Genomic DNA, 57,671 nt, shown 5'->3' with positions numbered 1-57,671 from the left:
CTTGGCATATCAGTATCTCGAAAAATTGCCGCAACTTGCCGAGGGCAAAGCTTCAACAATGTGGATGATTCCATCACAATTTGGCGACTCGTTGGAAGAATTTGCGAAGGCGCTCGCCAATAAAGGAGACGATGGTGTCTTCCGTTACGAACCAAGTGAAGTCGATGAGCACAGCAGCCGATTAGTTGGCGAAGACAATCATGAAGATTGGTTTAAAACTGAGTCAAACCCAGAAATTGCTGCCGCGGTAGCAGCAGCAAATGCTGTAGCTAATAAGCCTGTTGAGGGGCCTGATCCTGGCACTGAATTAGCTTCATTGGACCAATAATGAAAATTAGATATTGAGTAACAGGTCTCTACAGGTCTCTACATTGTCTGCGATGCACAGTACGCTCGCTTTGAGCGCATAGTGCATCGCAGAGATTTTGTTGGCTAATCAATATTTGCACGCTGTAGTAGATCAATGGCAAGTTGATAGCCTGCAAGCTCAGCTTGCCAGCCTGCCGCTTGCAAACGCTGGCTTATAGCTTGTTTCGAGATGCCTAATTCTTCAGCGGCCTCTATTTGGTTTAATCCGGAACGCATCAAACTCGTTGCTTCGCGACCTTCCGCAGTTCTTTTAGAGAGTATGTAAGCGAGCATGACAAAGGCTGCTTGGATGGGGGCAGCCCACTTTTTATCTTTCTTTACCCCCACTTTCACTGTGCCAGCTCGGGCGCGTGGTCCTAGTACTTTGTGGGCAAAAGCAAGGGAATCTTCTGAAGTCGCTGTTGTGGTATCCATAACAGCGATAGCTACAGCCCAATCTCCTGCTGCTAAAAGAGCTAGCGCTGTATCGCAGGTAGCCTCGGCAGTATCAATTATTGACGCTATATCTTCCACGTCCACCAGAGTGAATTGCTCAACCCCCTCCAACGTCGACAACGCTGCTGCAGCCTTGCTTACGTATTCTGCACGTTTGAGTTCTCGACCTCGGTACCGAGCTTGGATAGCGTACATGCCTGAATGATCCTCTCGACTAAAGCACCATAGTATTAGTTCAACACACTACCTTATTGTCTATGTTGATGACTTGACTAGCAGTCTCGAATCGATAATTAATCCACATAAACCTAGGATTGCGAAACATATGGTCGGGATAAAAAAGGTTGCATTGTAGCTTTGCGCAAGTCCATTTCCAATGAAAACTGTAACAATTGTCCCAGGTGCAGACCCGATGCATGTAGCCAACCCGAAACTTGTTAAAGGGATGTTCGTCATTCCTGCTACATAATTCAATAACGAAAAGGGCACTGCAGCGATCATTCGCAGGGATGCAACTGCAAACCAACCTCGTTGCTCAATATGATGATTTACGCGAACAGCATTGGCGGATGTTAACCGCGATCGAGTCCAATCACCCAGAATTCTTCGGACGATGAGTAATGACAGCATGGCCGACGCTGTTGTACTTAACAGGGCGATGACAATTCCAACCAATGGGCCGAAAAGAATTCCAGAAGAAAGCGTCAAGAGTGTGCGTGGTATCGGAAACTGCGTTATTGAAATGTATAAGACAATAAAAACCACAACAAACCATGCGCCAGTATCGTCTGCCCAAGTACGTAAAACAGTTAGCGGAGGAACGTCGATAATCACAGTTGCTACAAGAAAAACGCAGCATAGTAACGTAAAACCAAGTTTCTTAACGGTGCTCCACTCTGAAATCCTGTTGAATCCATCACGAAAAAGCTCAAGAAAATAAGAGAAAATCGCGCTCACGTGGGCTAACTTTAGCCCGATCGGACACATTCGGTTGGAAATGCTCACCAAATACTGATGTATCGGACTACACTTAGTAGTTGTTATGAGGCGCCTATCACCTTGGTCTGGTGTAGGAACCTTATGCCACGAAAATTTTGTTCACAACCACATAGGTGCGTGGACGCATAAAGTTGAGACGATTCATTTGTCCGTTTTGTATTTATGCGCTTCTCGTTCCTTCTACTGTGAGGGGAGTGGGTTCCACTCGTGACTGACACACGAATCGCCCAAACTGAAGAGCTCGAGGCTCAGCGACAGGAATGGTATAAAGCTGTTGCTAAAGTTTTCGCTCGCGTACAGAAAAAAGATGTTGCTGACGTTCCGCTAGATATTTGGCAGCATCTTATTCGCACCACGTACGATGACATCAAAGTCAACCCTTTGTACAACCGTGCAGACGAATTAGAAGAAACTCAGATTCCAGGTTCATTCCCATATACACGTGGTTTTGCCGGTGTAGGGAAAGAAGAAGGCGTTGGCTGGGGAGTAACCGAAGCGTTCGGCGCATCTTCTTCTAACAAAGATGTACTTCATGCTCTTGACAATGGCACAACCGATATCGTTGTTTATGGAGAAGCCAACATTGAAGAGCTCCTCAAAGAGGTACTTTTCCAGTACGCCCCAGTTCGTCTGAACTCTGGTGTCGCGACTGAAGAAATGACCAATCGTCTTTTCTCGATGGTTGACGCTCAGCGTACCGCGCCACGAAGCATCGAGCTTGGAGCATCGCCACTTAGCTCCATGATCGATGGGTCAGCCTCTGTTGACCTCGACACCGCGATTAATCTAGCTGTTCGCGCATCTGAGCGTGAAAACACTCGCGCGATCTTGGTCGATGCAGTTTCCTTCTCAAATCAAGGTGCTACGGATGCGCAGCAGATTGGTCTCGCGCTAGCAGCCGGCGCAGAATATCTCCGCGGCTTGGTAGCTGCAGGGCTCTCTACAGAGCAAGCCTTACAGCAGCTTTCATTCCGTTATGCAATTACGGACGATCAGTTTGCTCAAATTTCCAAATTGCGAGCAGGCCGAGCACTCTGGGCTCGAGTTGCAGAAATTCTTGGTGCTAAGGAACTCGGAAGTGCTCCACAACATGCACTGACGGCTCCTGTCATGTTTACTCAGCGTGATCCGTGGGTGAACATGTTGCGTTCCACGGTGGCAGCATTCGCTGCAGGCGTTGGCGGCGCCAAAGACGTAGAAGTTTTGTGCTTTGACTGGGCAATTGCAGGCGGAATTCCAAATGTTTCGCGCAGCTTTGCTCACCGCATTGCGCGTAATACGAACCTTCTGCTTCTCGAAGAATCTCACCTAGGTCATGTCATTGACCCAGCCGGTGGATCGTATTACGTCGAAAGTCTAACTTCATCGATCATCGAGAAGGCATGGAAGGTCTTCACTGATATCGAAGCAGCTGGTGGCTTCCTTGCAGCCGTCGAAAACGGTTCCGTTAAAGAAATGCTTGACGATGCTCATGAGCGAGTACGCCGTGATATTGCGCATCGAATCAAGAAGGTCACCGCAATCAACGAATTTCCAAATCTCGCAGAAGCGCCGTTGCCGGCGGAGCTTCGCGTAGAGCCAACCTGTGTACGCCGTTGGGCTGCAGAATTCGAGTCGTTCCGTAACCGCTCGGATGTTTTCATGGAGGTCAACGGAAAACGGCCACAAGCTGTACTCATCCCACTAGGCCCACTTGCAAAGCACAATATTCGTACTGGTTTTATTACCAATCTTCTTGGTACAGGCGGAATTGAGGCTTTGAACCCAGGGCAGGTTGTTCCAGGAACCCCTGAGTTTGCTGAGGCTGCTGCTAGCGCCAAGATTGCAGTCATTTGTGGCACGGACGCTGAATACGATGCAACTGGTGCTGAGGCATTGGCTGAACTGCGCAAGCTCGGTGTAGAAACCATTTTGTTAGCGGGATCGCCAGGACATGATTTCGAACCGGATGACTATTTGAATATGAAGATCGACGCAGCTACGAAGCTCGATGGTCTACTGAAGAAGTTGGGAGCTTAACCATGACTACTATCCCAAATTTTGCAGAGTATCCAGCATCTCCTGAGAACCAGAACGCTGCGGACTCAAGTGCGCTTGAGCAACAAGTTTGGACTACGCCAGAAGGCATTGATGTCAAGCGTGTATATAAGCGCAACGACCGAAATGACAGTGTGCCTGCGGAGCAGCTGGACTCGTACCCAGGTATGGTGCCGTTTATGCGTGGACCATATCCAACCATGTACACTAATCAGCCATGGACAATTCGTCAGTACGCAGGATTTTCCACTGCTGCTGAATCAAATGCTTTCTATCGTCGTAACCTCGCAGCAGGCCAGAAAGGTCTGTCAGTTGCTTTCGATTTGGCTACTCACCGTGGTTATGACTCAGACAATGAGCGCGTAGTCGGCGACGTTGGTATGGCTGGCGTTGCAATCGACTCAATTTTGGATATGCGCCAACTTTTTGAAGGCATCGACCTTGGAAAAGTATCTGTCTCCATGACGATGAATGGCGCTGTGCTTCCAGTGCTTGCTCTCTACATCGTTGTTGCGGAAGAACAAGGTGTCGCACCTGAGCAGCTAGCCGGAACAATTCAGAATGACATTCTGAAAGAGTTCATGGTTCGTAACACCTATATCTACCCACCGAAGCCTTCGATGCGCATCATTTCGAATATTTTCGAATACACATCATTGAAGATGCCTCGGTTTAACTCCATTTCAATTTCGGGCTACCACATTCAGGAAGCCGGTGCGACTGCTGACCTCGAGCTCGCTTATACACTTGCTGATGGTATTGAGTACATCCGCGCTGGTAAAGGCGTTGGCCTAGATGTTGATAAGTTTGCTCCTCGACTTTCCTTCTTCTGGGGTATTTCCATGAATACGTTCATGGAAATTGCAAAACTTCGCGCTGGCCGTCTACTTTGGAGCGAACTGGTCGCTAAATTCGATCCAAAGAACCCTAAATCTCAGTCGTTGCGTACCCACTCACAGACTTCTGGTTGGTCGCTGACCGCCCAAGATGTCTACAACAATGTGGCACGTACCGCTATCGAGGCAATGGGTGCAACTCAAGGCCATACGCAGTCTTTGCACACCAATGCTCTTGACGAAGCTTTGGCACTGCCAACGGATTTCTCTGCACGTATCGCGCGTAACACGCAGCTGCTGCTTCAACAAGAATCTGGGACCACGGCACCAGTTGATCCATGGGCCGGTTCGTATTACATCGAGTGGCTCACTGAGCAGCTAGCTGAGCGAGCTCGTGCCCACATCGAAGAAGTTGAGAACGCTGGCGGAATGGCTCAGGCCACGATCGAAGGTATTCCAAAACTCCGCATCGAAGAATCCGCTGCACGTACTCAGGCGCGTATTGATTCCGGCCGTCAAGCTTTGATTGGTGTGAACAAATATGTCGTCGAAGAGGACGAGCAGATCGAAGTTCTCAAGGTCGACAACACCAAGGTACGTGCGGAGCAACTAGCAAAGCTTGAGCAGTTGCGCGCTGAGCGCGATCAAGCTGAGGTCGATCGATGCCTGAAAGCACTCACCGAAGCCGCTCGCATCGAAGAAAAGGAACCAGGCAACCTAGATCAGAACTTGCTTAAACTAGCAGTCGATTGCGCTCGCGCTAAGGCAACTGTGGGTGAGATTTCTGACGCACTCGAAGAGGTATTCGGCCGTCACGAGGCTGAAATTCGTACGCTCTCCGGCGTGTACAAGGACGAAGTTGGAAAGGAGGGCACTGTGGGTAATGTTTCTAAGGCAATCGCTATGGCTGATGCTTTTGAAACTGAGGAAGGCCGCCGCCCTCGTATCTTCTTGGCCAAGATGGGGCAGGATGGTCACGATCGCGGACAAAAAGTTGTTGCATCTGCATATGCTGACCTCGGCATGGATGTCGATGTCGGACCACTGTTCCAGACCCCAGCAGAGGCAGCGCGTGCCGCGGTTGATGCGGACGTTCACGTTGTCGGCGTTTCTTCCCTGGCTGCAGGTCACCTGACTCTGGTTCCTGCTCTCAAGGAAGAGCTTGCCAAGTTGGGCCGTGAAGACATCATGGTCGTCGTTGGTGGCGTTATCCCGCCAGGAGATTTCCAAGAACTTTACGACGATGGTGCAGTCGCTATTTATCCTCCAGGAACCTTTATCGCAGATGCTGCGATCGATATGCTGGAAAAGTTGGCGGCTAACCTTGGTATCGACCTCAAGGTCGACGAAGCGTAATTAGTTCGTTTCAATACCATGACTATGTTCACCGGCCGCTCTTTTGAGTGGCCGGTGAACGCGTATAAGCAGGAAGGTTTCACAAAATGTCTGCAGACAACGAGTACCTCGAGCATCATTTGGGTTCACTTTTAACTACCGCTGGGACCGATTTGGGGGAGGTAACTGCTGTTGCCCCTGAGATTGTGAAAAAAGCGCGGCGGCGTATAGATGTTGACGAATTATTTGAAGGCGTCCGTCGAGGTGATCGAACGCTTATTTCTCGAGCTATCACCTTGCTAGAATCTACTGCTCCGGCACACAGGGTTTTGGCTCAAGAATTGCTGGTCAAGTTGTTGCCTTTTAGTGGTAAAGCCCTTCGAGTAGGTATCACTGGTGTACCCGGCGTGGGAAAATCAACGTTTATTGAGGCGTTGGGGATGAAGCTGATTGGTGATGGACATAAACTAGCGGTGCTTGCCATCGATCCTTCCTCCACAAAGACACGAGGCTCAATCTTGGGCGATAAAACTCGTATGGCTAAGTTAGCTCGTGAAGATAATGCCTTTATTCGTCCTTCTCCTTCCGCTGGAACTCTCGGCGGCGTTGCTAAAGCTACTCGTGAATCTATGGTGGTTTTCGAGGCTGCAGGATACGATGTGATCCTTGTTGAAACCGTTGGCGTAGGACAATCAGAAGTTGCTGTCTCACAAATGGTTGATTGTTTCACCTTTTTGGCTCTGGCTGGTGCGGGTGATCAACTACAAGGAATCAAAAAAGGCATCCTTGAAATGGCAGATCTGGTTGCTATCAACAAAGCTGATGGCCCCAACCTCAAAAATGCGAAACGAGCGGCTCGTGAATTGGCAGCTGCAATGCGAATGGTTCGCCAAGAAAACGACTTGTGGCACCCGCCTACGATTACTATGTCGGCCGTAGAGCATGAAGGCGTAGACGAATTCTGGGAGCATGTTCAAAATCACAATAAGGCAATGTTGGAATCTGGCGTATTCGAGCATAATCGCAGAGAACAACAAGTTCAGTGGATGTGGTCAATGGTCCACGAGACTTTACTTCAACGGCTAAACACAGATCCGAATGTTGTTGAAGTGAAAAAATTGGTGGAAGATCAGCTACGGCACGCACACATCACACCTACATTAGCTGCTGAACGAATTCTCAATGCTTTTGATCATGTCACTGCCGACTAGAGAAAAATCCTAGATGAATACGCACATTCCATCGCTTCTTACTGTGAAGGCTCTTCAACAGTTATGCGATAACCGTTCAAATGTCGTGATCTTGGACGCAAGCTTGACCATGTTTGGGGATCTCTGAGCTCAAAATTCCGACAGCGCAGCGCTTTGACTTGGACGCTGAAATGTCTGATAGTTCCTCGGATATTCCACGCACGCTTCCCACTAGGAAGGAATTTCAGAAGCATCTTCGGACCCTCGGTATCGATAATTATTCGCTTGTCGTTGTTTACGGCAAGCGAGGAATGGACTCTACGCCTCGTGCTTGGTGGATGCTGAAATCCGCTGGCGTACAGAACGTGATCTTGGTCGATGGTGGGCTTACTGCATGGATTGCGGCTGAAAATAGAACTGAGTTTTGGGAAGACAAAGCAGCTTCTCAAAATAAGGGAAATATCACCGTAAGTAGTTCTTTTGGGTCGAACAGCGCCAGTATGCAGTGGTTGCAGGCAAGCGGGAGCCAACTTGAAATTCCAATTGTTGATGCACGTAGCACTGAGCGGTATCACGGTGAGGTGGAAAAGCCTCGCAAAGGGCTAAACCGAGGCCATATCCTTGGAGCAATCAACATACCGGTTACAACTTTGCAAGCAAATGGTCAAATAGTGTCGTCCGATCAATTTCTTAGCATTTTTGATCAGCATCTAGGTTGTGCGAATAGGCCATTCATTGCTTACTCTGGCTCCGGAGTCACAGCCTGTGTCGTCCTTTTCGCTGCGTCCCTTATCGGACGACACAGAATGCTTTACGATGGTTCTTGGTCGCAGTGGGGGAATACAAGACTACGACAATCCGGTTGCTACCAAGGATGAGGTTTGAAGTCTTTCAGAAAGCATCCTTATAGATCTACCCCATTTTCGCCTTGGACAATAGGTTCGTAGACTCGTGCCGCACCGTCAGCTAAGTCAAGAGGCGCGCAGAAGCCTTCCGTAGCCAGTCGTTGCTTCGTCGTGTGTGGACGCTCATCTGTGATCCAACCGGTGCCTACTGATGTCACTAAGACACCGTGATCAAACATTTCAGTGGCTGTTGTTCTTGTCAGCATATTTAGCGCAGCTTTGGCAATATTGGTGTGTGGATGTCCAAGGGCCTTTGTATCCCCTAGAAAATACGCCTTCCATCGCAGATACATTCGCAACATATTTTCGCCGTGCCGGTGAGACTTCAAGAGCAGGTCGTAACCTATTAAAAAGGATAAATGGTGCTGTCGCGTTGCACAGCTGAACTTCTAGCATTTCTAACGGATTTACGGATCCAACAGTAGCGACCCATGAATTATGGTCGGTTACATCGGGGATAAGCCCACCTGCATCGATTCCTAATGTAGGACCATGCCACATGGAGCGCATTCACAATCAAACTTTGAGAATGCGTTGTGGGGGTTGCTCCACACATGAGGGCATGTGGATGTGCTTCCATTGTAGTGCCTAAAGCAGTGATCGGTACTTCTTTTTCGATGCCTTGTAAGCGGTGAGATTCTTCACGAACTAACGCTGAGTATGCGCTGGGACTACGGCGAACAGTTTGCGCCGCATTATTAATGAGGACATCTAGTGGCTGTTCACTGAGGATTTGGAAGATCGATTCCGATAACGTGGAGTCGGTGAATCCAGTCAGCAGAATCACTTACCGCGCTAACACGCCGAACTGCGTCCCTGGGAAACCTTGTAGTAATGGTGAGAGATTCGCACCATCTCTTAGTAGTTTAAGCGCAATATACATTCCTATTTTGGCGCGCCCGCCTGTTAGTAAGGCTCGTCGTCCCTGAAGATCAACGGATGCTTCTCGACGTTTCCTATTATCTGCGGCACAGGTGGGGCAGAGTTGATAATGAAGTGGCCACAGAGCCGGTTTCCAAAGCGCGTAGCTGCTGCCCACGCGACATAATGAAAAGACCTGACGTTTCATCATCAATTCGTTGTTCGTTGGCAGTAACTGTAGCACTAAGTATTGCGTGGTCGGGGGCTTTACGCAGAGCTTTAGCTGCTTTACGACGATTTGTTTTGAGCTTTTATACATCGCACTCATACTTCGTGGGTTAAGGGTCATAAGGGGATGCGGACGGAATCTTGGAGGATTCCATTATGAACCGTTCCTACACCAACACGCAGAAGCGCACAGCACTGCGGGTCTACAAACGCACACAATCAGTGACTAAAACAGTCCGCGAACTCGGCTACCCAGGCAGATGGACCCTGTATAAATGGCTACGCGAGCCCAAAACCCCACCACAACCACGTAAACAAGCCAAAACCCTGACCCACTACCCATACGAAGTCAAACTTCGCGCAGTAGAACTTTTCCACAATGGTTGGCGACCAGCTGATATTGCCCAGGAATGCTGCCTGCACACTCACGCCAGCGTCTATGCTTGGGCGCAACGCTACCGTGAGGAAGGACAATGGGGCTTGATGTCGAAAAAAGAACGCGCAGGCCATGGCCGCATCCCTACTAAAGCAGCACTAGAAAAATCATTGCCGGATAATCCAACACAGTTAAAACAGCAGATGGCCACGCTGCTGGTAGAAAAAGCCGTGTTGGAAAAGGAGCTGGAAATTATAAAAAAAGACGTAAGCGTCATCCCCGGTCAGCTGAGTAATAAGCACAAAACCGACGTGGTTGACGCTTTGCGTAGCACGTTTCCATTAGCAATGCTGCTCGCTGCTAGTGGTCTTGCTGCATCCAGTTTCTATTACCACCTGAAAAAACGACGCATGCCTGATAAGCACGCAGCTATTCGCAGCATGGTGCACCGCATCAGTTCTGATTCACATAATACCTATGGTTATCGCCGTATCTGGTGGCAATTACGACATTTAGGCATAACTATCAGTGAAAAAGTAGTTCGCAGGCTCATGCGCGAAGAAGCAATTACGGTGCGGTTTCCGAAGCGGAAGGTGAAATATTCCAGTTATCAAGGAGAAATTTCTCCGGCTCCGCCGAACCTGGTCAACCGTTGTTTTCATGCCACTGCTGCGAATACGTTGTGGCTGACTGATATTAGTGTTTTCGCTGCGAATGAGGGGCGGGTGTATTTGTCTGTGATTATTGATTGTTTCGATGGCAAAGTCGTTGCTGCTAAGACGAGTGTGAATCCCACTATGGAGTTAGCAGAATCTACGCTGCAGGCCGCTATTGATGCTGAGGGTCTTCCACCGGATGGTTCATTAGTGATTCATTCAGATCGTGGTGTGCATTACCGTGGTCGGAGTTGGCATAGTCTGACTGCGAAATATGGCATCGTTCGTTCGATGTCGAAAAAAAAGGGGTGTAGTCCTGACAATGCGGCATGCGAGGGGTTTTTCGGGCGGATGAAAAATGAGATGTATTACGGCAAGAGGTGGCAGACAATCCAAGAGCTTGACGATGCCATTGCTGCTTATATCGAGTTTTATAACAATCATCGCATTAAAGTTAGTCTCAATGGTATGAGTATCGCGCGTTATCGCATGGCTGCGGTAGCGTGAGGTTGAAAGTGTCTAACAAAACGTCCGCATCCCCTTTTGACCCTTAACCCGCTATTTCAACAAATAGTACATAAAAAAGAGATCTCCGACCATTGGTCGGAGATCTCTAATATTGTGCCCGAGGGGGGACTTGAACCCCCACGTCCGTTAGTAGGACACTAGCACCTCAAGCTAGCGCGTCTGCCATTCCGCCACTCGGGCTGGGTGTGTCTTTCAGCTGTTTGCTGTTGACTCGCATAACTATATGGCGATCTCTTTGCGAATACAAATCGTAAGGTCAAGTAGTGTTTTTGGGGGCTTAAGATTGATTAATACTGCATTAGTAGTCTTCCCGATAAAGCTGCTGCTGAAAAATCCCAGACGTTTGCTTTTTATATGTGTATAAAGGCGAGTATGACCTATTCCAATAATCATGATCGATTCCCAGGTGCTGACCCATATGCACCCCTTAACGAACTTCCAACATTCTCATTGCACTCGGAAGACTTTTCTGATGGCGAAAAATTTAATTCGATTCACTTGGGAGGAAATGATGTTTCTCCACATCTTGAGTGGAGCACATTACCTGAGGGGACAAAATCTATTGCTATCACTTGCTTTGACCCTGATGCTCCCACTGCTTCAGGTTTTTGGCACTGGGCGGTTTTTAACATTCCAGTTTCCCAAGTATCAATTGCACAAGGTGCAGCAAACGATGGCTCGCTCGACCAGCTCGGCGCGATAAGTCTTCGAGGAGATTCTGGAAAACGAGGTTATTACGGCCCTAATCCGCCTGCTGGCCATGGCCCGCATCGTTATTTATTTGCAGTGCATGCGGTTGACGTTGAATCTTTAGACGTAGATCCAGATTCTTCACCCGCAGTGTTGGGGTTCAATCTTTACTTCCACAGTTTGGGCCGTGCGATTCGTTGGGGATGGTATGAGAACTCCTAGCCCCGTTCCTCTCGGCTTACGTGTAGGAGCCGCATTTCTAGCCGTGGCAGTCGCACTCGCCATATTTACGTTTATTCATGTCCTAAAGGACAGGTGGGCAGAGGGGTTTCATGTCACAGCACGTTTTACCCTCATATTGATTGCAGCTGCCTTAGTAGGGGCATTTGCAACAGTGAACAAAGCCTCACGTGGCTCAGTTCTTCAACTGACTGGATTAATAGTTGCTTTGTCGCTGATCTTTTTAGGGTGATTTACGCCTGAGTCTCCAATAATTATCTGGTCGGCTTATCTCTTGCCTTGTTATGCAGCCGTATGTTTCATAGCTAGCTTGTTAGCTCGCATGCTAACTGTTCGAAGTTAGAAATAGCGGCAGAGTCTAGGACGCTACCTAGTCTCAGCCGCGATTAAAAAAACAACACTTTATTGAAGTGTCCAAGGAAGTTTCGAGCCAACGGCTTGATCAATGCTGCTGAGGTCGTGGGCTCGCAATTGCGCTGCAATTCCTAAATGAATATCCCTGATCCAATCTGGTCCACCGTAGATCATTCCTGTGTACCCCTGCAAAAGGGTTGCTCCTGCGGCGATACGCTCCCATGCTTGCTGTGGCGTTGAAATGCCTCCCACTCCAATGAGCACCATTTCCGTGCCTACGCGCGCATACAGGCGTTCTAGAACTTCCAGAGATCGCTGGGCTACCGGAGCTCCCGAGATGCCGCCAGCTCCCATGTCTGCAACATCTTGATGTGGAGTGCGCAGTCCATTGCGGGAAATGGTCGTATTAGTCGCTACGATGCCGGCAATTCCCATTTCGACAGCAAGGTCCGCTACTGCGTCTATGTCATCATCAGACAAATCTGGCGCTATTTTCACTAGCACTGGCACAGATGTTGATTCTTGAACTGCTGCAATTATCGGGCGCAGTGATTCTACTGCTTGAAGATCTCGAAGCCCCGGAGTATTTGGGGAAGAAACATTAATCACGAGATAGTCTGCGAGGTTACCGAGAAGCAGTGCTGATCGTCGATAATCATTCACAGCATCTTTCGAGGCAACTACCTTTGTCTTGCCGATATTAATGCCGATAACCGCATCAGACTTACGGCGTTTAAGATTTTTAGCTACTTCGGCGGCTCCCAAATTATTGAATCCCATACGATTTAAAATCGCTTTATCTGCAGGTAGACGGAATAGTCGGGGAGTGGGGTTACCAGGTTGAGGTGATGCCGTCACTGTTCCCAATTCTGCATAGCCAAAGCCGAATGCCGCCCACACATCTGGAGCTTCACCATTCTTATCAAATCCTGCAGCCAACCCAAGCGGCTGCGGGAAAGTTACACCAAACACCTCTTGTCTCAGAATGGGATCGTTGACGGGAAGAATTGACCCCACTGCGCGTCGTAGAGGTGAAATCGCTTGTACTAATTGCATGCCACGAGTGATGATGTGGTGAATACGCTCAGGGGACATCGTAAACATCCCTTTTAGCGCAAGTGCGTATGCTTTAGTTCGCAAAGGATGAGATGAAAAATCCGACATGGTGGATAGGCCTTTCGCTATTTTAAAGGTGTGTGGGGCATTAGTCTGTTTGGCTTTTAACAAGTTGGAGGCCTGCTCCAGATGCGGATGCGAGCACCAAAGTACCGTCGTCAAGCACGGCAATGTTGTGGACGTTTTCGATAGTGTTATATGAGCTTTTTTCGGATCCGGTTCCGGATGAAATATCGTAACCAGTCACCTTGTTATCTCCAGTAGTAGCGACCCAAGCTAGGTCATGCTTGTTGTCCCAAGTAATACCCCAAGGACTAGGCCCCGTCGGAGAGGTTTGGTGAAGCCGGATGACGTCTTTAGCACCGTACACTGCAAACTGATTCTTCTTGGCGTCTGAAGCGAGCACAACGCCTTGCTTAGCTGCAGATATCCTTCCAACCCCTTTGCCTACCCGCAAAATGGCACCGGGTTTTGACTCTTTCCAATTTACGTCTTGAATCAAGGTGTATTTGTTATTGATTCTGACAACTGCATCAGCTTGTCCTTCGATCGGAACTGAAATAAGTTGATCAGACCCGTATTCAGTTGCCACCTCTGAGAGCTTTTCACCATCGTTAAATACCTCAACCTTATTCGAGTCACGATGCGCAACGAGAACTTCTCCGGTTGATACTTGTACCGCATAGTGGGCAGTTTCAGTCGGCTGAGCGATTACTGAATTTTTACCCGATACTGGATCAACAGAATGCACGCCGTCGGAACAAGAAACAATGAAAGCCTTTGAGTTCGATGTCATGTCAAAGCACTCAGCGTCAATAGACACTTTAGTCGTGTTACCTTTTTCAAAATCTGCAGCAGACCCGAGCTCTAGGTGGGAACCCATTTTGATTCCAATCGAATTTCCCACCGTTTGAAGCGCATCAATTGCACCGCGCTTGAGTACAGTTCCCTCGGGGGCTGTAGCCTTCGGGGAAGCTGCTGCGGTAGCACTTCCCATGTCGGGCCGGATTTCTGCCACATTCGTTGTTTCTGCATTGCCGCTACATGCGGTCAACACAAATGCGGAGAGAGTAGAAAATGTACACATTTTAAGAGTCGTAGACAGTGCAGGTTTCACAACCAGAGAGGTTACCAGCAAGTTGCATTCTTCCTAGTTGAAACCCGAGGAAGATTAGGCATATCCATGTAGTTCTGCATCACTGGCATATATTGGACTTTAAACAGGTATTCTTGTGCCCCGTGACTGATGTAAATGTATTAGCCCAAGCATTGACTCAAGATCCGTCGAGTCAAATAAGCTGGTCCCAGACAATTGTGCTCTCTATCGTTCAAGGCCTCACCGAGTTCCTTCCTATTAGTTCATCCGGCCATCTGCGAATTGTCTCTGAGCTTTTTTGGGGCAAAGATGCTGGTGCAAGTTTTACTGCTGTAGTTCAACTAGGCACTGAAGCAGCAGTTCTCGTTTACTTCGCTAAAGATATCGCAAAGATTCTCACTGGCTGGTTTAGAGGCCTTTTTGATAAAAAGCAACGAGGTTTCGATTACCGTATGGGATGGATGGTCATCGTTGGCACATTGCCGGTAAGTATCGTAGGGCTGCTAGCTAAAGACATCATCCGAGACAATCTACGAAATATGTGGATTACCGCATCAGTGTTAATCGCTTTTTCTTTTGTATTTATCGCTGCCGAAAAATGGGGCAGTAAGCGTCGAAGCTTTGACCAACTGACAATGAGAGATGCCGTAATTATGGGCTGTGCACAGTGTTTGGCATTAATACCAGGTGTTTCACGGTCAGGTGGCACCGTTTCTGCAGGTTTATTCGTCGGACTTGATAGGGAAGTTGCAACTCGCTTTAGTTTCCTATTGGCTATTCCCGCAGTGTTAGCATCTGGCTTATTCTCGCTTCCCGACGCCTTTGCTCCCGACGCGGGGCAGGCGGCCTCGGGAATGCAGCTTGCTGTAGGTACCGGAATTGCTTTTGCCCTAGGGTATGCTTCCATCGCGTGGCTTTTGAAATTCGTTGGTAGTCACTCGTTTAGCTGGTTTGCAGCTTATCGAATCCCTGTCGGTTTGCTTGTTATGGCATTACTAGCTACCGGAATACTAACCGCTTAACTACTGTAATGTGTCATTGCTGCCTCAGCAGGTAATGTTGATGGCATGCAATCTTGGCCCATGCCGACAATTCCTTCAGTGCCGGGTAAACCGGCTGTACTGTTCTTGTTTGATACCAGTGATCAGCTCATTAAACCTGTTGAAGTGGACACTCCAGAAGTGGGGGTTTATGTGTGTGGAATTACTCCTTATGACTCCACACATTTAGGACATGCAGCGACATATTTGACGTTTGATCTAATCAATAGGCAGCTTATCGACGCAGGCCACCGTGTTCATTTCGTTCAAAACATCACTGACGTCGATGAGCCTCTTTTTGAACGTGCATTGAGAGATGGCGTTGACTGGCGAGAGTTAGGCTCCAGCCAAATCGATCTTTTTAGATCAGACATGGAGGACCTTAGCGTTATTCCTCCTCGGCACTATGTTGGTGCAATGGAGTCTATTCCAGAAGTAATTGCAATGGTGGAAACCATGCTTGCCAATGGCACAGCGTACATCGTTGAGTCAGACTCCTACCGTGATATTTATGCATCCATAACTGCGACTACGCAGTTTGGATACGAGTCCCATTACTCTCGTGAACTAATGGAACAATTTTTTGCCGAACGTGGTGGAGACCCCGAACGTGCCGGGAAAAAGGATTCGCTTGATGCTCTTATATGGAGAGCACATCGACTAGGTGAACCTTCTTGGGATGCGCCATTCGGGGCGGGGCGCCCTGGATGGCACGTTGAGTGTTCCGCGATCGCAACACATCATTTGGGAAGCCATTTCGCAATTCAAGGAGGCGGATCAGATCTTATCTTCCCACACCACGAATTCTCGGCTGCTCACGCTGAGGCAACATTTGGCGAGTCCCGAATGGCAGGTCACTATGTGCACACAGGAATGATCGGACTTGACGGCACTAAAATGAGCAAGTCCTTGGGCAATTTAGTATTCGTATCGCGACTGACCTCAGAAGGGTATCATCCATCTGACATTAGACTTGGAGTTTTTGCAGGTCATTATCGCGACGATCGTGACTGGTCAACTGACCTCCTCGCAGCTGCACAGGAGCGCAGACAAGCGTGGATTACTGCAGCTGATAATGCTCGAGACGTACAACAAGTTCAACAAACAATTCAAAAAATACGTCATTTATTGGCTAACGACTTAAATACCCCTGCAGTCCTCGCCGAAGTGGACAACTGGGCCAACTTGATCCCGCTAAATGATTCAGCTCGTACTGAGGCTGGAAGGCTCATGGCATCTGGTTTGGATGCATTATTGGGAGTGAAGATATAAATGACCGATATGTCCGACTCTTTTTCATTTATTGACGACTTCCTGCGCGATCTTGAAGAGTTTGGTACCGGCTCCTACCTTCGTGCCGATGAAAAGGAATTCTGGGATCCCCCATTCGATGTTTCGGCGTTGCCCGAGTTAAAAAAGGTTCTTGTAGCGTTTGCGCAAAGCATGGTCGATATTGCAAACTCCCGTGAGCAAGCTAACTCAGTGGTTTTGGATGTTATTGCAAAAGTTGGACATTTTTATTCGGAGTTAGCTGCTTTCAATGCAGCATATGAGTATGCGGTAATCGAACCAGAGGAAGAATCGCAGCTTATTAGCATGGTAGAGGGTATGTGTAAAAATCTGGGACTCAGTGATGAAGAGATATCGGATTTGCCCGAATTTGAATAAAATTACTTAAATTGGGGCTCTAAACTGGGGTAATGGTTGAGCATTTCACAAAATGCATACTAAGCTGTCTATTTGATGAATACTGCCACGCCCCAATTTAAAACTGCATTTCTCGACGCTATGAAAAATCGCGTTCTGATCGGTGATGGAGCAATGGGTACCCAGCTCCAAGGATTCGATCTTGACGTCGATTCCGATTTTCTAGGTCTCGAGGGCTGTAACGAAATTCTTAACCACACTCGGCCAGATGTTGTTTCTGCAATCCACCGTGCCTATTTTGAAGCGGGCGCCGACTTGGTTGAAACGAATACTTTTGGTTGTAACCTACCCAATTTGGCCGATTATGACATTGCAGATCGATGCAAGGAACTCGCATTCAAAGGTGTGAAAATCGCCCGAGAAGTTGCGGATGAACTGGGACCCAGTGCTGATGGCACACCACGCTTCGTTCTAGGTTCAATGGGACCTGGAACGAAGTTGCCTTCGCTTGGACACGCACCTTATGAAGCGTTGAAAAATCACTACACCGAAGCCTCACTTGGCATGATCGAAGGCGGCGCCGATGCGATTTTGGTCGAAACTGCCCAAGATTTGCTTCAGGTAAAAGCAGCTGTACATGGTTGCCAAACTGCATTTGAAACTTCTGGCATTCAGCTTCCCATTGTTTGTCACGTTACGGTTGAAACTACTGGCACCATGCTCCTAGGTTCCGAAATCGGTGCTGCACTTACGGCAATTGAGCTACTCAATGTGGACATGATTGGTCTTAACTGTGCTACTGGCCCAGACGAAATGAGCGAGCACCTTCGATACTTGTCTCGCAATGCTCACATTCCGGTTTCAGTCATGCCCAATGCCGGTTTGCCCGTCCTCGGTAAAAATGGTGCTGAATACCCACTAACTGAACAAGAGCTCGCAAGCGCACTGAGAGGATTTGTTGAAGAATACGGGCTCAGCATGGTGGGAGGCTGCTGTGGTACAACGCCTACTCATATTCGTGAAGTACGTAAGGCTGTACTTGGCGATAGCGAGCATCAACCGGCACTTCAGGCTGAGAGAAATCCCGATGTCGGAGATGCAGTATCGAGTCTCTACACCAGTGTGAATCTCACACAAGATACTGGCATCACCATGATTGGTGAGCGAACGAATGCCAATGGTTCTAAAGCTTTCCGCGAGGCCATGCTTGTAGGTGATCTTGAAAAATGTGTGGATATTGCTAAGCAACAAACTCGCGATGGCGCCCACATGCTTGATTTATGCGTTGATTATGTGGGCCGTGACGGCACAGCCGATATGGCCCAGCTGGCTTCACTGCTAGCAACCAGCTCGACACTTCCCATCATGATTGATTCCACTGAGCCGGATGTAATCCAAGTAGGACTCGAACATTTAGGCGGTCGATGCGCAGTAAACTCTGTGAACTTTGAAGACGGCGATGGCCCAGATTCTCGCTATCAACGCATTATGCGATTAGTCAAACGCCATGGAGCTGCTGTCGTCGCTCTCACCATCGATGAAGAAGGCCAAGCTCGCACTGCCGAAAAGAAAATTGAAATTGCTGAACGGCTCATAGCGGACATTACGTCGACATGGGGGTTAGACGAAAGCGACATTATCGTCGATACGCTTACTTTCCCGATTTCAACCGGCCAAGAAGAAACGCGTCGAGACGGTATCGAAACTATCGAGGCAATTCGTGAGCTTAAAAAGCGTCATCCCAAAATTCACACCACCTTGGGCCTATCTAACATCTCTTTTGGACTGAACCCAGCTGCACGTCAGGTTCTCAATTCCGTATTTTTGAACGAGTGCATTGAAGCAGGACTAGATTCGGCTATTGCACATTCGTCAAAGATTGTTCCTATGAATCGTATCGATGAGGAACAGCGACGGGTTGCTCTCGACCTGGTGTACGACCGAAGGTCTGAAGGCTATGACCCGCTTCAAACTTTCATGCGCCTATTTGAAGGTGTATCTGCAGCAAGTGCGAGCGATGCCCGCGCAGAAGCATTAGCAGCTATGCCGTTATTCAAGCGAATCGCTCAACGTATTATTGATGGCGAAAAGGCAGGTTTCGAGGATGACCTCGATGCAGGTATGAAAGAAAAAGAACCGCTCCAAATTATCAACGAGGATCTCCTAGAGGGGATGAAAACCGTTGGTGATCTCTTTGGATCAGGCCAAATGCAATTGCCCTTCGTCTTGCAATCTGCCGAGACGATGAAGCATGCAGTGGCTTATCTCGAGCAGTTCATAGAAGCGGATGAAGATGCCGGCGACGGTAACGGAACAATTGTCATCGCAACAGTGAAAGGTGACGTCCACGACATTGGAAAGAACCTTGTCGACATTATTCTTTCAAATAATGGATTCAATGTTGTCAACATTGGTATCAAGCAACCTATTGCAAACATCCTAGAGGCTGCAGAAAAACACAAAGCAGATGCTATCGGCATGTCTGGGCTATTGGTAAAATCTACCGTGATCATGAAGGAAAACCTTCAAGAAATGAACCAGGCACAAAAATCTGACTATCCAGTCATTCTTGGTGGTGCAGCGCTTACGCGAGCCTATGTAGAAGATGACCTCACCGAGGTGTACGAAGGTAATGTTCACTATGCAAAAGATGCATTTGAATCACTTCGCCTAATGCAAGAATTTATGGCTGAAGCTAGGGGAGAGCGTCTCGATCCACAGTCGCCAGAAGCTCTTGCGGCCGTCAAGAAAAAAGCTGAGAGAAAAGCTCGTCGAGAACGTTCAAAGCAAATTGTCGCGCAACGCAAAGCAAAGGAAATTCCTATCGAGGTTCCGGAACGATCCGAAGTTGCAGCTGACGTGCCAATTGCCACACCTCCTTTCTGGGGAACACGAATTGTTAAAGGCATCAATTTATCCGAATACCTGCCGCTTCTCGACGAACGCGCGCTGTTTGTGGGTCGTTGGGGCTTAAAAGCGACTCGCGGCGGAGAGGGCCCAAGTTATGAAGAACTTGTAGAAACTGAAGGTCGACCACGGCTGCGGTACTGGATTGATAGACTCAAAGCTGAAAAAATACTTGACCACGCCGCTGTCGTGTACGGATATTTCCCAGCAGTTTCCGAAGGCGATACGGTCATTCTTCTTGAATCACCAGACCCTACTTCTGCAGAGGTAGCACGATTTAATTTTCCTCGACAACAGCGTGGAGAGTTCCTTTGTGTAGCTGACTTCATTAGATCCCGTGAGCACGCAATCAAGACCAAGACGGTAGACGTATTCCCGCTGCAATTGGTAACTATGGGACAACCGATTGCAGACTTTGCCAATGTCCTTTTTGCTGATAATAATTACCGAGACTATCTCGAAGTACATGGTGTCGGTGTGCAACTTACAGAAGCACTTGCGGAGTATTGGCATGCCCGTATCCGCCACGAATTGTCACTTTCCGATGGATCTCATGCAGGTGACGAAGATTCCGCTGATCTGCAGGAATTCTTTAATCTTAAATACCGAGGTGCTCGTTATTCCTTTGGTTATGGTTCCTGCCCAAATCTCGAAGATCGCGAAACCTTGGTAGATTTGCTTGACTCACGTCGGATTGGCGTAGATATTTCAGAAGAGTTTCAACTGCACCCTGAGCAATCAACAGATGCATTTGTGTTGTATCACCCAGAAGCAAAATACTTCAATGTGTAACTAGTTAACCGCGAAGCATAGGTCGATTGCTAGCCTATGACATATGCTTCGCGGAATTTTATGGGATATGGACGGCACTCTTGTCGATTCTGAAGGAATTTGGGCTCAAGCCACTTTTGCAATGAGCACCGAAATGGGTAGACGGCTAACAGCAGCTCAACAGCGGGAAACTGTAGGCTCTAGCTTTAATTTCACTGTTAGCCTTTGCGCCAGCAACGCTGGAATAGAACTAGATTCTGAAGCCAAGAATTACTGGCAATCGTTTATGTCACACTACGTCACGGAAAAGTTCGATAGTTCTCTTTTGCCAAATCCAGGAATCAAAGAAGTACTGGATTCATGCCGAAATGCTGAGATTCCAATGGCTATTGCAACAAACACCATTCGGTCAATCGCAAACCATTCCATAGGAGCAGTAGGGATTGAATACTTTAAGGCGACAGTATGTGGCGATGAAGTTGCTAATCCAAAACCTGCTCCCGATGTGTATCTTAAAGGGGCACAAGCACTGGGAGTGCCTCCAGAAGGGTGCATTGTTTTTGAAGATTCAAAGAGTGGAATGCTTGGTGGATTAGCTGCCGGCTGCATCGTAATTTCTGTTGTCGATCACCTGAATAACCAGCCATTACCCGAAGGTGTTGTTCCGTTATCACGACTGCACGGATCTGCAGATTTCAGAGGTGTATCAGCCGAAGAAATTATGCAATGGTATGCAACATTGTCACCGAATGCTCAATAGGTATGTCATACTAAAGGGGTGAAAAATTTCGATTCCCTTTACCATGAACTAGCCGAACGAGCAGAAAAGCGACCTGAAGGCTCCGGCACGGTTGCTGCTTTAAATTCGAGCCTCCACACTTTAGGCAAAAAAGTGATTGAAGAGGCCGGTGAAGTTTGGCTCGCTGCTGAGTACCAGAGCGATGCAGAACTCGCTGAAGAGATCTCGCAACTTATGTACTGGGCGCAAGTCATCATGATTAAACGTGGCCTTACTCCGGAAGATATCTATAAATATCTTTAATTACCGCAGGTGAGCAGAGTTTTTAGGTAGGTTTTTGCCGCATGCTTACCCCTAGTTATTTTGATAAGGCTACACAAATATATGCTAAAAATTGCTATCCCAAATAAAGGTTCTTTGTCTGAGGCTGCAGTAGAGATTCTCGCTGAGGCGGGTTATGCTGGCCGAGGCGAATCTAAGACTCTCAATGTTTATGACAAAACAAATGACGTAGAATTCTTTTTCCTTCGTCCTAAAGACATCGCCATTTATGTCGCTGGAGGACAACTAGACCTCGGCATCACTGGTCGAGATCTTGCTACGGATTCCCATGCAAACGTTGAAGAAGTGATGAGTCTCGGATTTGGCAATTCATCCTTTAGATATGCGGCTCCTGCAGATCAAAAATGGACTGTTGAAATGCTCGAAGGCAAGCGTATTGCAACCTCATACCCCAATTTAGTTCGAGATGATTTGCAAGCGCGTGATATTAACGCAACTGTCATTCGGCTTGATGGTGCTGTAGAAATCTCGATTAAACTTGGCGTAGCTGACGCCATCGCTGACGTAGTTTCAACGGGCCGGACATTACGCAAACAAGGTCTCGCAACTTTCGGTGAAGTGATTTGCCAATCCGAAGCTGTCATTGTCGGTCAACAAGGTAATGTGGTTGACAACGAGCAAAAGGTTTTCCTTCGTCGCATCGAAGGAATCCTACACGCCCAGAATTACCTCATGCTTGATTACAACATCGATCGAGTAAACCTCGCCGCTTCTGAAAAAATCACACCAGGTATTTCGGGTCCAACCGTCTCACCTCTGGCCCGCGAAAACTGGGTAGCAGTGCGTGCAATGGTGCCGCGTAAAGAAGCCAACCACATCATGGACCAGCTTTCTGAGCTAGGTGCTCAAGCAATTTTGGCTTCTGAGATTCGTATTGCACGCTTGTAGCTAGCCATATCATTTTTTAAAAATAAATTAACTGCACATTAATGGGGATATCACCTAATGTGCAGTTTTATTTCTATACCTCTATAGTGTGATCAATTAGTCAATTGACTAACTATTGTGACAGAAATGCACTGTGACCTTACAAAACGATTTACCATTCGATATTTACATAATCTGATGCACGAAATCCGGCCTATTTCTATTAAAAGCTAGGTTGCTATAACCAGTTTCATAAGTGCACGATAGGAAGGAAGCTGATTTCTGCATTTGCGGAAATTTGTAGTGTCCCTCCAGCGACATTTCGTCGCTACTCATACCTGCATAATGCAGACCTGAAATATGTAAAGGTCGGGTGTCACAGTGGTTTTCGTCCACATTCTCATCGTGCTCGCCGCAATTGTCCTCGGTGCACGACTCGGCTCAATTGCTATCGGCTTTGCCGGTGGCATCGGAGTCCTTCTTCTGGGTGCAACCGGAGTGCCGGTGACGAGAGAAGATATTCCTTTCGACGTTATCGGTATCATCATGGCCGTTATTGCAGCAATTTCTGCTATGCAGCGTGCCGGTGGCATGGATTATTTGGTGCATTTGGCGGAGCGTGCTTTGCGTAAGAATCCAAAGCATATTACCTATGTCGCACCTGTAGTTACCTATCTGATGACCTTGTTCGCAGGAACAGGGCATACAGCGTTTTCCACGCTTCCAGTGATCGTGGAAGTTTCTAAAGAATCTGGAGTGCGCCCTTCGCGTCCACTTTCTGTTGCCGTTCCGGCTTCCCAGATGGCGATTACAGCATCTCCAATTTCCGCAGCAGTCGTTTTTTTAGCTTCCGCGCTGGAACCTTTAGGGGTAGGGTATCTGTCCCTTTTGGCAATCGTTATCCCCGCAACATTTCTTGCTATCTTCCCAACTGCTTGGCTATGCAATCGTCTCGGGAAAGACCTCTATGATGATCCGGTCTACCAACAGCGTCTTGCCGATGGCCTCGTTGCAGCCCCTGGCAAGAAAGAGTCCTATGTTCCAACAAGCGCAGCAAAGCTTTCGGTGGGAATTTTCCTTGTAGCAATTGTCGCCGTTATGGTGTACGCCACATTGATTTCCGATCAAGTAGGACTGATTGCAGATCCTGCGTTGCCTCGCAATGAAGCGATTATGTCGATGATGCTTACTGCAGCGACAATCACCGTTATGGCTTGCAAGATTCCGGCAGGCGACATTTTGAATACTCAGGTATTCCGCTCCGGAATGTCCGCTTGCGTCTGCGTTCTCGGCGTAGCTTGGTTGGGAACAACTTTGATCAACCATTACATCGAGGGAATTAAGGGGTTCTCAGGCGACATCCTCGAGCGCTCGCCGTGGATGCTCGCGGTCGTTCTATTCGCCGCCGCCGCGCTACTCTATTCGCAGGCTGCAACCGCTAAGGCGTTAATTCCTGCAGCACTGGCTATCGGTGTTTCCCCACTGACCGTCATCGCCTCATTTGCCGCTGTATCGGCACTATTCGTTCTGCCAACCTATCCAACTCTATTGGCTGCAGTTGAGATGGACGATACAGGTTCGACAAGGATCGGCAAAGCAGTGTTTAACCACCCATTCCTCATTCCTGGAACTGTTGGTATTGCGATATCTGTGGCATTGGGATTCCTTTTCGGCGGACTTATTCTCTAATTCCCAGTTCATTGCAATCCATCATCCCGTCGAATATTGATTTCTAATCAAATATCGAAATATCACCTCAATCTAGGGTGACAAAAACCACCATTTTAAAAATGGTGGTTTTTGTTTTTCTCAAATGTGCTTTGACGTGGAAAAAGGTTGAAATATCTAACTAACAGCAGGTAGAGCTATTAATTTCTAATTAATTATCGGGTGCATAATTCCTTATTTTGACGTACCCTTTAAATGTAAGAAATCGCCCACTCACTACAACAGGAGAGTTTAAATGGCTTCCCAAGCTAAAAACACAAAGGGCTCGAAAAACGCCGAGGTAACCAATGATGTTCTCGACGGAAAAACCGAAGGCACCGCGGAGAAAGTAAACGATGCCCCCATTGCGTCAGATGTAACAACAAAGCACGCCACTAAGAAAGCTGCACCAGGATTCCGTATCGAAGAAGACCTCTTGGGTGAGATGGAAGTTCCCGACGAGGTTTATTATGGCGTCCATACTCTTCGTGCCATCGACAATTACAAGATCTCTAGCACCACCATTAATGATGTGCCAGAGTTCATTCGTGGCATGGTTCAGGTAAAAAAGGCCACCGCGCTTGCCAACCGACGCCTCCATACTCTGCCGAAAGACAAGTGCGATGCCATTGTATGGGCTTGCGATCAAATCTTGGATCACGGTCGTTGCATGGATCAGTTCCCAATCGATGTGTTCCAAGGAGGCGCTGGCACAAGCGTCAACATGAACACTAATGAGGTAATCGCCAACCTCGCACTGGAGCATCTGGGTAAGCCAAAGGGATCCTATGACATCATCAACCCAAACGATGACGTCAACATGAGCCAATCAACTAACGATGCCTACCCAACTGGATTCCGTTTGGGTGTCTATGAGGCGATGCAGGAACTGATCACTCGTATTGACAATCTACAGTTCGCATTCCATGCCAAAGGTGATGAGTTCACCGATATTCTGAAGATGGGTCGCACACAGCTCCAAGATGCTGTACCGATGACTTTAGGCGAGGAATTCCAGGCATTCGCTCATAACTTGGCTGAGGAGCAAAGCGTTCTGCGTATGGCTTCCGACCGGCTCAAGGAAGTTAACTTGGGCGCAACCGCTATCGGTACTGGCTTGAACACCCCAGCCGGTTACCGTTATCAGGTTGTAGCCGCATTGTCCGAGTGCACCGGCTTGGAAATTAAGTCTGCACGCGATCTTATTGAAGCTACTTCAGACACCGGTGCGTATGTCCTTGCCCATGCAGCTGTTAAGCGTACTGCGATGAAGCTTTCTAAGATCTGCAATGATCTTCGACTGCTCAGCTCCGGACCACGCGCAGGTCTCAACGAGATTAATCTTCCCGCTCGAGCTGCAGGTTCATCGATCATGCCGGCAAAGGTCAACCCAGTTATCCCTGAGGTTGTTAACCAGGTTTGCTTCAAGGTTTTTGGTAACGATCTTACTGTCACCATGGCGGCAGAAGCTGGCCAGCTCCAGCTCAATGTGATGGAACCGGTTATCGGCCAAGCCTTGTTTGAGTCGATTCGAATTCTCGGTAATGCTGCAGTCACCCTTCAGCACAAGTGTGTCGAAGGGATTACCGCAAATGCTGACGTATGTCGCGCCTACGTAGATAATTCCATTGGTATCGTTACCTATCTCAACCCTTTCATTGGTCACCATATGGGTGACGTGATTGGCAAGGAAGCTGCTGAGACCGGCAAGTCCGTACGTGAGCTTGTATTGGAAAAAGGACTCATGGATGAAGAGACTTTGAACCAAATCCTGTCCAAGGAAAATCTAATGCATCCTTCGTTTCGTGGAACCCTCTACCTAGATAACTAGTTTTTCAGTGGAATAAGCCTCGATACCCTAAACTGATAGTTCAAGGGTGTCGAGGCTTATTAATTTGCTCAGCCATCGATACTCCTTTGTTAGTGCTTGTTCACCAGTACCTCGACTAGAAAGCATCGAATCGCCAATGCCGACGGACGTTGAAATTGCCCAAGCTCATACCCTCGAGCCCATCACTGACATTGCCAATCGAGCTGGAGTACCTTCCGATGCTCTGATTCCTTATGGCTTTACAAAAGCGAAAATAGATATTAATCGGATTGCGAGCGAAAACACTGGAAAACTCGTGCTCGTGACAGGGATTTCACCAACGCCTGCCGGCGAAGGTAAATCGACTGTCCTCATTGGTCTTTCGGACGCAATGAGACTACGCGGCCATAATTCCATTGTTGCTATTCGTGAACCTTCTCTAGGCCCCGTAATGGGAATTAAAGGTGGAGCCGCAGGTGGTGGATATTCACAGATCGTTCCTATGGAAGACATCAATCTGCATTTCACTGGAGACTTTCATGCAATCACGGCAGCTAACAACACGCTGGCAGCAATGATTGACAATCATATTCATCAAGGCAATACTCTAGGAATTGATGCCCGTCGGATTACTTGGCAACGTTGCCTGGATGTAAACGACCGCTCTTTGCGCAAAGTTGTGACTGGCCTAGGTGGTAAAGCACATGGAGTGCCAACTGAAACAGGATTCACGATTACAGCCGCGAGTGAAATCATGGCGATTCTATGTCTGGCATTAGATCTAACAGATTTGGAAGCACGCTTGGCACGGATTGTTGTAGGCCAGACTTTTAGCAGTGAACCAGTTACCGTTGGTCAACTTAATGCGCAAGGAGCACTTGCAGCGTTGCTTCGTGATGCAGTTAATCCAAATTTAGTTCAAACATTGGGTGGAACACCTGCGTTGTGCCATGGTGGGCCATTCGCGAATATTGCCCATGGGTGTAACTCTCTTATCGCTACAAAAACCGCGCTGTCACTCGGAGATGTCGTACTGACGGAAGCAGGATTTGGGTCCGACCTCGGTGCCGAAAAATTCTTCGATATTAAGTCGCGCGTAGGCGACCTCAATGTTGCTGCAACCGTCGTTGTCGCAACTGTAAGGTCTCTTAAATACAACGCCGGCGTTCCTAAAGATGAGCTCACAACCGAAAACCTGGAAGCTCTTGCATCTGGAGTCGTCAATCTCGAACGGCACGTTGAAAATATTCGTGCGTTTGGTATCGAACCAATTGTTGCACTGAATAAATTTGCCTCGGACACTGATGCAGAAATCAGTCAGCTCAAAGCTTGGGCTGAAACCATGTCGGTTCAATTGATCCCGGTCGAAGTTTGGGCTCATGGTGGGCAAGGCGCGCTAGAACTTGCCGACGCAGTTGCAGTCTCGATGCAAAAACAAACTTCGCATCAACTTTATGACCCCGAACTGGGAATTGAAGCATCACTGCTCACAATTGCGCAAAAAATCTACGGCGCGGCAGATGTTGAGTTGTCGAAGCAAGCGCGTCAAGATCTGGCATATTTGCAAGAAAATGGATGGGATCGCTTGCCAGTATGTATTTCCAAGACACAATATTCATTCAGTGATGATCCATCTCAGCTAGGGCGTCCAGAAGGACATACTCTTCACGTTCGCAATTTATTGCCACGAATCGGTGCAGGATTTATCGTTGCTCTTACCGGTGATGTCATGACCATGCCTGGCCTTCCGAAAAAACCAGCCGCTGAAAACATCGGAGTTGAAAATGGAGAGATTAAAGGCCTTTTCTAAAAGGTAATTAAGCGGGAAGCAGGTACCATACAATGGCCGCTTCCCGCTTTGATCGGCTTCTAGTGCTCTTGCTCTAAAAAGTGTCCCAATCTTGTTGTCTGCGAATCCATAATTCTGGTGATTCTCTGAAAACATGGGCAAGACCGAAAGCCAAAACATAATCTACGTCGGTTTCACCTGCGATGAAATGATCAAGAGATGTTTCTGTGATATGCAGTTGTTTGGCAAGGTCATAATGCGAGATATTTTGTGGGACAAGATACTCGGTTTCCAGTACCTTGCCAGGATGGCGGGGCACTGGATTGAACGGAGCGTGTGCACTCGACATTCTGGAATTCAGCACAATACTTTCCACCCTTTCCTGCAATAGCTGTAGTCTTATTCCATGCTATGCGGGATCAGGCTTCAAGCTCCACCTTGGTTAGCCTGTCAAACCCTTTGAAGCATCGACAGTGGAACACGGAGGAGCATCGGCTATGCCTGGCCAACCTGGGTAGGCTGGCGGTGTTCCGTCAAAAGCCGGACAAAGGTTTTGAAATGAACACCAGCCACAGAGTTTCGAAGTTTTGGGGCGAAATTGACCGGTTTCTCCGTCGGTGACAATTTTCTCCCATAGTTCTTGGATATCACGTTCGAAATATTCAAGTTCTTCGCGTGATGGAGTAAGAAACATCGAGTCGGCGACTTTGAGATACATCAATCGCAATTGATCTGGGATGCGTCCGTAGATCCGCCAATACACCAGAGCATAAAAGCGCATTTGGAATTGAGCTTGCTGGCTAAAACGAGGAATTGGTTTTTTACCCGTTTTGTAGTCCACGACGCGAATTTCGCCAGTCGGAGCTTTATCAACTCGGTCTATGAATCCTCTGATGGGTACTCCATTAGGCAATGTCGCATTGACGTACATTTCACATGCCAGTGCATCGAAACCTTGTGGGTTTTCCATCTCAAAGTAGCCTCGAAGAAGCGAGCGACATTCTACGAGAAAATCATAAGTATCTTCTTCCGGAACCAGCGAAACTAATTCAGTATCTTTGCTGCACATTAATGACCAATGGGGTTTCAATCGTTTAACTGCAGCTGGAAAAAGTCGCTCATTTCGAGGCCAGCCATGCATTTCTTCAAGCACGGCATGTACGAGTGTGCCTTTGACTTGGGCTACGGTTTTGGGCTCTGGAAGTTTGTCAATGGCACGGAAGCGGTACAGCAATGGGCATTGTTTATAATCGTTAGCACGAGAAGGCGACAAGGCGAGGGGAGAAGCGGAAGGAGTTAAGGTTGTCATCAAGTTCAATATTGTATGAGCCTGGACCGACATTTGCATGTTGCTAGCCACAAGCTTGAAAGGAAACACGCGTTGTCTAAAGGATGGGAAGGTTAGACTGGGTGATTATGGATTCATCATTTTCTGATCGTCGCGGTATCCCTATAGCTGATCTGGACCATAGCGAACACGTTCGTTCACAAACGGAAGCTATGGCTTGGGAGCTGGTTAGTTTTATCGCTAATTCCCCTAGTTCATTTCATGCTGCTCAGCAAGGCGCACAATTGCTACAAGAAGCGGGATTTCATCAAGTCGATGAAACTGCCGATTGGGATAGCACCCTAGGCGGTCATTTTATGATTCGCGGCGGGGCACTGATGGCATGGTATGTCCCGACGTCGGCTGATACTTCATCGGGTTTTAGGATCATAGGTGCGCATAATGATTCACCCGGCTTTAAGCTGAAATATCACCCTGATCTTATGTCTGCTGGATGGCAACAAGCATCTGTAGAGGTCTATGGTGGTCCTATTTTAGCTTCTTGGTTCGATCGTGAATTAGTTTTAGCCGGTCGCATCGGGCTTATCGACGGCTCCACTCGCACTGTAACTACTGCTCCTGTGCTAAGAATTCCGCACCTTGCTATTCATCTAGATCGAGATGCAAACACGTCGTTATCTATTGATCGTCAACGGCATACCCAACCAATATTTGCCGTTGGCGAACCAGATTTATCGATTATGGATGTGATCGCAACTGCAGCAGGCGTTAACAAGGAAGAGATTATTTCACATGATTTGATTACGGCAGATGCTCAGCCTGGTGAAATTTTTGGCGCAACCTCTGATTTTCTTGCTGCAGGGCGATTGGATAATCTTTCCAGCGTTTTTCCTGGGCTTAAAGCATTTGTGGAGGCGGCTGAGGATAATGTGCTTGGCCGTGCACCGATGAAGGACATTCTTGTTTTCGCCGCTTTTGACCACGAGGAAGTCGGTAGTGCCACAACAACTGGGGCTGCCGGACCTATTTTAGAAGACGTACTAACTAGAACAGCTGCTGGGTTAGGTGCAGACGCTGAAAAAACAAAGCAAATGATCACACGCTCCACGTGCATTTCAGCAGACGCAGCTCACTCAATTCATCCAAATTATGCGCATCAACATGATCCTTTGAATCATCCTGTTATGGGTGGCGGTCCTACACTGAAGGTCAATGCGAACCAACGTTATGCGTCCAATACCGAAACAGAGGCAATGTGGGTACGCGCTTGTATGAAAGCCGGAAGTAGTCATCAAGTCTTCGTAGGCAATAACAGCGTCCCATGTGGTTCGACTATTGGCCCCATAACGGCAACTCGGCTGGGTATTCCTACTGTAGATGTCGGAGTTCCGTTGCTTTCCATGCACTCTGCTCGAGAATTAGCCAGCACCACAGATATCTATTGGTTATCACGGTGTCTGCACGCGTATCTGGTAGGTTAAATTCTCATGGCAAACTCTGGACCATTTCAGCCTGGTGATCGTGTACAACTCACAGATCCCAAGCGCCGGCATGCAACGATAGTTCTTGAAACAGGCGGTGCGTATCACACGCATAAAGGCATGATTCATCATGACGATATTATCGGAAACGCTGAAGGCACTGTCGTTAAGTCTGAGCAAGGATACGAATACTTATGTTTCAGACACCTGATGGTCGATCACGTGCTTTCTATGCCTCGCGGTGCTGCAGTGATCTATCCAAAAGATTCTGCCCAAATTTTGGTCGAAGGAGATATTTTCCCCGGCGCGCGGGTGTTAGAAGCCGGTGCAGGCTCAGGTGCTCTATCGATGGCGCTATTGCGGGCTGTTGGCCACGAAGGTCATGTCTTTTCTTATGAGATTCGAGAAGACCACCTTGAATATGCCGAAAATAACGTTGATGAATTTTTCGGCTACCGTCCCGAAACATGGTCCCCTCGCTTAGGTGATTTGCAGGATGTAACTGTTGAAGATCTGGGTGGTCCAGTAGACCGCATCATCTTGGACATGCTGGCCCCTTGGGAGTGTTTGGAGACAGCGTCTCGATTGCTCATCCCTGGCGGAGTGCTAATGACGTATGTAGCGACCGTCCCTCAGCTGATGAAGGTCATGGAGGGGATTCGCGAACTTAAATGCTTTACCGAGCCTCGTGCTTGGGAATCTCTCGTCCGTGAATGGCGTGTAGAAGGGTTGGCTACGCGACCTGAACACCGTATGAATGCGCACACTGCATTCTTGATTTGGACACGTCGACTTGCCGACGGTACCGTCCCACCACGTCCGCAGCGACGCGCACGTAAGTAGGCTCCTAGCAGGTTTTTAAGCGGTATCTTTAAAAAGGTGCCGCTTATTGCCGTCTAATGGCAACACCAGTGTTGGGAAATTAGTAAGGTAAGGGTCATGCTTACATCTGATCCATCCGAGTCGACGGCGCATCTGCAACGAACCATTTCGGACCTGAGCGCACGTAATGCGAAATTAGCTGAATTGCTTAAGGCTTCTCGGGACAAGCTGTCTATTTTGCAGGATCAGCTGGAGGATTTAGCAGCTCCTCCGTCCACGTATGGCACGTTTCTTGAATTTTCTGGGGGTCGAGAAACTGCAGAGGTTTTTACTGCCGGTCGGCACATGCGTTTACGGATTTCACCTGATGTAGAAAAAGCTGAACTGATTCCCGGTGTGCAGGTTCGCTTGGGCGAGGCAAGTCAAGTAGTAGAAGTATGCGGCATAAGTACTACTGGGCAACTGGCTACACTAGTAGAACTTCTCGCTGATAATCGTGGTTTAATCTGCGATCATACTGGCGAAGAGCGCGTTGTTAAGCTTGCCGCAGCACTGACAGAAGGCGTCGATAAGCTGCCCAAAGCAGGTGATACGCTCCTCGTCGATCCACGCGCCGGCTATGCCTTCGAAGTAATACCCAAAACGGAAGTGTCCACATTGGCGCTGGAAGAAGTTCCTGATGTGACATATGCAGATATCGGCGGTCTAAATAGCCAGATTGAGCTTATTCATGATGCTGTAGAACTTCCGTTTACTCAGCCTGATCTTTATCGTGCTTATGATCTCAAGCCTCCTAAGGGAGTTTTGCTCTATGGGCCACCTGGTTGTGGTAAAACTTTGATCGCTAAAGCCGTGGCCAATTCTTTGGCACAAAGAATCGGAGCGGGTAACCGTAGTTATTTCATTAATGTCAAAGGCCCCGAACTGCTGAACAAGTATGTCGGTGAAACTGAACGTCGAATTCGACTGATTTTCGAGCGAGCTCGCGAACTCGCCGAAGAAGGGCGTCCTGTTATCGTATTTTTTGATGAAATGGAGTCGATTTTCCGTACCAGAGGATCTGGAGTTAGCTCTGATATGGAAACCACCGTGGTTCCGCAACTTTTAACTGAGCTTGATGGCGTAGAGTCCTTAAGCAATGTCATCGTCATCGGTGCTACAAATCGTGAAGAATTAATTGATCCAGCTATTTTGCGTCCAGGCCGTTTAGACGTGAAGATTCGTGTAGGACGTCCTGATAAACAAGCAGCCCGTGACGTTTTCGCACGCCATTTGAAACAGAACATTCCGGCTGCTGAGCCTATTGATTCACTGATAAATAATGCTGTCGATCATCTTTATGCTGATAATCCCTATGTGGAATTGTCGTTAATCGATGGCAGCACTGAAATCCTGCACTATCGGGATTTTGTTTCAGGGGCGATGATCGCCAACATTGTCGATCGTGCAAAAAAATGTGCGATCAAAGACCATATCGCAGGCCGTCACTCAGGAGTTGCCTCAGAACACCTGATTGCAGCGATTAACGCTGAAAATCATGAGAGTGAAGACTTACCGAATACATCTAATCCTGATGATTGGAGTCGTATCATCGGCCGCCATGGACTTCGAGTAGCACACGCCCGAGTACTGGGAGGACAACGATGAGCAGATTTGTTGGTACAGAGACAGAATATGGAATAGCGACTCCGTCAAACACGATGCTGAGCCCTATCGTCACGTCGACTCATGCAGTGGTGGCGTTTTCGTTGGGGGAGCGGTGCGCGTCTCAAGCTCGTTGGGACTTTTCAGAAGAATCACCACTAAGAGATCTTCGTGGCTTCGATTTACGTCGTTACCGCACAGTTCCGGTCGTGGATCCTCATGCTTTGGGCGTAGCTAATTCAGTTCTCATTAACGGAGGACGGTTTTATGTTGACCATGCTCACCCAGAGTATTCATCGCCTGAAACAAGTTCTGCTTTCCAGGCGATGCTTTACGACGCCGCAGGTGACGTAGTAATGAATCGTGCAGTGGAACTTGTTGCTGAAAATTCCCAGCGTAAGCATTCGGTGTTAGAACATCATGATCCATGTCCACCACTAAAAATTTATAAAAACAATGTGGATGGTAAAGGCGCCAGCTATGGCAGCCACGAAAATTACCTCTATGATCGCGCAATTCCTTTTGAAGAGATTGCTTCAGGTTTGATTCCCTTTTTCATTACTCGGCAAGTAATCATTGGAGCGGGTCGAGTTGGAATAGGGCAACATGGCGAAAAATCTGGTTTCCAGATTAGCCAACGTGCCGATTATATTGAGCAAGAAATTTCACTGGAAACAACGCTTAATCGTGGCATTATCAATACCCGCGATGAACCACATGCAGATAGCGAGCATTTTGGTCGCTTACATGTCATCATCGGTGATGCCAATATGTCGCAAACTTCTAACTTTTTGAAAATTGGCATGACTACTTTAGTACTCGACGCTATTGAAGCTGGAGTTGATTTCTCCGACCTCGCGGTCGCAAATCCGGTCGCAGAGGTAAGTGCAATATCACATGATCTCACGCTTACGCACAACATTGTCCTTCGCGATGGAAGAACTTTGACAGCACTTGAGCTCCTCGACGAGTACCGCAAACGTGTATCTCCACAGTCAGATGAGGATCTTGATGTTTTGAAGGAATGGTCTGAAATACTAGATTTGCTGTATAAGGGACCTTTCTATGCCGCCGACCGACTTGACTGGTGTGCCAAGTGGCAGCTTATTTCTTCATTCATTAAGCGTGGAGTACCGATTGATGATCCTAAAATTCAACTCATCGACCTGCAGTACGCTGATATTGATCCGACTAAAAGCCTTTATCATGCGCTCGTCCGCAAAGGTCGCATGAGAACTCTTGTGTCTACCGAGCAGATTAATCGTGCTGCTTGGTCACCGCCAAAAGGTAGCCGTGCTTATTTACGGGGCAGTCTAATCTCACGTTTTCCTGACAACGTTGTTCAAGCAAGTTGGGATTCCATCACACTTCAAACGTCTCGTGATCAAGCTACAAAAATCAAAATGCCAGTGGTTCAATCACTGTCCGCGGAAGCAATCACTGCCATCGACACGGCTTCTTCAGTCAAAGAGGTTGCCACTATTTTGTCTCAGTGGTTACCGGTCACAACTATTTCCTTGACATAAAACTTTGTTTTCATGCAAGGGTACGCTAATAACTTAGATCTTTAAGGAGCAATCATTATGAACCAGAACGGTAGCCAAATTCATTCCGGCGGCAATGGATACTCTGACGATACTGACACGCCTGGGGTTTCATCTGGTCAAGTAAGTGTCAACACTGCTGGAGTTGATGATCTTTTAGATGAAATTGACGGTCTTTTGGAATCAAACGCTGAAGAGTTCGTTCGTTCCTATGTTCAGAAAGGTGGACAGTAAATCCGTGGGCGAGTACGAACGCACAGTTTTTACACGACGAATCACGGGCGTAGAAACCGAATACGGAATCACTTGTGTCGGCGACAACAGCCGCCGGCGCCTCGGTGCGGATGAGGCAGCACGCTATATGTTCCGTCCCGTTGTGGAGGAATGGGGAAGCTCCAACGTGTTTATCCCCAATGGAGCACGGCTATACTTGGACGTGGGTTCCCACCCTGAATATGCTTCTGCCGAGTGTGATTCACTTTCCCAGTTAATCGCCTATGACCGTGCTGGCGATAAAATTGTTGATCAATTAGCGCAACGGGCGGAAACTGCACTAGCAACAGAGGGAATTGGGGGCAGAGTTTATCTATTTAAGAATAATCTTGATTCACTCGGAAATTCTTACGGCTGTCACGAGAATTATCTTGTAAGCAGAGACGTTGTCCTCAAAACGTTGGGAAGACAACTTCTACCATTTTTGATTACCCGTCAACTGATATGCGGTGGTGGATCCATCCAAGATGGGCAATTTCAAGTCTCTCAACGAGCTGATCATGTATGGGAAGGCGTATCTAGCGCTACGACTAGGTCCCGCCCGATTATTAATACTCGAGATGAACCACACGCAGATTCTCATCGCTTTCGAAGGCTCCATGTAATCGTCGGTGATTCAAACATGTCTGAGACAACATGTGCGTTGAAGATAGGCTCGACTCAACTGGTCCTTGAGATGATTGAAGCTGGTGCTTTAAGTCATGACCTTGAGCTAAGCAATGAAATTGCCGCAATTAGGGAAATCTCTCGAGATATTACTGGCATGGCTCCAGTACCGTTGAAAGTTGGAACATCGATGCCTGCCATTGAAATTCAGCGTCGATATGCCGAAAAAGCTCTGTGGTGGCTCGAGCAACGCGATGATACAGAAGGAACGCCAAACGCTGAAATGCACAAGGTTGTGTCTTTGTGGCTCGATACAATATCTGCTATCGAATCAAATGATCTCCAGGCTCTATCTCGAGATATCGACTGGGCTATCAAACTATCACTATTACGCCGTGCTCAGCGTCGCATTGGCTGCAGTGAGTCTGATTTTACTCATCCAAAATTGGCTCAATTAGATTTGGCTTACCACGATATTCGCGCTGGTCGAGGTGTTTTTCCTGTTTTGGAATCGAAGCAGTTAGTCAATAGATGGATTAACGATACAGATATAGAACAGGCCACACGCATTGCGCCGTCAACTACCCGCGCAGCTCTTCGTGGAGAATTTTTAACGGCTGCCAAGAAACTTCAAGCACCCATATCTGCTGATTGGCTACGGCTTAAAGTGAACCGGCCAGAGCCTCAAATTATTGAGCTTACTGATCCTTTTGAAAACACAGACGATCGCGTGGACCAGCTCATTAACTACATGCGAAATCATGCGGCTTCTTACAGCACAGAAACTGCAATTTCATAAGTTTGGATAACGTGGAGATTTGTCATGGGCAAAGATGTAGCGCTGGAAAGAATCGTGAACTTGACCTTTGCGTTTTTGCGAGCCGAAACCCAAGGCAGACACTATATTTCAGCTGACTGGGTGATCAAACACGTCGATGGCTATGCAAAAAATTCTGCAGGCCAGATCCGTAGCGATGCTGCTGCGCATCAATTGTTCAAACGCGATCGCGCAGCCCTTGACCGCGCCGGTGTTCCCATCGAAACAATCGCTACTGGTGCACAAACTCTTTATCGTTTGCGCACCGAAGATTATTCGCTTCCTGAAGTGACTTTCACTCCTGAAGAAGCCACCGTTTTGGCACTGGCTGGACAAATGGGACTAGGAGACGAATTAGCAACTTTTTCTCGATCTGGGTGGACTAAAATTGCAGCTAGCGGAGTACAACGCGAGCTCACGAGTACCCCTCGGTACACGCCAGTAAACGACGTTAATTCTATTGCCGCCCGTGATTTTGATGCAATCTTGGCTGCCCGTGCACACCGCAGTGCAGTAACTTTTGATTATTATGAAACGTCTACTTCATCGCCTCAACAACTCATCATGGATCCATGGTCGATTGTGAGCGAACGAGACCGTGTTTATCTAGTTGGCTACGATCATGATAGACAAGCTCCTCGTTGTTTTCGTATCACGAAACTTTCTGGCATCCGACGTGTTGCTTTAGAAGCTGATTTTGTCGAACCAGATGCCAACATTGACCTTCAACAATTAGTAAAAGAACAACTTCGTCGTGGGAAGCTGCTCGTCAACGCAATCATCAAGGTACAACCAGACAAGGCACAGGAGTTGACAAGTAGGGGAGAACGTCAACCAGACGGCACGCTGTTACTACGCGATGTCGACCGTGATTGGTTGGTGCGAACGCTTGCACGATATGCGCCGCATGCACGAGTGCTTAGCCCTGATGATCTCATTACAGATGTCGTGTCACTGCTCAAACAAGCTGCAGGGGTTGATTAAAATAGAGTCTGCTTATCGTAATAACGCCAATCACCGACTTGCCGATCTGGTCCGTCTACTTAATTTGTTGCCCTACTTTCAAGCGCACCCAGGCCGTTCCATGATGGAAGCGGCGGTGGATTTAGGTTCCACACCAAGCCAAATTAAAGAAGACCTCAACCGGCTGTTTTGTTGTGGTCCAGGCACTTTTCCCGATGAACTAGTTGATCTTGATGCACAACTACAATCCGTAACTATCTTTGATAGTCAAGGTATGGACGCTCCGCTTCGACTTACACGAACTGAAGCTGGTGCATTGCTATTATCTTTGGAATATCTCGAACAATTTCCTGAATTAGTTCATATGGAAACGGTAAAAAGCGCAGCTAAAAAACTTCGAGAAATTATGGGCCCCGAATCTTCCGCTGTATTCGATTCGCAGCGTTTCGAAGATACTCCTGCCTCAGAACCAGTTATTGATGTCATTCGCGACTCCATGGCTCAACGAGTGCAACTGCAATTTGATTACTATTCCCGCGCAAAAGACACCACAACCAAACGAATAGTAAGCGCGACTCGACTTTTTAGCGCTGATGGTTCTACCTACTTAGTTGGATGGGACCACGAAGCTCAATCACACCGTACGTTTTTGACTACTCAAATCCGCAATGTGTGGTTGAGCACACAACCTGCCCAGCCACACGTATCTTCTTTGCGCTTCGATGCTTCCGATCCGTTTGGGCTCCAGACTGCTGAGCAGCATGTTGAAATTGAAATAAACGAATCCGCCCAATGGCTCACCACGGTATTTCCACTTGAAGACGTTCAGCCCGCACACAACGGCTGGATTCAAGCGATCATGCCAGTAGTCTCCTATTCGTGGCTCATTGATACTTTAACGCGCAACGCAGACCGCATGCGATTAAGAGACGTCAGATCTCCTTTAGCTATTAGCATGCGTGAGTCAGCCAAATTGGGCTTGACCGCGTATGCTAGTGAACATGCCGAGGGCAATCAGTTTGAGGGGAAAGAGTCCTTAGAATGATTGCTTACTATCGACCTTGAAAGAAAGGCTCATCATGAACCTAGGACCTACCGAAATCCTGTTAATCCTCGTCATCGTTGTACTGCTTTTTGGCGCCAAAAAGCTCCCCGATGCAGCGCGTTCTCTTGGCCGCTCTATGCGCATTTTTAAGTCTGAAGTAAAAGAAATGAGCAATGACGATCAACGCTATGAGGAGCAACAGCAGCAGCGTCAGATCGCAGCACAGGCTCAGCAGCAAGTCGTCAATCCTGTAGAGATTCCACAGCCACAGCCAACTGATATTCAGCGTCCACAGCAATAACACTGGTATTTATGTGTAAGCCCCAACCATATATGGAAAGGGGTTTACGCATAATGTACTTAAGGAACTCAAATGAGCAACGTTGATGTTCAGTCCACTACCAAGGCGACGAGGGTTCGTCGGAATCGGATTCATAATCCTTTTTCTGTGCGTCCAAAACGTCCTACCGATGGCTCGATGTCTCTTGTAGAGCATTTGCAAGAACTTCGCCGTAGAGTGATCATATCAGTTTTGGCTTTGATTGTTGGCACCATCGTGGGGTTCATGTGGTATCAACACCCAGTCAATCTCCATTGGTTTACGCTGCGTTCCCTTGGCGATATCTTGCGCGGACCATACTGTTCGCTTCCACCTGAAAACAGGGCAGTGTTAACTCTTGACGGTGAATGCAGACTCATCGCCACCAGCCCGTTTGAGATGTTTATGCTTCGCCTCAAAGTTGGCGCGCTTGCAGGTTCAGTCTTCGCTTCGCCAGTGTGGCTGCAACAGCTGTGGGCTTTCATCACGCCGGGATTGATGAAAAACGAACGCCGATGGACGTTATCTTTTGTCACAGCGGCGGTTACTTTATTCGTTTCCGGTGCTGTTTTAGCCTATTTTGTTATCGCAATTGGTCTGCAGTTTCTACTCACAATGGGTGGCGAGTTTCAGGTAACCGCGTTGTCTGGCGGTCAATACTTCAATTTCATCCTCACCCTGCTTGTCATGTTCGGTGTGAGCTTTGAGGTGCCACTTATTATCGCAATGCTCAATCTCGCCGGAATTTTAAGCTATGAATCAATCAAAGATAAGCGACGCATCATAATCGTATCTGTCTTTATTTTTGCTGCATTCATGACACCAGGCCAAGATCCATATTCAATGGTGGCGCTCGGCGCGTCATTATGCCTGCTTGTGGAACTTGCGATTCAATTCACGCGGTTGAATGACAAACGTCGTAAGAATACACGTCCTGATTGGATGGACGTTGATGATGAACATGCTTCTGTGCTCACACCAGCATCCGACTCTCTTGAGGGCAGTAGCCCTATTACTTCTTCGGATCCAATCGCACCAACCAGTCCTATCTCTGCATCGGCTCCAGAATCTCCATCAGCTGTGGCTCCCTCTACATTAGAGCGACCACAACGGCTTGATACGCAATCTAATTTTGATGACGTACTTTAGCTAGAAACCATTCAGAATAGATAAGGGAGCAGCAACGCCTTAGTACAGCGTTGCTGCTCCCTTATCTATATCGAAACGTTGGAATTTATTGTGCTCCTTCAAAGCCCAACTGTCGCCATGCTTCGTAGATCGCGATGGATGCACAATTGGAAAGATTCATGGAACGACGTGCCGGTAACATGGGGATTCTTACCTGCTGAGTTATTCGAGGATGCTCAAGGTGTTCAGTTGGTAACCCTGTCGGCTCGGTACCGAATAGAAGGACATCGCCTTCTTTATATTCGATATCGGTGTACCAAGTGGTTGCATGGGAGGAAAAAGCAAAGATCCTAGAATGCGGTAATGCATTCATGCAGGCATCGAAATTCGAATGAATATGGACATCGGCTAAGTCGTGGTAATCCAATCCTGCGCGTTTGAGGTTTTTGTCTTCAAAGTTAAACCCCAGCGGCTCGATAAGGTGCAAACTTGCACCAGTTACGGCGGAAGTCCTAATAGCATTACCTGTGTTATTAGGAATTACTGGATTATCAAAAACTATATGAAGCTTACTCATAGTAAATGAGTGTAGGGCTACATTAACTAAAACGTGACACCACCATGATTCATCACCCCATTTACGTTTTCTCCGCATCTAGCAAGTAGCCTTGAAGTCATGAATGCCACCGTGGAACCAGAATCACACTTGAGCTATTTTGCTGCACGCCAAAAATTTCCACTTGATGAATTTCAAATCCGAGGGTGCCAAGCGGTAGAAAGCGGCCGTGGTGTCCTAGTTTGTGCGCCTACGGGTGCTGGAAAAACTATTGTCGGTGAATTTGCTGTTTCCCTTGCTATTTCGCAACAAACAAAGTGTTTCTACACCACACCAATTAAGGCGCTTAGTAACCAGAAATTTCACGACCTTGTAAAGGCTCATGGTGAAGATAAAGTCGGCCTACTTACTGGTGATGTTTCTATTAACCGCGATGCCGACATCGTTGTCATGACTGCTGAAGTTCTTCGAAATATGATCTATGCAGATTCAGAGGCTTTAGATCGGCTGAGTCACGTCGTAATGGATGAGATTCACTTTTTATCTGACTCCTCCCGCGGCGCAGTTTGGGAAGAAGCAATCCTCGGTCTTGACGCATCTGTGAACGTGATCGGTTTATCTGCGACGGTAAGCAATTCAGAGGAATTCGGCCGGTGGTTGAATACTGTTCGCGGAGATACCGAAATTATCGTTTCGGAAAACCGCCCTGTACCCCTCAACCAATGGATGCTCGTTGCCCGTCGTATGCATCCTTTATTTGAGCCCGGCACAACAGGAGAAGTCAATAGTCGTCTCGTCGAGCACATCGAGCGTCTCGAAGGAACGACCACAGATGGCACTGAGTACGGCCGCGCCCAGCTCAAAGCTGGAGGATTCCGAAATAGATCTCGTGCAATGGACTCAGATAACCGAGCTTCGCGACGATCCCCGCACCGCCGTTCTGACAAGCATCGAGCCTTATCACGCCCAGATGTCCTTCATATCTTGCAAGAACAGGACATGCTACCAGCGATTACGTTTATTTTCTCACGCGTCGGTTGTGATGCTGCACTCCATCAATGTATGCGATCGAGCCTAGTCCTTACTACTCAAGAAGAATCAGAAGAAATCTCCGATATCATCACCGCTGGCGTATCGGGCATACCCGAAGAGGACCTTCGTCTACTTGACTATCGTCGCTGGCGCCAAGCGCTAATGCGTGGATTTGCTGCGCATCACGCGGGTATGTTGCCTGCTTTTCGACATGTCGTGGAAAAACTATTTACCAAAGGACTAGTTCGAGCGGTTTTCGCTACAGAAACATTGGCACTTGGTATCAACATGCCGGCACGCACGGTTGTTTTAGAAAAACTCGTGAAATTCAATGGCGAAGGGCACGCCGATCTAACGCCTGGACAATATACGCAGTTGACCGGACGCGCTGGCCGTCGAGGTATCGATGTCATTGGAAACGCGGTGGTGCAATGGGCACCGGCGATGGATCCCGGACAAGTTGCTGGACTTGCCTCTACTCGCACTTATCCACTGGTCTCTACCTTTGCACCGGGTTACAACATGTCGGTGAACTTACTGAAGACTATCGGATTTGAACCTGCGCATCGCTTGTTAGAAAAATCCTTTGCCCAATTCCAAGCCGATGGCAGTGTTGTTGATGATATTAAAGCAATCGAATCCTTAGAAGAATCCGTCGATCAATTAACTAAACAACTTCATGCTGCCTTTGATAGTCACGATCAAGACGGTGCAGGAGACGTCGATAGTTTCTTGGAGTACATCCGCATACGTCGTGAGCTCACCGAAGAAGAACGCAAACATAAGCGATTGTCTATTGAGCAACGTGATATGGAAACGACAAGGGTCTTAAGCAAGCTACAGCTCGGTGATGTGATAGCAATGCCTGGCAAAAAGCATCCGCTATTAGCTGTAGTGGTTAATCCAGCTAATAATAAAAAAGATCCACGCGTATGGATCACCATGGAAACAGGTTGGTCTGGACGCGTAGGAACAGATGCATTTGCGATGCCTCCAGTTGCCATTGGCCATATGCGTTTGAGCAGGCAAACTATTGCACAACCACGTAAAAATTCGCGTTTTGTAGTTGACCAGTTCCGAAAAGCGAATTTCCAACGTCCTAGACGGCTGAAAACTTCTCCGCGGAATCGCCCTAATGCGACGATTTCGGCGCTGAGGGAACAGCTTCGTTCACACCCCGCGCATCATTGGCGCAAGAGGGAAGATCTCGCTCGGGTGGGGGAGCAATTGGTTCGAGAGCAACGCATGCTTGAGGCAGCTCAACGCAAAGTCAACGAGGCAACCGATACGCTGGGTCGTACTTTCGATCGAATTATCAACTTGCTTGCCGAATATGATTACGTCGAATTCCATGACGGGGTACCTGTAATTACCGAGGAAGGCGAAAACCTCTGCCAGATTCATAACGAGTCTGACCTATTAGTGGCACAATGCCTCAAACGAGGAATCTGGGATGACCTAGATCCAGCAGAATTAGCTGGTGTAGTTAGCATGTGTACTTTTGAAAACCGCCGAGAAACTCGCGGAGAACCTGACGCTGCCACCGAAGAAATGGCGAAAGCCATGAACAACACAGTGCGTATCTGGGAGGAACTCAGCTCTGACGAGCGTCGTTATCGGCTGCCCATCACTAGGTATCCCGAAGGTGGATTCGCATTAGCGATGCATCAATGGGCGGCAGGCGCTCCACTCGGCTATTGCATTGCTGCTGCCTCGGAATCCGGAGCCGAACTTACACCTGGAGATTTTGTTCGTCAATGCCGACAAGTTGTCGATTTGCTCGAACAAGTACGATCGACTGCTTACAATAACGACACTCGGCGTGCTGCGCGCAAGGCTATCGACGCTATCCGCAGAGGCGTCGTGGCGATCGGAAACTAGATTTCATTAACTACCTCGGTGTGTGACACCGAGGTTTACTATTAATCACTATGATCAATACATTTCCTTCAAGTGTGTATGCAAAAAGACTCCAGCAAGCTTCTCAAGGGGCAATCAATCACGGGCTCCGTGGTGTGGTAATTGGCCCAGGACCACAGCTGGAATATCTCACTGGTCTACGCATAGATACTCACGAGCGTTTTAGTGCTTTGATTATCCCTGCAGGGTTTTCTTCACTATCTGATGCGGTATTGGTTGTGCCCTCAGTTGATCGTGGCGATGTGGTTCGCAGCGCCATAACGGAAATGGGCGTTACAATTCAGTATTGGGATGATGGGGAAGACGCACATACCCTAGCTATGCATGCCTTATCGCCGCTTCGCGACGCGGATGTAATCGGAGTTGATGATCACCTTGAAGCGGCACACCTTATTAGCCTGATGGGGCTTGCAGGACAAGGGGTTTCATTTGTATTAGCTCATACTGTGATGAGCGAGCTTTTTATCAATAAAGACCCTGATGAAATCTCACAACTTCGCTCGGCTGGTGAAGCAATCGACCGAGTTCACGCCGAAGTTCCCCACCTGATTACTGCAGGCCGTACAGAAGCCGAAGTTGCACAAGATCTTCATCGCCTAATAGCCCAAGAACATTCCGCAATTGATTTCATTATTGTTGGAAGTGGACCCAATGGGGCGAATCCGCACCATGATTTTTCAGACCGTATCCTCAATACTGGTGACATTGTGGTCGTTGATATCGGAGGAACTTTTGGAGCTGGGTATCATTCGGATTGCACGCGCACTTTTGTTGTTGGTGGTCCACAACATCTGCCCTCCGACGCTAAAAATTTATACGCAGTACTAGAAAAAGCCCAAGAGTCTGCAGTAGCTCACGTTCGCCCAGGGGTAACGGCCGAATCTGTAGATAATGTCGCGCGAGAGATCATCACGCAAGCAGGATATGGAGAATATTTCATTCACCGAACCGGACATGGAATCGGACTATCTACTCACGAAGAACCCTTCATTATGAAAGGGAATAAGTTAGTACTTCAACCTGGAATGGCGTTTTCCATTGAGCCAGGAATCTATATTCCAGGAAAATACGGCGCCCGAATCGAGGACATAGTCGTCGTTACTGAATCAGGCTGTGAACGTTTAAACAACCAGCCGCGAACATTGCAATGAGCTACAACATGAAAAAAGTAACAGAAACTGTCGTCATTGTAGGAGCTTCAAGCGAAATCGCAGGGAGGATTGCCATCAATCTTGCTTGCAACCGCGACTTTGTTCTCTTAGCGCGACAATCAGAACGTCTTACCACCCGTGGGGGACTAGTGTCGGTGCTCAAAGAGCTAGGAGCCCGCAACGTCGAGGTCCGAGAATTCAACGCAACAGATTTTACGTCGATAAGGCCGATAATCAGCCAAATTCCACGTATTGATCATGCCGTAGTCAGTTTCGGAACCCTCGGTGACCAGAATAAAGCCGAATCAGACGAAGCGCATGCTGCTGAAATCGCTACGATAGACTACACGGCACAAATTGTTGCGCTTACAGTGCTTGCCGACATCATGAAACGACAAACACATACATCTACGATCACTGTATTTTCATCTATCGCAGGATGGCGGCCTCGACGGGCCAACTACGTATACGGATCGACCAAAGCCGGACTCGATGCATTCAGCCAAGGACTTGCCGACTCTCTTCATGGCAGCTCAGTAAAAATGATCATCGCTCGACCAGGTTTCGTTATCGGACACATGACTCGAGGAATGAAACCCGCTCCTATGTCAGTTACTCCCAACATCGTCGCCGAAGCGATTTGCTCAGCAATTACTCGATCAACAAAAGAAAAATCTACAAGCACAACTCTATGGATACCGTCGAAGCTAGCGATTCTTGCCACAATAATGAGGCTCGTCCCACGCCGAATTTGGCGCAAAATGCCACGCTAAAACGGGGTAAAGTAGAGAAACTATGAGTATGGAAGCAACCGCGCGCGTTTCTGAATTGGGACGCCCCAAAAACGACGATGGCCAAGCACACACCGGTAGCATTACCGTCGTCGGAATTGGAGCTGGCGGTGTAGAAGAACTTGGTGCACAAGCTCGCACCGCACTACGCCAGGCCACAATCATCATCGGATCCAAACGCCAACTCGGACTGCTCCCCGAAGATTTCCAAGGCGACCGAATCGCATGGCCATCTCCGCTTGTTCCAGCAATCCCAGCACTCTTCGCTGAATTCATCGACAAAGAAGTCGTAGTCCTTGGATCCGGTGACCCCATGTTTCACGGTATCGGCAGCACACTCCACCGACTGCTTCCAAATCACAGCATGACCGTGATTCCGCAGCCATCATCGGCATCGCTAGCGTGTGCTCGACTCGGTTGGGCACTAGATACAACAAGCGTCTACAGCCTCGTCACCCATCCCATCGCACATCTCACATTAGCAATCGAACAAGGTGACCGTTTCCTAGTATTAGGACGCAACCATGAGTCTCCACACGAGATCTGTGAACACCTTATTTCTTTAGGTCAAAGCACCGCAGAAGTAACCGTTCTGAGCGATATCGGCAGCGTTAGCGAAACAATTACTTCAGGAGCAGCTACTGACTACCCGTCGAACGATTCAGCATTGAACGTTATCGCGATACGCCCACTCGCCGCCACCCGAAGTAGAGTACCAGGACTACCAGACTCCGAGTACGTCACCGATGGTCAGCTCACAAAACAACACGTCCGAGCACTCACGATATCAGCTTTGGCTCCTAAACCTCATGAAACTCTCTGGGATATCGGAGGCGGATCCGGTTCCATCGCTATCGAATGGCTGCGTTCAACGCCACAAACGACAGCTGTCTGCTTCGAAATATCGGAAGAACGTCGCGAACGAATCCTCAGCAATGCAATCAACCTCGGGGTATCCGATAGGATAGCAGTGCAGCAAAGCGCCCCCAGAGCATTTGACGATGTTCCAGACAACCCCGACGTCATCTTCATCGGCGGTGGACTTACCGCTCCGGGCGTGTTCGAGGCCGCATGGAAACGCCTACCAGTAGGGGGTCGATTAGTAGCCAACGCAGTGACAGTAGAAAGCGAACAAATGCTTTGGGCACTGCGTAAACAATTTGGTGGAACTATCAGTTCGTTTGCTATTTCGCATGAGCACACAGTGGGCTCATTCATCACCATGAAACCTGCATTACCGGTACACCAATGGACCGTAGTAAAAGCATTGACAAAGGAACTCTGAGTAGAAAGCAACAAGGTTAATTCATTATGACAGTTTACTTCATTGGTGCAGGCCCCGGCGCTGCAGATCTTCTTACACTTCGTGCGCATAACATCATCAAATCGGCACAGGTGTGCATGTACGCTGGATCAATTGTCCCACCAGAAGTGTTGGAATCGGTTCCACAAAACGCTGAGGTGATTAATACAGCCCGTATGCCGCTTGACCAGATCATGGAAAAAATTGTTGCTGCGCATAAGAATGGGCATGATGTTGCTCGGCTGCAGTCTGGTGACCCCTCAATTTATTCGGCAGTGGCAGAGCAAGCTCGCAGGCTCACTGCGTTGGGGATTGACTATCAAATTGTCCCAGGAGTACCCGCTTTTGCTGCTGTTGCCGCAGCATTAGGACATGAGCTTACCGTCCCTACTGTCGGTCAAACAGTCATCCTCACTCGAGTTTCAGGTCGTGCGTCAGCTATGCCACAAGGTGAGGACCTGCCTACTTTAGGTAAGAGCGGCGCAACTTTGTGTATCCATCTCGCAGCGCATGACATTGACCGTGTCGTATCAGAGCTGCTTCCTCACTATGGTGAGTATTGTCCAGCGGCTGTGGTTGCTTACGCCTCTCGTCCAGAGGAGGCAATTGTCCGGGGAACACTTGCTGACATTGCAGAAAAGACGCGAAGTGCTGAGATTACCCGTACAGCAATTATTGTGGTCGGAAAAGTGCTCGGAGCTGAAGGTTTCCCCGATTCATTCCTATACTCCGATGACCGACCTCGAGATGAGCACGGTAGGACGATTCCATGCGCGCACTAATCTTGGGAGGTACTGGGGAAGCTCGCGACGTAGCTGCAATTCTTCACGTTGCAGGTTGGCGCGTGACAAGTTCCTTAGCCGGGCGTGTTTCCAATCCGAAGCTTCCAGTCGGCGAGGTCAGAATTGGAGGTTTTGGAGGGCCAGCCGGGCTAACACAGTGGCTTTTGCGCGAAGGGGTTGAAGTCATCATTGATGCAACCCATCCTTTTGCAGAACGTATTAGTGCTTCAGCCGCCGAAGCAAGCAGAGCTACTGGTATTCCTTTGATTGCATTACATCGCCCCGAATGGAAGCCAAGGCCCCGTGACCGGTGGATTCCAGTGACGTCAATGCAGGAAGCCGCAGATAAAGCTGCGCGTGACTATCACCATATTTTTCTAACAATTGGCCGACAGCAACTAGCCCCATTTGCTCACGACGCTCATAACCTTTACGTCGTACGTGCCGTAGAGCATCCCCAAGTGGCGTTGCCTCAACGTCATCGGCTCATACTTTCTCGTGGTCCTTTCACACTGGAAAGCGAGAAGAAATTGATGATTGATAACCAGATAGACTGTGTTGTTACCAAAAATTCTGGTGGGCCGCTCACACACGCCAAACTTGATGCCGCCCGTGACCTAGGTATTGACGTAGTAATGGTGCAACGACCTCAATTACCCAAGGTTACTCATGTTGCCACCTCGGCTGCAGAGGTAGCTGAAATTATTGATTCCTTGTAACTCCGGATGTAAATAATCGGTGTGGCCTCGAGCTTTTCTCATCTAAAAGCTCGAGGCCACACCGATTTAATTGCTCAAAAACTAGGTGTACCACCGCGAGGTAAATACTCGGGCTCCATCGCCACCTTGATAGGTTTTAGTCGTCGATGCTCCAATAATGATCATTGTTCGCATATCAACAATATCCGGATCAAAGTCTTCAAGCGTCGTCACTGTGACGGTTTCTTGATCAGATCCCACTGCACGAGCAACGATGACAGGTGTTGATCCCGCCTGATACTCACTAACGATTTCTTTCATGCGCGCGACTTGCCAACGTCGTTCTTTTGACGCAGGGTTGTAGCAAGCAAAAGCCATATCAGCACTGGCTAATGCTCGAATTCTTTTTTCTACAATTTCGAAAGGCTTTAGACGGTTAGACAACGAAATCATACCAAAATCGTGCCCCAAAGGTGCACCTACACGAGAAGCAACGGCTTGAGCTGCGGTCATTCCTGGGATGATGCGAACCGGTACTTCACGCCACTGATCGTCATCAGCTGTTTCCAAGACTGCTGCTGCCATCGCAAATACTCCAGGATCACCAGAAGAAACTACAGCAACTTTGCGGCCTTGTTTTGCCATATCCAACGCCATGGCCGCCCGTTCCGCTTCGACTTTGTTATCAGAAAGGTGTCTACGTTGTCCCGCTTGCTGCGGCACTCGATTTACATACGTAGAGTATCCAACGATGTCGGTGGCTTGTTTAAGCTCAGCCATAACTTCGGGAGTTGTCCAACGATGAGCGCCTGGGCCGAGTCCAACAACTACTACTTCGCCTTGTTGTTTATCACCTGAGTCTCCATTGGTATCAGTTATAGAAGGAACCACAGCTACGGAGAAATAGGGAATGGCCTGTGGGTCTGCTTCCATGACAGGAACTGAATGCTGATCAGCCATTCCGACGCGTACCACCACGTGAGCACGATCTGCTACGCCAGCTTCGATCATGGCTTTGCGGACTTTATCGAATGTTCGGCCGAGTTTCATGACGACAGCACCATCAGAATCTGACAGCCGTGCCACGAGTTCGCTATGAGGCAATGTTCCTGGAAGGATAGTCAGTACATCGTCATCTTCGCATAGAGGTTTTCCTAGCACATCAGCAGCTGAAGTGATCGAAGGAATACCAGGAATGATTTCAGCGTTAAAATCTTCAGACAACAATCGATGAATATGCTGATATGAGCTATAAAGCATCGGATCTCCAAGCGCAAGAACTACTACGTTCTTACCTTCGATCAGATGATCACGTAAGCGTTCGCCCACGCTGGCATAAAATGCTGCCATAGCGCCAGCATACCCACCCGGATGCTCAGTGACACCGGTCGTAACAGGGTATTCCAGCAACTCGAGTACTTGGTCTTGGCGAATATACGACTCCGCAATGCGATGAGCGGCCGATTGACCATTCGGCTTCGCATGGAACGCAATAACATCTGCCGACTTGATTGCTTTTACTGCTTTAACGGTAAGAAGCTCAGGATCACCAGGACCTACTCCGACTCCGATAAGCTTTCCTGCGGTCACAGCTGTCATGGAAGAATCTCCTTTTCCGTAGCCAGAGCATTGATCGCGGCACAGGTGATAGCTGATCCGCCACGACGCCCGTGAACAGTGACAAATTCGACGCCTAAGTCGTGGGCAACATTGGCTAATGCTGCTTTCGATTCTGCGGCGCCAACGAATCCCACAGGAATACCCAAAATCGCAGCAGGGCGTGGTCGCTGCGGGTCCTCAGCAAGCCAATTAAGCAGGTGAAAGAGCGCAGTAGGCGCATTGCCGATAGCAACAACTGCACCAGCAATATGTGGCTCCCACAATTCGACAGCGGCAGCAGATCGAGTTGTACCAAGTTTCCGAGCTAGTTCCACCGAACGAGGTTCATTAAGCAGACAGATTACTTCGTTGTCTGCAGGCAAACGTTTACGAGTCACGCCACTTTTCACCATATTGACATCAGTCAAGATTGGTGCGCCTCGGCGCAATGCATCACGGGCGGTATTAACAACTTCGGTGGACAATTCTATATCTTCCGCCAAATCAACTTCGCCTGCTGCGTGAATCATTCGAACCGCGATTTGTGCCTGTTCGTCATCGAACCGGCTTAAATCCGACTCGTCACGAATCATGGCAAAGGATTGCCGATAGATCTCATTACCGTCTGTGATGTACTCGAAGCTCACCGTTCTGAAACCTCATATTCTCCGTCGCCGACCGCAACGTATTCAGTGTGATGTGACAAAGGGTGACCGCACCTGCGATCACACCCTGAAAAGTGTACTAAACCATTGATCTCATCACCGGATTGGACAAGCGTCGTCGCATCTTGTTGCGTATTGGTCAGCGACTTTTGGCAGCCTGGAAGGCCGGTACAAGCTGTGACCTTGAGCCAAGGGGAGTGGGCATCAAAGATAAGACCTTGCGGTGCCAAAACCTTTGTTACCGCTTCTGCTTCATCTTCTTTCAAACCATGGATAACAAGTGAAGCCCAGGGCGTAATCGATGTCTCAGCTCCTACAGCCGCAAGAATGCGAGCAACCTTCGACGTCAGGAAACCAAATCGCAATCCTGCCCCCAAGGTCACTGTACCGTCGTCTGCTGAAATCCAGCCAATCGGACGGGCAGATCCTTGAGCACGTGGGACAGCAACCTCACGACGGACTACGTCGAAACGCTCATGAAGCTCCTCAGCGATCCGTTGACGTGCAACAGGACTTTCATGTAGCCGCCATTCAATTTCACGCATATTTTGCCAAATCTCCGCAGCTGCAGTGAGGATTGTGGCAACTTCATCAGAATCAGCTATAGCGACGCTCGTTGTTTTACCACCCAAAATCAACTGATAAGCTCCGTCTACATACACCACGCCGAAATCGGGATTCTGGCTCACGATATCGCCAGAACCGGCATCGAAACCAAAAAGAGTACGGCCGGAAAGGCCAGCAACCACGTCGTTTTCTAGAAGACATTGATCCAAATCATCCGTAAGCGTCCACAGCTCAGGGCTCAGAGGTGAGCACAAAATGTTTCGGATCTTATCGTGGCGACGGGAAGGCAAAAATCCTGCAGCTTCAACCACATCTGCAAATGCTGCCTCATCTGATACACCTCGGAACTGCATGTTGCCTCGAGTCGTGATGTGAATGCTGCCATCACCTAGCTCATCAGAAATCCGAGCAATGTCTTCCCATTGGGATGCACGAACACGACCACCTGGGAAGCGAACACGACCAATGGCACCATCATTGGCATGGTGAAGTTTGAGCGCTCCAGGGCACATATCGGAGCGGCTTCGGTCAGGATGTGCGATAAGTACAGCAGCAGACTTCACATCTGCGCTCTTCTGAAAAGTCATGGCGCTCATAGTAGTCACATAAAACCAACAAAACTCACTAATGTGAGGTGTTCAATGTTGGCTTTTGTCACATTAGGTCATCATAATTTTTGATTAGTCCCGATCGAATTGAACCCGAGTGCACAAACTCAGTGCGACATGCAGTGGAAATCCTCGCACTCAGTTAAGCTAGATCGGAACCATGACGTAGTCATAGAACACTTTCAAGGATAAAAATCACAGTCGTGAACTCGGTGAAAACCCGGACGGTCGCGCCATTGTTACAGTCAGACCACAACCGTGATGCTTTCCTTTGAAAGACGTGTTCTGAAACAAGACATATGCCATGCAACTTTTACGCCTGCGCTGGGCGCGCCTCCCACGAAAGGAATTGACGTTTTACGATGATCACATTGCTCTCCACCTCCGATACCGATTTGTTATCAGCCAAAGCAGCAACAACACAATCAGAAGTAGAATTCCAGTACTTCAATCCCAACTATGTGAATGAAGAAAAACTAGGCGAGCTCATCGCCACAACCGACATCTTTGTAGTTCGTCTACTAGGTGGAAAACGGGCTTGGGAAGCAGGCCTTGATACGCTCCTTTCTACGCATATTCCTGTTATCGCAGTTTCCGGCGAACTAGCAGTAGACGCAGAGCTCACCGAGTTATCGACTGCCCCCGCGGGCGTTGTCACTACGGCACACACTTACTTAGCCGAAGGAGGAGCAACAAACCTCGCCAATTTGCACAACTTCTTGTCTGACACGCTGCTACTAACTGGTCTAGGGTTCGATCAACCCCAGCACATGCCATCTTGGGGATTTTTGGATTCCACCGCGCACCAGAACAGCTTCGAATCATCGCTACCTAAAATCGGCATCATTTATTACCGAGCCCAACACATTGCAGGAAACACTGCATATATCACCGAGCTTGCCAACGCTATTGCAGCTCAAGGCGCAGTACCCGTACCAATCTTTTCGGCTTCCTTACGCCAAGCATCAGAAGACCTTCTCGCTGAACTTTCTACATGCGATACCTTAATCACTACAGTTCTTGCAGCTGGTGGTACAAAACCAGCAACCGCAGGCGCAGGCGGAGATGATGAAGCATGGGACGTCGCCAAGCTAGCTGCCCTCGACATTCCTATCATCCAAGGCTTAGCCCTCACCAATTCCAAGTCTGACTGGAACGACAACGACGAAGGACTAAGTCCCCTAGACGTAGCAACCCAAATCGCTGTACCGGAATTCGATGGGCGACTAATTACCGTTCCATTTTCTTTCAAGGAATACGACGAAGACGGACTTATCGCCTATGTTCCTGATACTGAACGCTGTGCTCGACTAGCTGGTATCGCAGTACGCCACGCACAATTACGCAAAAAAGAAAACAAGGACAAAAAACTTGTCCTCATGCTTTCCGCATACCCAACTAAGCACGCTCGCATCGGCAATGCAGTCGGCCTTGATACACCGCTATCTACGCTAAGAGTTCTAGAAGCGCTACACTCCGCAGGCTACAACATCGGAGACCCCACCAATATCCCCGGATATAGTACCGAAGGCGACCACGACGGCGATGCTCTCATGCACGCCATCATCGCAGCAGGTGGGCATGACCCAGAATGGCTCACCCAAGAAGTACTAGACACCAATCCCCTCAAACTTGCAAAAGACGACTACCTCGACTTCTTCGCAACCTTGCCTAGCGCAATGCAAGAAGAAATGACTGAACATTGGGGTGAAGCTCCAGGAACTCACTACGTCAACCCCAAAACACACGAGCTTTACATAGCCGGACTACAGTTCGGCAACATCGTCGTCATGGTCCAACCACCCCGCGGCTTCGGTGAAAACCCAGTAGGCATCTATCACGACCCAGATCTACCTGCTAATCACCACTACCTCGGCGTCTACTTCTGGCTCCGCGAAAAATTCCACGCAGACGCCATCGTCCATATGGGAAAACACGGCAACATGGAATGGCTACCTGGCAAAAATGCCGGCCTATCACCAGAATGCTACCCAGACCAAGCGATCGCAGATCTCCCCTTGATCTACCCATTCTTAGTCAACGACCCAGGCGAGGGGACACAAGCAAAGCGCCGAGCACACGCAACGTTAGTTGACCATATGATTCCACCAATGGCACGAGCAGAAACCTATGGTGACATCACTCGACTCGAGCAGCTACTCGACGAACACGCAACCATTGCAGCCATGGACCCAGCTAAACTTCCCGCAATTAGGCAAGAAATCTGGACTCTCCTTCAAGCCGCAAAAATGGATCGCGACCTCGGATGGGATGAACGACCAGACGAAGACGCATTTGATGACAAAATGATGGAGATCGACGGTTGGCTCTGCGAAATTAAAGACGCAGCTATCCGTGGTGGCCTCCATATCCTCGGCGAAAACGTCACCGGAGAAATTCGGGTTGAACTCGTTCTCGCCATGCTCCGCGCACGCCAACTTTGGGGAGGAGAAGAAGCAATCCCAGGACTTCGCGAAAGCCTTGGGCTCTCCGAAGCAGGCGACGAAAACCGACACCGTGTCGACCATATCGAAAACATCGCGCACGGAATGCTCACCCGCCTCGAGGAAAACAACTGGGACCCTACAGCAGTAGCCGAAATCGTCGACAATGCCGAGCTACCAGATGATGCCAACCGCGCCGGGGTTACAGCGCTGCTCATTTTCGCGTGCAACGAGATCATTCCACGTCTCGAACAAACATCCCGCGAAATCGATCAAATTCTCCGCGCTCTAGACGGACGCTTCATTGAAGCTGGCCCATCGGGTTCTCCAATGCGTGGCCTAGTCAACGTTTTGCCTACCGGACGTAACTTTTATTCAGTAGATCCGAAATCCTTACCTTCACGCCTAGCGTGGGAAACTGGCCAATTGCTGGCGGATTCTTTAGTGCAGCGATACCGCGATGAGCACGATGGGCAGTACCCTAAGTCTGTCGGACTCTCCGTATGGGGAACCTCCGCAATGAGAACTTCTGGCGATGATATCGCTGAAGTATTCGCACTGTTGGGTGTTCGTCCGGTATGGGACGAGGCTTCTCGACGCGTTGTTGATCTTGAAGTCATCTCGCTAGAGGAACTTGGGCGTCCCCGAATTGATACCACCGTTCGCATCTCGGGCTTCTTCCGTGACGCATTCCCACATGTGCTAGCCCTTATCGACGACGCAGTTCAGCTAGTTTCTCAACTGGATGAACCAGCAGAACAAAACTTCATTCGTGCGCACATGATCTCGGATCAGCACGATCACAATGTACCGGTTCGACGGATCTTCGGATCGAAACCAGGAACCTACGGCGCTGGACTTCTAGAACTCATAGAATCTGGCAATTGGCGCGACAATCAGGATCTTGCAGAGGTATACACCAACTGGGGCGGATACGCGTATGGCCGAGGAGTCAACGGCGTAAAAGCCCACGAAGAAATGCGAAGTGCGTATCGACGCATCCAAGTGGCTGCTAAAAATGTTGATTCTAAAGAACATGACATTGCAGACTCCGATGATTACTTCCAGTTCCACGGCGGAATGGTAGCTACAGTTCGTGCGCTTACCGGATCGGATCCTGAGGCGTACATCGGGGATTCGACTCGCCAAGAAACGGTCAAAACGCGAACGCTACATGAGGAATCTCGTCGTGTATTCCGAGCACGTGTAGTAAATCCTCGCTGGATTGAAGCAATGCGTCGCCACGGGTACAAAGGCGCTTTCGAGATGTCCGCAACCGTTGACTACCTCTTTGGCTACGATGCCACCACTGGCCTCATGGACGACTGGATGTATGAAACGCTAACCGATACATATGTAAAAGACCCGAGTAATCGCGAGTTCTTTGAAAAATCAAATCCGTGGGCACTTCGTGATATCTCGGAGCGTTTGCTCGAAGCTGCCGATCGAGGCCTGTGGGAAAACCCAACAGCAGAGGCACTGGATACCTTGCGGAATACTTTCCTAGAAATGGAAGGAAATCTCGAAGAAGGCACACAAAACTAGGGAGCCTTGTTTCATCTCATGAGCAGGTAGGGTAGGAGCATGCGTCTTTATTTTGCTTTGCCCTACCTCCTCATCGAGGCCTTGGCTTTTTGGGGAGTATCTCGGTGGCTCGGAACTGGGGTCGCCTTGATCCTCCTTTTTGTGTGCTTGTTCGGTGGCCTGATTCTTGCTGCATGGGAAATGCAAAATATTTCCCGCAAACTTAGCCGCGGGACGGCTTCCGCGGGACGTGCCGTAGGCGACCTTGGTTTGATAGGTGCCGGAGCAATGGGCGTTGCAATGCCCGGCTTCGTTACCTCAATTGCTGGTCTACTGCTTATCTTCACACCCACACGTGCTTTAGTGAGAAATCTCTTAGCAAAAAAGCTTCGGACGAAGATCGAAGAACTCGGTGCCAAAAGCTTTGAAGCTACAAATGCGTATCGACAACAAGCACACTACGGATCGTTCGCACAACCTAATACCTCTGAAGTGATCGATGAAGAAGAAATACAGTCGTGGACTCGAAATCTAAAGCCAGAAGATTTCGGTTCCGATGATTCAGGCTCTAACGACTCGGGCCGAAAGTAGCTCATAAGCGTGAATCGGATAAGTTCCCAAGCAGCTCGAGTGCTTCTCACACGTTTCGCTGCAGCGACAGTCTCGGCATTGCTCGTTTTTTCGTCTTATCAGCCTCTAGGCTGGTACATCTGTGCACCAATCGGTATCGCATTGCTGCTATGGTCACTAGCTCCTCGGCATTCAGAACGTCTTTCCTCGCGAATGAGCACACTTATCGCGATCGTACACTCCGCAACACTGTTTTTATTACTTCTCCCGTGGATCGGTGAATTTGTAGGGGCAATGCCTTACATTGCGTTGTCCATATTTTTATCTTTGTATTCAATTCTGTGGGGAGCACCGTTAGCAAAACTGCTATCTACACGAAAGGGCTGGATTACAGCCCCCTTTGTACTGCTCGCAGTGGAGTGGCTGAGGTCCAACTATCCATTCGGTGGTTTTGCATGGGTTCGCCTTGCATGGGGCCAGATAGGCGGCCCTTTAGCGCCTCTTGCAGCGTGGGGCGGCCCTGCATTAGTCTCATTTGCCACAGTGTTGATAGGTGCATTGATCTTCGCACTGCTCCAGCGCACAAATACACGATTGGCTCTCACAATCTCTGCCATCATGAGTGTGGTCACGGCTGGCGCATGGTTTAATCTCAGTTCTTCCGAAAGCCAAGAATCAACAGGGCAACACCAAGTCACTGTAGCCGCTGTTCAAGGCAATGTTCCTCGACTTGGATTAGATTTCAATGCTCAGCGTAGGGCTGTATTAGCGAACCATGTACAAGAAACGAGAAAATTAACTGAACCAGTTGACTTCGTAGTGTGGCCAGAAAATTCCTCGGATGTCGATCCCTTTGCAGATGTTCGTGCACGCAATCTCATCGATTCTGCGGTCGCTTCAGTGCAAGCGCCCATTGTTGTCGGGACGGTCACAACCGATGAAGTAGGCGCTCGAAATGCCATGGTGGTTTTCGATCCGGAAACTGGGGAAGGGGACTGGCATGTCAAAAAGTTTTTACAACCATTTGGCGAGTGGATGCCATGGCGCGACTTCTTCCGAAAGTTTTCTTCGCTCGTTGATCTCGCCGGCGATTTCAAACCAGGTGAAGGTAACGGGGTTGTTCGAGTTCATGCTGCCCAATTAGGAGAAGTAGTCAAGCTCGGAATCAGCACTTGTTACGAAGTGGCGTTTGACCAAGCAGGACGCGACGCGGTACTCGCTGGGGCACAAATTTTAGCGACCCCTACAAATAATGCCACTTTTGGATTTACAGATATGACTTATCAGCAGCTTGCCATGAGCCGTATGCGTGCAATCGAACTCGACCGAGCAGTGGTTGTAGCAGCTACTTCAGGCGTTTCGGCTATAGTGACACCGCGTGGTGAAGTACTCCAACACTCGAAAATATTCGAATCAGCGACTCTAGTACAATCGCTTCCGTTGAAAGAAACCATCACTTTTTCCGCGCGGTATGGCACGCTATTGGAGAAAGTCTTGGTTATTATTGGAACTCTATGCGCAGTATCTGCGTTAACTATACGCAGAAAGATGCCTAAAGCATCAGCTCGAGCACCACGCAAATAGAATTGATCAATTGAGGAGCTACGAAAAACTCATGTCCATGCCCAGCGAAAAAACCTTGGTGATCATTCCAACGTATA

Annotated in this window: 47 protein-coding genes, 1 tRNA gene and 1 pseudogene (2 of these 49 running past the window's edge); 37 read left to right on the top strand and 12 right to left on the bottom strand. The window is 48.6% G+C overall.

The features are described 5' to 3' along the window. Positions 1-328, top strand: the end of a protein-coding gene (locus AT687_RS06175) for an SPFH domain-containing protein (protein WP_080571318.1). Its footprint begins 776 nt before the window's first position; the window shows 328 of its 1,104 coding nt (coding positions 777-1,104); its start codon lies beyond the left edge, outside the window; its stop codon occupies positions 326-328. A 104-nt stretch (positions 329-432) separates the two neighbouring features. Here the strand turns inward: AT687_RS06175 and AT687_RS06170 are convergent, their stop codons facing one another. Together AT687_RS06170 and AT687_RS11930 are read right to left on the bottom strand one after the other, a co-directional pair. Beyond that, on the bottom strand, positions 433-999 hold the full coding sequence (locus AT687_RS06170) for a hypothetical protein (protein WP_014319101.1): 567 nt from the start codon (positions 997-999) through the stop codon (positions 433-435). A 60-nt stretch (positions 1,000-1,059) separates the two neighbouring features. Continuing rightward, entirely contained in the window at positions 1,060-1,761 is a 702-nt protein-coding gene (locus tag AT687_RS11930; RefSeq protein WP_072574599.1) for a TVP38/TMEM64 family protein, read from the bottom strand. Between the two features lie 249 nt (positions 1,762-2,010). Between AT687_RS11930 and AT687_RS06165 the strand changes: the two genes are divergently transcribed. From AT687_RS06165 to AT687_RS06150, 4 genes are all read left to right on the top strand, one after another. Next, positions 2,011-3,822, top strand: a complete 1,812-nt coding sequence (locus AT687_RS06165; protein ID WP_014319099.1) for a methylmalonyl-CoA mutase subunit beta — start codon at positions 2,011-2,013, stop codon at positions 3,820-3,822. A 2-nt stretch (positions 3,823-3,824) separates the two neighbouring features. Beyond that, complete coding sequence (gene scpA, locus AT687_RS06160) at positions 3,825-6,032, top strand: methylmalonyl-CoA mutase (protein ID WP_014319098.1); 2,208 nt, start codon at positions 3,825-3,827, stop codon at positions 6,030-6,032. Positions 6,033-6,118: 86 nt separating this feature from the next. Beyond that, positions 6,119-7,222 (top strand): methylmalonyl Co-A mutase-associated GTPase MeaB, encoded by a 1,104-nt coding sequence (meaB, locus tag AT687_RS06155; RefSeq protein WP_014301927.1) that lies wholly within the window; start codon positions 6,119-6,121, stop codon positions 7,220-7,222. Positions 7,223-7,392: 170 nt separating this feature from the next. Then, on the top strand, positions 7,393-8,079 hold the full coding sequence (locus AT687_RS06150) for a sulfurtransferase (RefSeq protein ID WP_230863685.1): 687 nt from the start codon (positions 7,393-7,395) through the stop codon (positions 8,077-8,079). Positions 8,080-8,105: 26 nt separating this feature from the next. On the opposite strand, the pseudogene AT687_RS13025 reads toward AT687_RS06150, so the two are convergent. Continuing rightward, positions 8,106-9,278 (bottom strand): annotated as a pseudogene (locus AT687_RS13025) (Rossmann-fold NAD(P)-binding domain-containing protein); the annotation flags it as partial. Between the two features lie 73 nt (positions 9,279-9,351). Between AT687_RS13025 and AT687_RS06140 the strand changes: the two are divergent. Next, positions 9,352-10,734 (top strand): IS3 family transposase, encoded by a 1,383-nt coding sequence (locus AT687_RS06140; RefSeq protein WP_060536887.1) that lies wholly within the window; start codon positions 9,352-9,354, stop codon positions 10,732-10,734. A 115-nt stretch (positions 10,735-10,849) separates the two neighbouring features. Here the strand turns inward: AT687_RS06140 and AT687_RS06135 are convergent. Next, a tRNA-Leu gene (locus AT687_RS06135) sits at positions 10,850-10,935 on the bottom strand. A gap of 174 nt (positions 10,936-11,109) precedes the next feature. Here AT687_RS06135 and AT687_RS06130 point away from each other — a divergent pair. Further along, positions 11,110-11,667 carry a YbhB/YbcL family Raf kinase inhibitor-like protein gene (locus AT687_RS06130; RefSeq protein WP_014319091.1) on the top strand — a complete coding sequence of 186 codons (558 nt, stop codon included), beginning with the start codon at positions 11,110-11,112 and terminating at the stop codon, positions 11,665-11,667. 420 nt (positions 11,668-12,087) lie between these two features. On the opposite strand, the gene AT687_RS06120 is transcribed toward AT687_RS06130, so the two are convergent. Together AT687_RS06120 and AT687_RS06115 are read right to left on the bottom strand one after the other, a co-directional pair. Beyond that, positions 12,088-13,203 carry a quinone-dependent dihydroorotate dehydrogenase gene (locus AT687_RS06120; RefSeq protein WP_014319090.1) on the bottom strand — a complete coding sequence of 372 codons (1,116 nt, stop codon included), beginning with the start codon at positions 13,201-13,203 and terminating at the stop codon, positions 12,088-12,090. A 40-nt stretch (positions 13,204-13,243) separates the two neighbouring features. Further along, positions 13,244-14,242 carry a hypothetical protein gene (locus AT687_RS06115; protein ID WP_014319089.1) on the bottom strand — a complete coding sequence of 333 codons (999 nt, stop codon included), beginning with the start codon at positions 14,240-14,242 and terminating at the stop codon, positions 13,244-13,246. A gap of 182 nt (positions 14,243-14,424) precedes the next feature. Between AT687_RS06115 and AT687_RS06110 the strand changes: the two genes are divergently transcribed. From AT687_RS06110 to AT687_RS06065, 10 genes are all read left to right on the top strand, one after another. Beyond that, on the top strand, positions 14,425-15,273 hold the full coding sequence (locus tag AT687_RS06110; RefSeq protein WP_029589582.1) for an undecaprenyl-diphosphate phosphatase: 849 nt from the start codon (positions 14,425-14,427) through the stop codon (positions 15,271-15,273). A gap of 45 nt (positions 15,274-15,318) precedes the next feature. Further along, on the top strand, positions 15,319-16,563 hold the full coding sequence (gene mshC, locus AT687_RS06105) for a cysteine--1-D-myo-inosityl 2-amino-2-deoxy-alpha-D-glucopyranoside ligase (RefSeq protein WP_014319088.1): 1,245 nt from the start codon (positions 15,319-15,321) through the stop codon (positions 16,561-16,563). Next, entirely contained in the window at positions 16,564-16,959 is a 396-nt protein-coding gene (locus AT687_RS06100; RefSeq protein WP_010934933.1) for a hypothetical protein, read from the top strand. Between the two features lie 75 nt (positions 16,960-17,034). After that, positions 17,035-20,637, top strand: coding sequence for a methionine synthase (gene metH, locus AT687_RS06095; RefSeq protein WP_014319087.1), 3,603 nt, complete (start codon positions 17,035-17,037; stop codon positions 20,635-20,637). A 43-nt stretch (positions 20,638-20,680) separates the two neighbouring features. Continuing rightward, entirely contained in the window at positions 20,681-21,376 is a 696-nt protein-coding gene (locus AT687_RS06090; RefSeq protein ID WP_010934931.1) for an HAD family hydrolase, read from the top strand. An 18-nt stretch (positions 21,377-21,394) separates the two neighbouring features. Beyond that, the gene (locus AT687_RS06085) at positions 21,395-21,658 is read left to right on the top strand and encodes a phosphoribosyl-ATP diphosphatase (protein ID WP_003851495.1); all 264 of its coding nucleotides are present in this window, start codon (positions 21,395-21,397) and stop codon (positions 21,656-21,658) included. A gap of 81 nt (positions 21,659-21,739) precedes the next feature. Beyond that, on the top strand, positions 21,740-22,585 hold the full coding sequence (hisG, locus tag AT687_RS06080) for an ATP phosphoribosyltransferase (RefSeq protein WP_014319086.1): 846 nt from the start codon (positions 21,740-21,742) through the stop codon (positions 22,583-22,585). 360 nt (positions 22,586-22,945) lie between these two features. Beyond that, complete coding sequence (locus tag AT687_RS06075; protein ID WP_003851491.1) at positions 22,946-24,253, top strand: anaerobic C4-dicarboxylate transporter; 1,308 nt, start codon at positions 22,946-22,948, stop codon at positions 24,251-24,253. A gap of 274 nt (positions 24,254-24,527) precedes the next feature. Then, on the top strand, positions 24,528-26,102 hold the full coding sequence (gene aspA, locus AT687_RS06070; RefSeq protein WP_003851489.1) for an aspartate ammonia-lyase: 1,575 nt from the start codon (positions 24,528-24,530) through the stop codon (positions 26,100-26,102). A 136-nt stretch (positions 26,103-26,238) separates the two neighbouring features. Continuing rightward, positions 26,239-27,891: a formate--tetrahydrofolate ligase gene (locus tag AT687_RS06065; protein ID WP_014319085.1), complete on the top strand. Its 1,653-nt coding sequence runs from the start codon at positions 26,239-26,241 to the stop codon at positions 27,889-27,891. Between the two features lie 73 nt (positions 27,892-27,964). On the opposite strand, the gene AT687_RS06060 is transcribed toward AT687_RS06065, so the two are convergent. Next, on the bottom strand, positions 27,965-28,219 hold the full coding sequence (locus AT687_RS06060; RefSeq protein ID WP_021335028.1) for a HigA family addiction module antitoxin: 255 nt from the start codon (positions 28,217-28,219) through the stop codon (positions 27,965-27,967). A 93-nt stretch (positions 28,220-28,312) separates the two neighbouring features. Continuing rightward, positions 28,313-29,179 (bottom strand): RecB family exonuclease, encoded by an 867-nt coding sequence (locus AT687_RS06055; protein WP_041740677.1) that lies wholly within the window; start codon positions 29,177-29,179, stop codon positions 28,313-28,315. An 83-nt stretch (positions 29,180-29,262) separates the two neighbouring features. On the opposite strand from AT687_RS06055, the gene AT687_RS06050 reads away from it, so the two are divergent. The 10 genes from AT687_RS06050 (at position 29,263) to tatC (ending at position 39,821) form a co-directional block, all read left to right on the top strand. Then, a complete protein-coding gene (locus AT687_RS06050) occupies positions 29,263-30,639 on the top strand; it encodes a M18 family aminopeptidase (protein WP_014319082.1) in 1,377 nt (458 codons plus the stop codon). A 6-nt stretch (positions 30,640-30,645) separates the two neighbouring features. Continuing rightward, on the top strand, positions 30,646-31,482 hold the full coding sequence (locus AT687_RS06045) for a tRNA (adenine-N1)-methyltransferase (RefSeq protein ID WP_003851476.1): 837 nt from the start codon (positions 30,646-30,648) through the stop codon (positions 31,480-31,482). A 96-nt stretch (positions 31,483-31,578) separates the two neighbouring features. After that, entirely contained in the window at positions 31,579-33,108 is a 1,530-nt protein-coding gene (gene arc / locus AT687_RS06040) for a proteasome ATPase (protein ID WP_014319081.1), read from the top strand. Continuing rightward, entirely contained in the window at positions 33,105-34,631 is a 1,527-nt protein-coding gene (gene dop, locus AT687_RS06035; RefSeq protein ID WP_014319080.1) for a depupylase/deamidase Dop, read from the top strand. The genes arc and dop overlap by 4 nt, the downstream gene beginning before the upstream one ends. 57 nt (positions 34,632-34,688) lie before the next feature. Beyond that, positions 34,689-34,883 (top strand): ubiquitin-like protein Pup, encoded by a 195-nt coding sequence (locus AT687_RS06030; RefSeq protein ID WP_003851469.1) that lies wholly within the window; start codon positions 34,689-34,691, stop codon positions 34,881-34,883. Then, positions 34,861-36,327, top strand: a complete 1,467-nt coding sequence (gene pafA / locus AT687_RS06025) for a Pup--protein ligase (protein ID WP_047928670.1) — start codon at positions 34,861-34,863, stop codon at positions 36,325-36,327. The genes AT687_RS06030 and pafA overlap by 23 nt, the downstream gene beginning before the upstream one ends. Positions 36,328-36,351: 24 nt before the next feature. Beyond that, positions 36,352-37,329: a helix-turn-helix transcriptional regulator gene (locus tag AT687_RS06020; RefSeq protein ID WP_014319078.1), complete on the top strand. Its 978-nt coding sequence runs from the start codon at positions 36,352-36,354 to the stop codon at positions 37,327-37,329. Positions 37,330-37,393: 64 nt separating this feature from the next. Continuing rightward, a complete protein-coding gene (locus AT687_RS06015) occupies positions 37,394-38,353 on the top strand; it encodes a WYL domain-containing transcriptional regulator (protein WP_014319077.1) in 960 nt (319 codons plus the stop codon). A 34-nt stretch (positions 38,354-38,387) separates the two neighbouring features. After that, positions 38,388-38,654, top strand: a complete 267-nt coding sequence (gene tatA, locus AT687_RS06010; RefSeq protein WP_003851463.1) for a Sec-independent protein translocase subunit TatA — start codon at positions 38,388-38,390, stop codon at positions 38,652-38,654. Between the two features lie 72 nt (positions 38,655-38,726). After that, positions 38,727-39,821: a twin-arginine translocase subunit TatC gene (gene tatC / locus AT687_RS06005; RefSeq protein WP_014319076.1), complete on the top strand. Its 1,095-nt coding sequence runs from the start codon at positions 38,727-38,729 to the stop codon at positions 39,819-39,821. A gap of 85 nt (positions 39,822-39,906) precedes the next feature. Here the strand turns inward: tatC and AT687_RS06000 are convergent, their stop codons facing one another. Then, the gene (locus AT687_RS06000; RefSeq protein ID WP_021335021.1) at positions 39,907-40,377 is read right to left on the bottom strand and encodes a tRNA (cytidine(34)-2'-O)-methyltransferase; all 471 of its coding nucleotides are present in this window, start codon (positions 40,375-40,377) and stop codon (positions 39,907-39,909) included. A gap of 99 nt (positions 40,378-40,476) precedes the next feature. Between AT687_RS06000 and AT687_RS05995 the strand changes: the two genes are divergently transcribed. From AT687_RS05995 to AT687_RS05970, 6 genes are read left to right on the top strand one after another with little or no spacing between them, the layout of a single operon-like run. After that, entirely contained in the window at positions 40,477-43,269 is a 2,793-nt protein-coding gene (locus AT687_RS05995) for a DEAD/DEAH box helicase (protein WP_014319074.1), read from the top strand. 50 nt (positions 43,270-43,319) lie between these two features. Then, a complete protein-coding gene (locus tag AT687_RS05990) occupies positions 43,320-44,459 on the top strand; it encodes a M24 family metallopeptidase (protein WP_014319073.1) in 1,140 nt (379 codons plus the stop codon). Further along, positions 44,456-45,232: an SDR family oxidoreductase gene (locus AT687_RS05985; protein WP_014319072.1), complete on the top strand. Its 777-nt coding sequence runs from the start codon at positions 44,456-44,458 to the stop codon at positions 45,230-45,232. The genes AT687_RS05990 and AT687_RS05985 overlap by 4 nt, the downstream gene beginning before the upstream one ends. A 22-nt stretch (positions 45,233-45,254) precedes the next feature. Further along, positions 45,255-46,535: a bifunctional cobalt-precorrin-7 (C(5))-methyltransferase/cobalt-precorrin-6B (C(15))-methyltransferase gene (locus AT687_RS05980; RefSeq protein WP_014319071.1), complete on the top strand. Its 1,281-nt coding sequence runs from the start codon at positions 45,255-45,257 to the stop codon at positions 46,533-46,535. A gap of 26 nt (positions 46,536-46,561) precedes the next feature. Next, positions 46,562-47,335 (top strand): precorrin-4 C(11)-methyltransferase, encoded by a 774-nt coding sequence (gene cobM / locus AT687_RS05975; RefSeq protein ID WP_014316731.1) that lies wholly within the window; start codon positions 46,562-46,564, stop codon positions 47,333-47,335. After that, complete coding sequence (locus AT687_RS05970) at positions 47,323-48,054, top strand: cobalt-precorrin-6A reductase (RefSeq protein WP_014319070.1); 732 nt, start codon at positions 47,323-47,325, stop codon at positions 48,052-48,054. The genes cobM and AT687_RS05970 overlap by 13 nt, the downstream gene beginning before the upstream one ends. An 81-nt stretch (positions 48,055-48,135) precedes the next feature. Here AT687_RS05970 and cobJ read toward each other — a convergent pair whose 3' ends face one another. Genes cobJ through AT687_RS05955 form a run of 3 tightly spaced genes read right to left on the bottom strand, consistent with a single transcriptional unit; the run spans position 48,136 to position 51,460 of the window. Beyond that, positions 48,136-49,632 (bottom strand): precorrin-3B C(17)-methyltransferase, encoded by a 1,497-nt coding sequence (cobJ, locus tag AT687_RS05965; protein ID WP_014310422.1) that lies wholly within the window; start codon positions 49,630-49,632, stop codon positions 48,136-48,138. After that, positions 49,629-50,279 (bottom strand): precorrin-8X methylmutase, encoded by a 651-nt coding sequence (locus AT687_RS05960; RefSeq protein WP_014319069.1) that lies wholly within the window; start codon positions 50,277-50,279, stop codon positions 49,629-49,631. The genes cobJ and AT687_RS05960 overlap by 4 nt, the downstream gene beginning before the upstream one ends. Further along, positions 50,276-51,460: a precorrin-3B synthase gene (locus AT687_RS05955; protein WP_014319068.1), complete on the bottom strand. Its 1,185-nt coding sequence runs from the start codon at positions 51,458-51,460 to the stop codon at positions 50,276-50,278. Before AT687_RS05955 ends, AT687_RS05960 begins: the two co-directional genes overlap by 4 nt. A gap of 374 nt (positions 51,461-51,834) precedes the next feature. On the opposite strand from AT687_RS05955, the gene cobN reads away from it, so the two are divergent. The 4 genes in view from cobN to AT687_RS05935 are tightly spaced (at most 39 nt apart) and all read left to right on the top strand, a layout consistent with a single transcriptional unit that may run on beyond the window. Then, entirely contained in the window at positions 51,835-55,461 is a 3,627-nt protein-coding gene (gene cobN, locus AT687_RS05950; RefSeq protein WP_014319067.1) for a cobaltochelatase subunit CobN, read from the top strand. Between the two features lie 39 nt (positions 55,462-55,500). Next, a complete protein-coding gene (locus tag AT687_RS05945) occupies positions 55,501-56,031 on the top strand; it encodes an FxsA family protein (protein WP_010934911.1) in 531 nt (176 codons plus the stop codon). 9 nt (positions 56,032-56,040) lie between these two features. Next, positions 56,041-57,594: an apolipoprotein N-acyltransferase gene (gene lnt / locus AT687_RS05940; protein WP_014317889.1), complete on the top strand. Its 1,554-nt coding sequence runs from the start codon at positions 56,041-56,043 to the stop codon at positions 57,592-57,594. Between the two features lie 31 nt (positions 57,595-57,625). Further along, on the top strand, positions 57,626-57,671 hold the 5' end (the start) of the coding sequence (locus tag AT687_RS05935) for a polyprenol monophosphomannose synthase (RefSeq protein ID WP_003851440.1). It continues 758 nt past the right edge of the window; 46 of the gene's 804 nt are visible here — the first part of the coding sequence; it begins with the start codon at positions 57,626-57,628; the stop codon falls past the right edge of the window.

This window comes from Corynebacterium diphtheriae (assembly GCF_001457455.1).
Taxonomy (GTDB): Bacteria; Actinomycetota; Actinomycetes; order Mycobacteriales; family Mycobacteriaceae; genus Corynebacterium; species Corynebacterium diphtheriae.
This window is presented reverse-complemented; position numbering and strand designations above follow the sequence as displayed.

Excerpts from the sequence above, each read along its gene's own strand:
- AT687_RS06170 (WP_014319101.1), bottom strand. The coding sequence starts at position 999 with ATGTACGCTATCCAAGCTCGGTACCGAGGTCGAGAACTCAAACGTGCA.
- scpA (WP_014319098.1), top strand. The coding sequence starts at position 3,825 with ATGACTACTATCCCAAATTTTGCAGAGTATCCAGCATCTCCTGAGAAC.
- meaB (WP_014301927.1), top strand. The coding sequence starts at position 6,119 with ATGTCTGCAGACAACGAGTACCTCGAGCATCATTTGGGTTCACTTTTA.
- AT687_RS06150 (WP_230863685.1), top strand. The coding sequence starts at position 7,393 with ATGTCTGATAGTTCCTCGGATATTCCACGCACGCTTCCCACTAGGAAG.
- AT687_RS06140 (WP_060536887.1), top strand. The coding sequence starts at position 9,352 with ATGAACCGTTCCTACACCAACACGCAGAAGCGCACAGCACTGCGGGTC.
- AT687_RS06130 (WP_014319091.1), top strand. The coding sequence starts at position 11,110 with ATGTGTATAAAGGCGAGTATGACCTATTCCAATAATCATGATCGATTC.
- AT687_RS06120 (WP_014319090.1), bottom strand. The coding sequence starts at position 13,203 with ATGTCGGATTTTTCATCTCATCCTTTGCGAACTAAAGCATACGCACTT.
- AT687_RS06115 (WP_014319089.1), bottom strand. The coding sequence starts at position 14,242 with ATGTGTACATTTTCTACTCTCTCCGCATTTGTGTTGACCGCATGTAGC.
- mshC (WP_014319088.1), top strand. The coding sequence starts at position 15,319 with ATGCAATCTTGGCCCATGCCGACAATTCCTTCAGTGCCGGGTAAACCG.
- AT687_RS06100 (WP_010934933.1), top strand. The coding sequence starts at position 16,564 with ATGACCGATATGTCCGACTCTTTTTCATTTATTGACGACTTCCTGCGC.
- metH (WP_014319087.1), top strand. The coding sequence starts at position 17,035 with ATGAATACTGCCACGCCCCAATTTAAAACTGCATTTCTCGACGCTATG.
- AT687_RS06090 (WP_010934931.1), top strand. The coding sequence starts at position 20,681 with ATGCTTCGCGGAATTTTATGGGATATGGACGGCACTCTTGTCGATTCT.
- hisG (WP_014319086.1), top strand. The coding sequence starts at position 21,740 with ATGCTAAAAATTGCTATCCCAAATAAAGGTTCTTTGTCTGAGGCTGCA.
- aspA (WP_003851489.1), top strand. The coding sequence starts at position 24,528 with ATGGCTTCCCAAGCTAAAAACACAAAGGGCTCGAAAAACGCCGAGGTA.
- AT687_RS06065 (WP_014319085.1), top strand. The coding sequence starts at position 26,239 with ATGCCGACGGACGTTGAAATTGCCCAAGCTCATACCCTCGAGCCCATC.
- AT687_RS06060 (WP_021335028.1), bottom strand. The coding sequence starts at position 28,219 with ATGTCGAGTGCACACGCTCCGTTCAATCCAGTGCCCCGCCATCCTGGC.
- AT687_RS06055 (WP_041740677.1), bottom strand. The coding sequence starts at position 29,179 with ATGACAACCTTAACTCCTTCCGCTTCTCCCCTCGCCTTGTCGCCTTCT.
- AT687_RS06050 (WP_014319082.1), top strand. The coding sequence starts at position 29,263 with ATGGGAAGGTTAGACTGGGTGATTATGGATTCATCATTTTCTGATCGT.
- AT687_RS06045 (WP_003851476.1), top strand. The coding sequence starts at position 30,646 with ATGGCAAACTCTGGACCATTTCAGCCTGGTGATCGTGTACAACTCACA.
- arc (WP_014319081.1), top strand. The coding sequence starts at position 31,579 with ATGCTTACATCTGATCCATCCGAGTCGACGGCGCATCTGCAACGAACC.
- dop (WP_014319080.1), top strand. The coding sequence starts at position 33,105 with ATGAGCAGATTTGTTGGTACAGAGACAGAATATGGAATAGCGACTCCG.
- AT687_RS06030 (WP_003851469.1), top strand. The coding sequence starts at position 34,689 with ATGAACCAGAACGGTAGCCAAATTCATTCCGGCGGCAATGGATACTCT.
- pafA (WP_047928670.1), top strand. The coding sequence starts at position 34,861 with ATGTTCAGAAAGGTGGACAGTAAATCCGTGGGCGAGTACGAACGCACA.
- AT687_RS06020 (WP_014319078.1), top strand. The coding sequence starts at position 36,352 with ATGGGCAAAGATGTAGCGCTGGAAAGAATCGTGAACTTGACCTTTGCG.
- tatA (WP_003851463.1), top strand. The coding sequence starts at position 38,388 with ATGAACCTAGGACCTACCGAAATCCTGTTAATCCTCGTCATCGTTGTA.
- tatC (WP_014319076.1), top strand. The coding sequence starts at position 38,727 with ATGAGCAACGTTGATGTTCAGTCCACTACCAAGGCGACGAGGGTTCGT.
- AT687_RS06000 (WP_021335021.1), bottom strand. The coding sequence starts at position 40,377 with ATGAGTAAGCTTCATATAGTTTTTGATAATCCAGTAATTCCTAATAAC.
- AT687_RS05995 (WP_014319074.1), top strand. The coding sequence starts at position 40,477 with ATGAATGCCACCGTGGAACCAGAATCACACTTGAGCTATTTTGCTGCA.
- AT687_RS05990 (WP_014319073.1), top strand. The coding sequence starts at position 43,320 with ATGATCAATACATTTCCTTCAAGTGTGTATGCAAAAAGACTCCAGCAA.
- AT687_RS05985 (WP_014319072.1), top strand. The coding sequence starts at position 44,456 with ATGAGCTACAACATGAAAAAAGTAACAGAAACTGTCGTCATTGTAGGA.
- AT687_RS05980 (WP_014319071.1), top strand. The coding sequence starts at position 45,255 with ATGAGTATGGAAGCAACCGCGCGCGTTTCTGAATTGGGACGCCCCAAA.
- cobM (WP_014316731.1), top strand. The coding sequence starts at position 46,562 with ATGACAGTTTACTTCATTGGTGCAGGCCCCGGCGCTGCAGATCTTCTT.
- AT687_RS05970 (WP_014319070.1), top strand. The coding sequence starts at position 47,323 with ATGCGCGCACTAATCTTGGGAGGTACTGGGGAAGCTCGCGACGTAGCT.
- cobJ (WP_014310422.1), bottom strand. The coding sequence starts at position 49,632 with ATGACAGCTGTGACCGCAGGAAAGCTTATCGGAGTCGGAGTAGGTCCT.
- AT687_RS05955 (WP_014319068.1), bottom strand. The coding sequence starts at position 51,460 with ATGAGCGCCATGACTTTTCAGAAGAGCGCAGATGTGAAGTCTGCTGCT.
- cobN (WP_014319067.1), top strand. The coding sequence starts at position 51,835 with ATGATCACATTGCTCTCCACCTCCGATACCGATTTGTTATCAGCCAAA.
- AT687_RS05945 (WP_010934911.1), top strand. The coding sequence starts at position 55,501 with ATGCGTCTTTATTTTGCTTTGCCCTACCTCCTCATCGAGGCCTTGGCT.